The 57,671-nt window shown below is 70.4% G+C and carries 51 protein-coding genes and 1 riboswitch (2 of these 52 only partly in view); of the genes, 12 read left to right on the top strand and 39 right to left on the bottom strand.

Translation table 11 applies throughout. The annotated features are described in order from the left end of the window. The 3 genes from AB0B90_RS11730 to AB0B90_RS11720 form a co-directional block, all read right to left on the bottom strand. Window positions 1-514 carry the beginning of an XdhC/CoxI family protein gene (locus AB0B90_RS11730; protein WP_350948082.1) on the bottom strand. It extends 593 nt beyond the left edge of the window, so only the first 514 of its 1,107 coding nucleotides appear in the window; its start codon is at window positions 512-514; the stop codon falls past the left edge of the window. Beyond that, window positions 507-1,721, bottom strand: a complete 1,215-nt coding sequence (locus AB0B90_RS11725) for a VWA domain-containing protein (protein WP_362922319.1) — start codon at window positions 1,719-1,721, stop codon at window positions 507-509. The genes AB0B90_RS11730 and AB0B90_RS11725 overlap by 8 nt, the downstream gene beginning before the upstream one ends. A 103-nt stretch (window positions 1,722-1,824) precedes the next feature. Continuing rightward, entirely contained in the window at window positions 1,825-2,730 is a 906-nt protein-coding gene (locus tag AB0B90_RS11720; RefSeq protein ID WP_350948080.1) for a MoxR family ATPase, read from the bottom strand. Between the two features lie 287 nt (window positions 2,731-3,017). Here AB0B90_RS11720 and AB0B90_RS11715 point away from each other — a divergent pair, with 287 nt between their 5' ends. Next, complete coding sequence (locus tag AB0B90_RS11715; RefSeq protein ID WP_350948079.1) at window positions 3,018-4,358, top strand: potassium transporter TrkG; 1,341 nt, start codon at window positions 3,018-3,020, stop codon at window positions 4,356-4,358. Continuing rightward, complete coding sequence (locus AB0B90_RS11710; protein ID WP_350948078.1) at window positions 4,351-5,019, top strand: TrkA family potassium uptake protein; 669 nt, start codon at window positions 4,351-4,353, stop codon at window positions 5,017-5,019. The genes AB0B90_RS11715 and AB0B90_RS11710 overlap by 8 nt, the downstream gene beginning before the upstream one ends. Window positions 5,020-5,088: 69 nt before the next feature. Here the strand turns inward: AB0B90_RS11710 and AB0B90_RS11705 are convergent, their stop codons facing one another. The 6 genes from AB0B90_RS11705 to AB0B90_RS11680 all read right to left on the bottom strand — a co-directional run bounded on the left by AB0B90_RS11705 (window position 5,089) and on the right by AB0B90_RS11680 (window position 12,098). Further along, window positions 5,089-7,335, bottom strand: a complete 2,247-nt coding sequence (locus AB0B90_RS11705) for a glycoside hydrolase family 9 protein (protein ID WP_362922316.1) — start codon at window positions 7,333-7,335, stop codon at window positions 5,089-5,091. A gap of 331 nt (window positions 7,336-7,666) precedes the next feature. Next, a complete protein-coding gene (locus AB0B90_RS11700; protein WP_350948076.1) occupies window positions 7,667-8,125 on the bottom strand; it encodes a PH domain-containing protein in 459 nt (152 codons plus the stop codon). A gap of 134 nt (window positions 8,126-8,259) precedes the next feature. Then, window positions 8,260-8,730, bottom strand: coding sequence for a 6,7-dimethyl-8-ribityllumazine synthase (gene ribH / locus AB0B90_RS11695; RefSeq protein ID WP_350948075.1), 471 nt, complete (start codon window positions 8,728-8,730; stop codon window positions 8,260-8,262). A gap of 49 nt (window positions 8,731-8,779) precedes the next feature. Next, entirely contained in the window at window positions 8,780-9,994 is a 1,215-nt protein-coding gene (locus tag AB0B90_RS11690; RefSeq protein WP_350948074.1) for a bifunctional 3,4-dihydroxy-2-butanone-4-phosphate synthase/GTP cyclohydrolase II, read from the bottom strand. Continuing rightward, a complete protein-coding gene (locus AB0B90_RS11685; protein WP_350948073.1) occupies window positions 9,991-10,635 on the bottom strand; it encodes a riboflavin synthase in 645 nt (214 codons plus the stop codon). Before AB0B90_RS11685 ends, AB0B90_RS11690 begins: the two co-directional genes overlap by 4 nt. 389 nt (window positions 10,636-11,024) lie before the next feature. Then, window positions 11,025-11,155: riboswitch (FMN riboswitch) on the bottom strand. 127 nt (window positions 11,156-11,282) lie between these two features. Further along, the gene (locus AB0B90_RS11680; RefSeq protein ID WP_362922313.1) at window positions 11,283-12,098 is read right to left on the bottom strand and encodes an oxygenase MpaB family protein; all 816 of its coding nucleotides are present in this window, start codon (window positions 12,096-12,098) and stop codon (window positions 11,283-11,285) included. A 325-nt stretch (window positions 12,099-12,423) separates the two neighbouring features. Here AB0B90_RS11680 and AB0B90_RS11675 point away from each other — a divergent pair, with 325 nt between their 5' ends. The 5 genes from AB0B90_RS11675 (at window position 12,424) to AB0B90_RS11655 (ending at window position 18,405) form a co-directional block, all read left to right on the top strand. Next, the gene (locus AB0B90_RS11675; RefSeq protein WP_350948071.1) at window positions 12,424-13,425 is read left to right on the top strand and encodes an ABC transporter permease; all 1,002 of its coding nucleotides are present in this window, start codon (window positions 12,424-12,426) and stop codon (window positions 13,423-13,425) included. A 16-nt stretch (window positions 13,426-13,441) separates the two neighbouring features. Then, window positions 13,442-15,226 (top strand): ABC transporter substrate-binding protein, encoded by a 1,785-nt coding sequence (locus AB0B90_RS11670; protein WP_350948070.1) that lies wholly within the window; start codon window positions 13,442-13,444, stop codon window positions 15,224-15,226. A 127-nt stretch (window positions 15,227-15,353) separates the two neighbouring features. Next, the gene (locus AB0B90_RS11665) at window positions 15,354-16,334 is read left to right on the top strand and encodes an ABC transporter permease (RefSeq protein WP_350948069.1); all 981 of its coding nucleotides are present in this window, start codon (window positions 15,354-15,356) and stop codon (window positions 16,332-16,334) included. Between the two features lie 14 nt (window positions 16,335-16,348). Beyond that, window positions 16,349-17,350, top strand: coding sequence for an ABC transporter ATP-binding protein (locus AB0B90_RS11660; protein WP_350948068.1), 1,002 nt, complete (start codon window positions 16,349-16,351; stop codon window positions 17,348-17,350). A gap of 71 nt (window positions 17,351-17,421) precedes the next feature. Continuing rightward, window positions 17,422-18,405, top strand: a complete 984-nt coding sequence (locus tag AB0B90_RS11655) for an oligopeptide/dipeptide ABC transporter ATP-binding protein (protein WP_350948146.1) — start codon at window positions 17,422-17,424, stop codon at window positions 18,403-18,405. Between the two features lie 259 nt (window positions 18,406-18,664). Here the strand turns inward: AB0B90_RS11655 and rpe are convergent, their stop codons facing one another. From rpe to AB0B90_RS11595, 12 genes are all read right to left on the bottom strand, one after another. Then, window positions 18,665-19,327, bottom strand: coding sequence for a ribulose-phosphate 3-epimerase (rpe, locus tag AB0B90_RS11650; RefSeq protein ID WP_362922310.1), 663 nt, complete (start codon window positions 19,325-19,327; stop codon window positions 18,665-18,667). 79 nt (window positions 19,328-19,406) lie between these two features. After that, complete coding sequence (locus AB0B90_RS11645) at window positions 19,407-19,646, bottom strand: twin-arginine translocase TatA/TatE family subunit (protein WP_350948066.1); 240 nt, start codon at window positions 19,644-19,646, stop codon at window positions 19,407-19,409. A gap of 96 nt (window positions 19,647-19,742) precedes the next feature. Continuing rightward, on the bottom strand, window positions 19,743-21,596 hold the full coding sequence (gene asnB, locus AB0B90_RS11640) for an asparagine synthase (glutamine-hydrolyzing) (protein WP_362922308.1): 1,854 nt from the start codon (window positions 21,594-21,596) through the stop codon (window positions 19,743-19,745). Window positions 21,597-21,733: 137 nt separating this feature from the next. Further along, window positions 21,734-23,176 (bottom strand): transcription antitermination factor NusB, encoded by a 1,443-nt coding sequence (locus AB0B90_RS11635; protein ID WP_362922306.1) that lies wholly within the window; start codon window positions 23,174-23,176, stop codon window positions 21,734-21,736. A 5-nt stretch (window positions 23,177-23,181) separates the two neighbouring features. Further along, window positions 23,182-24,111 (bottom strand): methionyl-tRNA formyltransferase, encoded by a 930-nt coding sequence (gene fmt, locus AB0B90_RS11630; RefSeq protein ID WP_350948064.1) that lies wholly within the window; start codon window positions 24,109-24,111, stop codon window positions 23,182-23,184. 5 nt (window positions 24,112-24,116) lie between these two features. Next, window positions 24,117-24,665 carry a peptide deformylase gene (def, locus tag AB0B90_RS11625; protein WP_350948063.1) on the bottom strand — a complete coding sequence of 183 codons (549 nt, stop codon included), beginning with the start codon at window positions 24,663-24,665 and terminating at the stop codon, window positions 24,117-24,119. Window positions 24,666-24,866: 201 nt separating this feature from the next. Continuing rightward, window positions 24,867-26,243 carry a hypothetical protein gene (locus tag AB0B90_RS11620; protein ID WP_362922304.1) on the bottom strand — a complete coding sequence of 459 codons (1,377 nt, stop codon included), beginning with the start codon at window positions 26,241-26,243 and terminating at the stop codon, window positions 24,867-24,869. A gap of 40 nt (window positions 26,244-26,283) precedes the next feature. Next, complete coding sequence (locus AB0B90_RS11615; protein WP_362922302.1) at window positions 26,284-27,927, bottom strand: hypothetical protein; 1,644 nt, start codon at window positions 27,925-27,927, stop codon at window positions 26,284-26,286. Window positions 27,928-27,991: 64 nt separating this feature from the next. Further along, a complete protein-coding gene (locus AB0B90_RS11610) occupies window positions 27,992-30,310 on the bottom strand; it encodes a primosomal protein N' (protein ID WP_362922300.1) in 2,319 nt (772 codons plus the stop codon). 236 nt (window positions 30,311-30,546) lie between these two features. Continuing rightward, a complete protein-coding gene (locus AB0B90_RS11605) occupies window positions 30,547-32,040 on the bottom strand; it encodes an amidohydrolase family protein (RefSeq protein ID WP_362922298.1) in 1,494 nt (497 codons plus the stop codon). Window positions 32,041-32,176: 136 nt separating this feature from the next. Continuing rightward, window positions 32,177-32,410 (bottom strand): hypothetical protein, encoded by a 234-nt coding sequence (locus AB0B90_RS11600; protein ID WP_362922296.1) that lies wholly within the window; start codon window positions 32,408-32,410, stop codon window positions 32,177-32,179. 172 nt (window positions 32,411-32,582) lie between these two features. Beyond that, window positions 32,583-34,148: a hypothetical protein gene (locus AB0B90_RS11595; protein WP_362922295.1), complete on the bottom strand. Its 1,566-nt coding sequence runs from the start codon at window positions 34,146-34,148 to the stop codon at window positions 32,583-32,585. A gap of 230 nt (window positions 34,149-34,378) precedes the next feature. Between AB0B90_RS11595 and AB0B90_RS11590 the strand changes: the two genes are divergently transcribed. Then, on the top strand, window positions 34,379-34,855 hold the full coding sequence (locus AB0B90_RS11590; RefSeq protein WP_362922293.1) for an ATP-binding protein: 477 nt from the start codon (window positions 34,379-34,381) through the stop codon (window positions 34,853-34,855). A 45-nt stretch (window positions 34,856-34,900) separates the two neighbouring features. On the opposite strand, the gene AB0B90_RS11585 is transcribed toward AB0B90_RS11590, so the two are convergent. Both AB0B90_RS11585 and AB0B90_RS11580 read right to left on the bottom strand, forming a co-directional pair. Beyond that, window positions 34,901-35,818, bottom strand: coding sequence for a TIGR03619 family F420-dependent LLM class oxidoreductase (locus tag AB0B90_RS11585; RefSeq protein ID WP_362922291.1), 918 nt, complete (start codon window positions 35,816-35,818; stop codon window positions 34,901-34,903). Between the two features lie 412 nt (window positions 35,819-36,230). Beyond that, on the bottom strand, window positions 36,231-37,115 hold the full coding sequence (locus AB0B90_RS11580) for an SDR family oxidoreductase (protein WP_362922289.1): 885 nt from the start codon (window positions 37,113-37,115) through the stop codon (window positions 36,231-36,233). A gap of 114 nt (window positions 37,116-37,229) precedes the next feature. Here AB0B90_RS11580 and AB0B90_RS11575 point away from each other — a divergent pair, with 114 nt between their 5' ends. Beyond that, window positions 37,230-38,162, top strand: a complete 933-nt coding sequence (locus AB0B90_RS11575) for a LysR family transcriptional regulator (protein WP_362922287.1) — start codon at window positions 37,230-37,232, stop codon at window positions 38,160-38,162. 150 nt (window positions 38,163-38,312) lie between these two features. On the opposite strand, the gene AB0B90_RS11570 is transcribed toward AB0B90_RS11575, so the two are convergent. The 16 genes from AB0B90_RS11570 to pyrR all read right to left on the bottom strand — a co-directional run bounded on the left by AB0B90_RS11570 (window position 38,313) and on the right by pyrR (window position 54,504). Beyond that, window positions 38,313-38,759, bottom strand: a complete 447-nt coding sequence (locus AB0B90_RS11570; protein WP_350948049.1) for a type II toxin-antitoxin system VapC family toxin — start codon at window positions 38,757-38,759, stop codon at window positions 38,313-38,315. A 4-nt stretch (window positions 38,760-38,763) separates the two neighbouring features. Further along, a complete protein-coding gene (locus AB0B90_RS11565; RefSeq protein ID WP_350948048.1) occupies window positions 38,764-39,054 on the bottom strand; it encodes a hypothetical protein in 291 nt (96 codons plus the stop codon). A gap of 160 nt (window positions 39,055-39,214) precedes the next feature. Beyond that, window positions 39,215-40,402, bottom strand: coding sequence for a methionine adenosyltransferase (metK, locus tag AB0B90_RS11560; protein WP_350948047.1), 1,188 nt, complete (start codon window positions 40,400-40,402; stop codon window positions 39,215-39,217). A 249-nt stretch (window positions 40,403-40,651) separates the two neighbouring features. Further along, entirely contained in the window at window positions 40,652-41,047 is a 396-nt protein-coding gene (locus tag AB0B90_RS11555) for a hypothetical protein (protein WP_350948046.1), read from the bottom strand. 113 nt (window positions 41,048-41,160) lie between these two features. Next, entirely contained in the window at window positions 41,161-42,393 is a 1,233-nt protein-coding gene (gene coaBC, locus AB0B90_RS11550) for a bifunctional phosphopantothenoylcysteine decarboxylase/phosphopantothenate--cysteine ligase CoaBC (protein WP_350948045.1), read from the bottom strand. A 10-nt stretch (window positions 42,394-42,403) separates the two neighbouring features. Beyond that, entirely contained in the window at window positions 42,404-42,667 is a 264-nt protein-coding gene (rpoZ, locus tag AB0B90_RS11545; RefSeq protein WP_030909981.1) for a DNA-directed RNA polymerase subunit omega, read from the bottom strand. A gap of 12 nt (window positions 42,668-42,679) precedes the next feature. Then, window positions 42,680-43,252: a guanylate kinase gene (gene gmk, locus AB0B90_RS11540; RefSeq protein ID WP_350948144.1), complete on the bottom strand. Its 573-nt coding sequence runs from the start codon at window positions 43,250-43,252 to the stop codon at window positions 42,680-42,682. A 194-nt stretch (window positions 43,253-43,446) separates the two neighbouring features. Continuing rightward, on the bottom strand, window positions 43,447-43,770 hold the full coding sequence (mihF, locus tag AB0B90_RS11535) for an integration host factor, actinobacterial type (RefSeq protein ID WP_350948044.1): 324 nt from the start codon (window positions 43,768-43,770) through the stop codon (window positions 43,447-43,449). Window positions 43,771-44,369: 599 nt separating this feature from the next. Continuing rightward, window positions 44,370-45,083: an orotidine-5'-phosphate decarboxylase gene (gene pyrF / locus AB0B90_RS11530; RefSeq protein WP_350948043.1), complete on the bottom strand. Its 714-nt coding sequence runs from the start codon at window positions 45,081-45,083 to the stop codon at window positions 44,370-44,372. Beyond that, window positions 45,080-46,054, bottom strand: a complete 975-nt coding sequence (locus tag AB0B90_RS11525; protein ID WP_350948042.1) for a dihydroorotate dehydrogenase — start codon at window positions 46,052-46,054, stop codon at window positions 45,080-45,082. Before AB0B90_RS11525 ends, pyrF begins: the two co-directional genes overlap by 4 nt. After that, on the bottom strand, window positions 46,044-46,889 hold the full coding sequence (locus tag AB0B90_RS11520; protein WP_350948041.1) for a dihydroorotate dehydrogenase electron transfer subunit: 846 nt from the start codon (window positions 46,887-46,889) through the stop codon (window positions 46,044-46,046). Before AB0B90_RS11520 ends, AB0B90_RS11525 begins: the two co-directional genes overlap by 11 nt. Window positions 46,890-46,944: 55 nt before the next feature. Then, the gene (carB, locus tag AB0B90_RS11515) at window positions 46,945-50,241 is read right to left on the bottom strand and encodes a carbamoyl-phosphate synthase large subunit (RefSeq protein WP_350948040.1); all 3,297 of its coding nucleotides are present in this window, start codon (window positions 50,239-50,241) and stop codon (window positions 46,945-46,947) included. Beyond that, window positions 50,234-51,490: a glutamine-hydrolyzing carbamoyl-phosphate synthase small subunit gene (carA, locus tag AB0B90_RS11510; protein WP_362922283.1), complete on the bottom strand. Its 1,257-nt coding sequence runs from the start codon at window positions 51,488-51,490 to the stop codon at window positions 50,234-50,236. Before carA ends, carB begins: the two co-directional genes overlap by 8 nt. Window positions 51,491-51,677: 187 nt before the next feature. Further along, a complete protein-coding gene (locus AB0B90_RS11505; protein WP_362922281.1) occupies window positions 51,678-52,997 on the bottom strand; it encodes a dihydroorotase in 1,320 nt (439 codons plus the stop codon). Continuing rightward, a complete protein-coding gene (locus AB0B90_RS11500) occupies window positions 52,997-53,926 on the bottom strand; it encodes an aspartate carbamoyltransferase catalytic subunit (protein ID WP_350948037.1) in 930 nt (309 codons plus the stop codon). Before AB0B90_RS11500 ends, AB0B90_RS11505 begins: the two co-directional genes overlap by 1 nt. Beyond that, window positions 53,923-54,504 carry a bifunctional pyr operon transcriptional regulator/uracil phosphoribosyltransferase PyrR gene (gene pyrR, locus AB0B90_RS11495; RefSeq protein ID WP_350948036.1) on the bottom strand — a complete coding sequence of 194 codons (582 nt, stop codon included), beginning with the start codon at window positions 54,502-54,504 and terminating at the stop codon, window positions 53,923-53,925. Before pyrR ends, AB0B90_RS11500 begins: the two co-directional genes overlap by 4 nt. Before the next feature lie 310 nt (window positions 54,505-54,814). Here pyrR and AB0B90_RS11490 point away from each other — a divergent pair, with 310 nt between their 5' ends. From AB0B90_RS11490 to AB0B90_RS11480, 3 genes are all read left to right on the top strand, one after another. Then, window positions 54,815-56,059 carry an arginine deiminase gene (locus AB0B90_RS11490; RefSeq protein WP_350948035.1) on the top strand — a complete coding sequence of 415 codons (1,245 nt, stop codon included), beginning with the start codon at window positions 54,815-54,817 and terminating at the stop codon, window positions 56,057-56,059. Window positions 56,060-56,550: 491 nt separating this feature from the next. Beyond that, window positions 56,551-57,045 (top strand): transcriptional regulator, encoded by a 495-nt coding sequence (locus AB0B90_RS11485; RefSeq protein ID WP_350948034.1) that lies wholly within the window; start codon window positions 56,551-56,553, stop codon window positions 57,043-57,045. A 150-nt stretch (window positions 57,046-57,195) separates the two neighbouring features. Beyond that, window positions 57,196-57,671 carry the 5' portion of a PP2C family protein-serine/threonine phosphatase gene (locus tag AB0B90_RS11480; RefSeq protein WP_350948033.1) on the top strand. 718 nt of this gene lie beyond the right edge of the window, so the window shows 476 of its 1,194 coding nt (coding positions 1-476); its start codon is at window positions 57,196-57,198; its stop codon lies off the right edge, out of view.

Genomic DNA, 57,671 nt, shown 5'->3' with positions numbered 1-57,671 from the left:
CCGTCAGTCCCTGCGCGAGCATCCCCCTGACGTCGTCGTCCACCGCGTCGTCCAGCCGGGTCACCCCCAGGGAGCCTGAGGAGCGGTCAGGCCAGATGACCCGGCGGGTGCCGATCGCGCCCGGCCCCGACAGAACGGTCACCACCGCCACCGGCTCACGCCGCAGTACCGAGGCGGCGACCTCCCCCAGCTCGGGGAAGGTCTCCCTGGAGACGGGCTCGACGAAGATGTCCAGGATGCCGCCGCAGGTCAGGCCGACGGAGAAGGCGTCGTCGTCGCTCACCCCGTACCGCTGCAGGACGGGCGCGCCCGAGGAGACCACCTCCCTGGACAGCTCGTAGACGGCGCCCTCGACACAGCCGCCGGAGACGCTGCCCTCGGCCTCGTCGCCGAGCACCGCCATGGACGCCCCAGGTGGCCGGGGCGCGCTGCGGAAGGTGTTGACCACGGTGGCCAGGCCGAACGTCTCTCCCGCCTCCCACCATCGCAGGATCTGTGACAGAACGTCACGCATGCGTACCTCCAAGCAGCGTCGCCAGTTCCTCGAACGCGGCCAGGCTGTGCCCGGCCACGAAGTCGTCGATGTGGGGAAGCGCGGCCCGCATCCCGGCGGTGAGCGGCCGGTAGCCCTCCCTGCCCTTGTGCGGGTTCACCCAGATCACCCGGTGGGCCGTACGGGACAGCCTGGCCATCTCCGCTCCCAGCAGCGAGACGTCGCCGCGTTCCCAGCCGTCGGAGGCGATCACCACCACCGCCCCCGCCGCGTCGTTCAGCGCCAGGAGGCGCCGCAGCTCCTCCCCCAGACGGGTGCCGCCGCTCCAGTCGGGAACGGCGCGGGAGACGGCGTTCATCGCGGTCTCCGGGTCGCGGTGGCGAAGCTCGGCGGTGAGCCTGGTCAGCCGGGTGCCGACGCTGAACACCTCGGTGGCACCCGGCTCCGACCTGACCAGCGCGTGGGCGAGGCGGAGCAGCGTGTCCGCGTACGGGGTCATGGAGCCGCTCACGTCGACCAGCAGCACGACCCTGCGCGGCCTGGTCCGGTGCGCGCGGTAGCGGAGCCCGGCGATCTCCCCTCCTCTGCGCAGGGTCTCCCGGACGGTCGCCGGGCCGTCCAGCCGCCCTCGGCGCGAGGGCCGGAAACGCCGTGACGCGCGCCGCTCCCTGCCCACCCGCAGCAGGGCGAGCAGCCGGTGCGCCTCGGCGAGCTCCGCCGCCGTCATCCGGGCCACGTCCCGGGTGCGCAACACCTCCGTCGCGCTCGCGGTCGACGCCAGGGCGGGAGGCTCGCCGCCCTGGCGGTGCTCGGGGCGTACCTCGGGCCTCGCCGCGGTGTGCCGGGTGACGGTGACCGCCTCCGCTCTCGCACGGCCCGCCCGCAGCCCTGCGAAGTAGGCGCGGAAGACCCGGTCGTAGCGGGGCAGGTCCTCGGCCGAGGCGCACAGCGTGACCCTGCCCGCCCAGTAGACGTCGCCGGGCCTGGAAGCGTCCAGGTGGGACAGGGCACGCAGCAGGCCCTGGGTCCGCTCGTGGTCGGCGGACACCCCCGCGGCGCGCAGCGTCCTGGCGAAACCGGTCATGACCGCGACCAGGTCCTCCCCCGCGCCGAGTCCGGAGGGAAGCGCCGCGAGAGGGGCCCCACCGTCCGGAGCGGCCCGGGTGACGGGAGGAACGCCGGTCGAGGGGAGTCCGGTCGAGGCAGTCCCGGTCGGCGGGATTCCCACCGGGGGAGAGCCTGTCGGCGGAACACCGGTCGCGGGAGACCCGGCCGGGGGAACATCGGTGGCGGGAACACCGGTCGCGGGAGACCCGGTCGGGGGAACGCCGTCAGCGCCGGGACGCACCGAGGAATCCCTTCCCGAGCACCGTCTCGTGGTCCTCCCTGTGCTTGAGCAGGGCGCCCAGCGAGGCGGCCGCCAGGTCGGGGTCGAGCTCGCGGGCGCCGAGGGCGAGGAGTGCCTCGGTCCAGTCCAGGGTCTCGGCGATCCCCGGCGGCTTGATCAGGTCGGCCTCGCGGAGCCGCCCCGTCGCCGTGGCCACCTGCTCGGCCAGGATCTCCGAGCACTCGGGAAGCCTCCTGCGCAGGATCGCCACCTCCCTGTCGAAGGAGGGGTGGTCCAGCCAGTGGTAGAGACAGCGTCGTTTCAGCGCGTCGTGCACCTCGCGGGTGCGGTTGGAGGTGAGCACGACCACCGGCGGCCGCGCGGCGCGGATCGTACCGAGTTCGGGGACGGAGATCGCGAAGTCCGAGAGCACCTCCAGCAGGATCGCCTCGAACTCCACGTCGGCCCGGTCGACCTCGTCGATGAGCAGCACCGCGGGCTGGGTCTCGATCGCCCTCAGCAGCGGCCTGGCGATCAGGAATCTTCGGTCGTAGACCTCGCCCTCCAGCCGGGCCGCGTCGGTGACGCCCCCTGCGTTGGCCGCCTCGGCCGCCTTCAGGTGCAGGAGCTGGCGGGCGAAGTCCCAGTCGTAGAGCGCCTGGGACGCGTCGAGCCCTTCGTAGCACTGCAGGCGGATCAGTGGCGCGTCGAACACCTCGGCGAGGGTCCTGGCCAGCTCGGTCTTGCCGACTCCCGCCTCGCCTTCGAGCAACAGCGGGCGGCCCATCCGCAGCGCGAGGAAGGTCGCCGTGACGAGCCCTTCGTCTGCCAGGTATGACCGCTCGTCGAGCAGCTCCGCCAACTGCGCGGGCGACTCCACATTGGATGTCTCGATTGTCCGCCTCACCACCACCTCAGGCTACGCCCGTCGGCGGGGTCCCAGCGTGACCACACCGCACCACACCGCGCCCCGGCTCCCGCGTCTGCCCGCCCGGCGGCGGCGTCGCAGGCCCGCATCGTCGCCGGCGGGCCCCCGGCCTGCTCGGTGCTCGGTGCTCGGGACGAGCTTCAACATTTCCGTCACCAACGCCTCATTGGCGATATCGCCCGGTAGTCGTGGAAGGATCGCATCGTGCAGGACCGTTCCGCGTTTCCTCCCGGCCCAGAAGGACCGGGCCTTCACGCTGCAGGTGTTGAGTGAAGAACCTGCTCGACCGGATCAACACCCCGTCCAGGGCCGTCGTTCTGGCGTTCCTCGCGGTGGTCCTCACCGGTACGGGGCTCCTCTCGCTACCGGTCGCGGTCGCGGCGGGTGAGAGCGTCTCGTGGACGTCGGCCCTGTTCACCGCCACCTCCGCGGTGTGCGTGACCGGGCTCGCCGTGCACGACACCGCGACACACTGGTCGTTCTTCGGCGAGATCGTGCTCATGGTGCTGATGCAGATCGGCGGCTTCGGGATCATGACGCTCTCCTCGATCCTCGCGGTGATCGTCTCGGGAAAGCTCGGTCTGCGCGCCCGTCTCAACACCCAGGCCGAGACCAAGACCCTCGGTCCCGGCGACGTGCGAAAGGTGATCGTGGGGGTCGCCAAGGTCACCCTGGTCGCCGAGGCGCTCACCGCCGCGGTGCTCGCCGCCCGCTTCATGATCGGGTACGGGGAGCCGTTCGGCCGCGCCGCCTATTACGGGATTTTTCATGCGATCTCAGCGTTCACCAACGCCGGATTCGCGCTCTGGCCGGACAGCATGATGAGGTTCGTCACCGATCCGTGGATCTGCCTCCCGCTCATCACCGCGGTGGTCGCCGGAGGTCTCGGCTTCCCCGTCTACGCCGTGCTGCGGCAGAACTGGCGCCGCCCGGCGCGCTGGACACTGCACGCCAAGATCACACTGGGGATGACCGCCGTCCTGCTGTTCGGCGGGGCGGTGGCCATCACCGCCACCGAGTGGAACAACCCGGGAACGCTGGGACCCCTCTCCCCCGGCCTGCGGATCATGGCCGGGTTGTTCCACAGCACGATGACCCGCAGCGGCGGCCTGAACTCCGTGGACACCTCCCAGATGAGCGAGAACTCCTGGCTCATCAGCGACGTGCTGATGTTCATCGGAGCGGGCAGCGCGAGCACCGGGGGCGGCATCAAGGTGACGACGTTCGCGCTGCTCGGATTCGTGATCCTCGCCGAGTTGCGCGGCGAGCCCGACGTGTCGGCGGGCCGCCGCCGCGTTCCCGAGCAGCTGCAGCGGCAGGCGCTCACGATCGCCCTGCTGAGTGTGGCGTCGGTCGCGATGGGCACGTTCGCCCTGATGACGGTGACACCGTTCAAGCTCGACCGCGTACTGTTCGAGGTGGTCTCCGCCTTCGGCACGGTCGGGCTCTCGACCGGGATCACCGCCGACGTCGGCACCGTGGGACACCTCATCCTGACCATCCTGATGTTCGTCGGACGGCTCGGTCCGGTGACCCTGGGCGCCGCGCTGGCACTGCACGTACAGACCCGTCGGTTCCGATACCCGGAGGAGCGTCCCCTCGTTGGTTGACAGGAAGGGCCGCAGCGACGCGGTCGTGGTGATCGGCCTCGGCCGGTTCGGCGGCGCGCTGGCGGCGGAACTCGTGAGCCGCGACGTCGAGGTGCTCGGCGTCGACAGCGACCCCAAGAACGTGCAGCACTTCTCCGGGCGGCTCACCCACGTGGTGTGCGCCGACTCCACCGACCCCGACGCCCTCGAACAGCTGGGCATCAGGGAGTTCGGCAGGGCCGTGGTCGGCATCGGCACCGACATCGAGGCGAGCATCCTGACCACCTCGATCCTCACCGACCTGGGAGTGGCCGACATCTGGGCGAAGTCGATCAGCCTGCAGCACAGCCGGATCCTGCGGCGGGTCGGCGCGCACCACGTGGTGCAGCCGGAGCACGACATGGGCGAGCGGGTCGCGCACCTCGTCACCGGGCGCATGCTCGACTACGTCGAGGTCGACGAGGACTACGCCATGATCAAGACCCTCGCGCCCCGGTGGGCCGACGGCAAGAGTCTGAGCAGCCTGGGCATCCGCAGCGAGTACGGGGTCACCGTGGTCGGGATCAAGAAACCCGGCGGCAGGTTCACCTACGCCACCTCCGACACGGTGATCCACAACGGCGACACCCTGCTCGTGGCGGGCGACACCGACAAGGCCGAGCGGTTCGCCGAGGAGACCTGAGCGCGGGAACGCGCCGGTGCGGACCGGAACTCGGCCCCGTCGCGCACCGGCGGGTTCCCGCCGCACCGCCTACCGGGCGGTGCAGGTCACCCCGGTGGGGGCGGTGTTGGCCCCGGACCAGGCGCCGTTGAACCCGAAGGAGGTGCTGCCGCCCGAAGACAGCGCGCCGTTCCAGGACAGGTTGACCACGGTGACGGCCGAGCCGCTCGCGGTGTGCGAGCCGCTCCACAGCTGGGTGATGGTCTGGCCGCTGGGGAAGGTCCACGCGACGGTCCAGCCGGTGAGCGCGGCGGTGCCGGTGTTCTTCACCTCGACGTTGGCTCCGAAGCCGCCGTTCCACTGGTTGGTGACGGTGTAGGTCGCGGCACAGGCCTTTCCGGCCGGTGTCGGGGTCGGCGTCGGGGTCGGAGTGGGCGTCGGAGTGGGCGTCGGGGTTGGGGTCGGGGTTGGGGTCGGGGTGGGCGTCGGTGTCGGCGTCGGGCCGCTGGTGCCGGCCTTTTCGGCCGTCCAGGCGCCGACCCAGGCCAGGACCGCGTTCCAGTTGATGGCGACCTCGTTCACCGACCAGGCGTCGATGTCGTCCAGGTAGCACTTCTGCGGCCGGCAGCCGCTGAGGCGCTGCTGGGCGACCGGGTCCTCCAGGCCGCTGTTGGGACCGCCGGCCAGGGCGCCGGGCGGCGCGATGGGCAGGGAGGAGTTGATCTGGTTGGCCCAGAACCGGTGGTGAACGTTACGGGAGGGCTTGTCGCCGTAGCCGGTGACGTAGGAGTAGCCCGTCGGGTTGCGGCCGAGCTGGTACGCCATCGTCTCGAACACCCCGGTGCGGAACCGCTCGGCGCCGGAGAAGTCGTGGGCCAGGGCCAGCACGACGGTGTTGTTGAGGATCAGGTTGTTGGACCCCCAGATGTAGCCGCCGCCGGGCGGCTGGAAGGGCACCGGGTAACCCTGGCCGCGCATCACGTTCAGCAGGCCGTCGGCGGCCGAGACGAAGGAGGCCCGCAGCTGCTGGCCGATGGAGGAGGTCAGGCCGTTGGGCACCAGCGCCAGGGTGATGTCGCCCAGGCTGCCGACCTCCGCCCACAGGGCGCCCTCGTTCGTGAAACTGCGTCCGTAGTACAGCGAGGAGGAGGTCAGGTCGGTGCGGTAGGCCTGCTTGCCGGTGGTGGTGTACAGCTCGGCGGCGGCCCAGTAGAACTCGTCGGTCACCTTGCCGTCGGCGTAGGAGCCGCCGCCGGTGCCGTCGGAGGCCGGGGCGAACCGCGAGGGGTTGGCCTTGGCCGCGGCGTAGGCCTTCTCCGCCGCGGTCAGGCAGCGGGCGGAGAACGCGGAGTCGATGGACGCCCACACCCGGGCGCACTGGGCGGCCGCGGCGGCCAGGTTCAGGGTGGCGGCGGTGCTGGGCGCCGACAGCACCCGGGCCTCGGGGTCCTGGGCGGGCAGCAGCGGCAGCCCGGTCCAGTTGGCGTCGTGGATCTTGTGGTGGGCCATGCCGGCCAGCGGGCGGCCGTCGGGGACCTGCATCTTCAGCAGGAAGTCGATCTCCCAGCGGGCCTCGTCCAGGATGTCGGGCACGCCGTTGCCGCGCTCGGGGATGGACATGGTGCCGTCGGCGAAGGCGCCTGTGTCGGCGCCGGGGATGTTCCTGGCCCGCTCGTAGGTGTTGACCAGCTGCCAGGCGGACATGCCGCCGTTGATCACGTACTTGCCGTGGTCGCCGGCGTCGTACCAGCCGCCGCGCACGTCCAGCCGGTAGCCGCAGTCGCTGCGGCACGGCACGTTGTTGTCACCCTGGTTGGGAGAGACGTTCAGGTGGCCGGCGGCGCGGGCGTACTGGCTTCCCCCGGCGTACTGGGAGGTGATCGCGATGCCGCTGCGCTGGTGGTAGAAGAACGCCAGCGCGTCGTAGGGCAGCTTCTTCCAGGCGGCGGTGCCGATGTCGAAGGGGTGGCTGGACTCGTTGTTCACCGTGAGCACGTAGTTGGTGCCGGTCCCGGTGTAGGACGAGAAGTCGATCTTGTGGACGGAGTCGCCGGAGGGGGAGTCGGCGCCGAAGACGGTCGTGGTGCCACTGGACACCACCTGGTCGGAACCGTTCAGCAGGCTCCAGGTCAGCGGTGATCCCGAGTTGCTGATCACGGTCGCCTGCTTGGCCGCGTCGGGCGCGTAGGCGACCTGGTTGACCTTGATGTTCTGGCCGAGCGCCGGTCGGACGACGGCATGGGCGGTTCCTGTGGTGACGGCCGCGGTGATCGATGCCGCGGCCAGGGCTACGGCCAGCGCCGCCGCCGACAGCCGAATCCGGCCTGACGTGTTCACGTGGAGTCCTCTCGGCCTGTACTGCGTGGGCTTCGCATCTTGGAACCCTCAGACCGGGAAAAGACAGTCACCACCATCGAAGAGAACGCTTCACGCAGCTCACAGCGATGTTTCCGGCGAATGACCGTGTAACTTTCATGGGGTTCCAGCGATTCGCGGAACCGGGGCGTGACCGCTTTTCCCACGGCCCGCACACATCTCCCCGCGTCCCCGCCGGGAGGTCACGCTCGCGCACATCACCAAGCCGACCGGCTCCGGGACCCCCGGGAAGGCCCGGCGGGCCCGGCGGGCTCAGCGGGCCATTGGGCCCCCTGAGCCCCCGCAGGGCGGCTCAGCCGGTCTCGGACGCCTCTCCGCGCTCCCTGATGAGGGCGGCGAGCTCGCGGACCTGGCGGACGGCACGGTCCTTCTCCGAGCCCTGCAGGCCCATCGCACCGACCGTGGCCCCGTCGGTGAAATCGATCTTCGCCCAGGGCTCGTGCTCGATCAGGGTGACCCCGAGCACCTCGGGCCACTCGTAGCGGTGCACCCGCAGCGGGTTGACGACGGTGACCCCCTGCTCGTCGGCCTCCACCCGGACCCGTCCCAGCAGGTGCAGGACCCCGGCGACCACCCCGCCCAGCGCGATCATCGCGATCCTGTCGGCCAGGGTGAACTGCTCGGACAGGAAGATCGCCATCAGCACCGCGCCGAACATGATCAGACCGGCGAAGCCGTAGGCGGCGATCCGTCCCCTCTTGGGCCGCCACACGACGGGCAGCGGGGGCGGGGAGACGCTCTCCTGGCTCACTCTCAGATCACGATCCTTCGGAAAACCACCGGCAGGAACGGCTGTGACAGCTGGTCACGACGCCGTTGGCAACCTACCGCACGGCCCCGCCGCACCGACCACGAGGCACGGTGGAGCGGGGCCGCGAGCGATCTCTAGGAACGGAGTTCCCGCAGCAGCAGCGCCGTCTCCAGCGCGGCGACGGTGGCCTCGTAGCCCTTGTCCTCGTGGCTGCCGGGCAGGCCCGACCTGTCGAGGGCCTGGTCGAGGGACTCGCAGGTCAGCACGCCGTTGCCGACCGGGACCTCCTCGTCCAGGGAGATCCGGGTCAGGCCCGAGGTGACGGAGTCGCACACGTAGTCGAAGTGGGGGGTCTCACCGCGGATCACGACCCCGAGGGCGACGACCGCGTCGTACTTCCTGGCCAGGACCTGCGCCACGACCGGGATCTCCAGCGATCCGGTCACCCGCACCACGGTCATCTCCGCGCCGCTGTCCCTGCCCGCCTGCTCGGCCCGCGCCACGAGCTGATCGGTGATCTTCTCGTGCCACCGGGCGGCGACGACGCCGACGGTCAGCCCCTTCGCCCGCACGGCCTCGGCCGCCGGCCGTCCGACCCCGCTCACGCGATCACTCCGTGCCCGCTGCCCCGCTCCGCCCGGTGCACCCGCTCACTCATGCGCCCTCCCTGGGAATCTCGTGGCCGAGGCGGTCGCGCTTGGCCGACAGGTATTTCTCGTTGTGCGGGTTCATCGCCACCGGCATGGGCTCGCGGCCGAGCACCTTGATGCCGTAGCCGTCCATGCCGCGCAGCTTGGCCGGGTTGTTGGTCAGCAGCCGGATCGACTTCACCCCGAGATCGGCGAGGATCTGCCCGGCGTTGGAGAACTCCCGCGCGTCCACGGGCAGACCGAGCTCCAGGTTGGCGTCGACGGTGTCGCTGCCGGCGTCCTGGAGGCCGTACGCCCTGAGCTTGGCCAGCAGCCCGATACCGCGCCCCTCGTGCCCGCGCAGGTAGACGACCACCCCTCTGCCCTCGGCGGCGATCCGCGACATGGCGTGGTCGAGCTGCACCCCGCAGTCGCACCGCAGCGACCCGAGCACGTCGCCGGTCAGGCATTCGGAGTGCGCCCTGACCATGACGTTCTCGCCGTCCTCGATGTCGCCGAGGACGAGGGCGAGGTGCTCTCCGCCGTCCAGCGAGCTCGCGAAGCCGTAGGCCCGCCACTCGCCGTACCTGTTCGGCAGCCGTGTCTCGGCGACCCTGGTCACCATCCGCTCGGTGCGGCGTCTGAACTCCACCAGCTGCTCGATCGAGACGAGCGCCAGATCGTGCTCGTCGCAGAAGTCGCGCAGCTGCGGCAGCCGCATCATGGTGCCGTCGTCGTTGACGACCTCGGCGAGCACGCCCGCCTCGCTCAGCCCGGCGAGCCTGGCCAGGTCCACCGACGCCTCGGTGTGGCCGCGCCTGGCCAGGACGCCGCCTTCCCGGTAGCGGAGCGGGAAGACGTGTCCTGGCCGCACCAGCTCGGCCGGCTCGGTCGCCGAGTCGGCCAGCGCGCGGATCGTGCGGGCCCTGTCGGCGGCGGAGATGCCGGTGCTCACCCCGTCCCTGGCGTCCACGCTGATCGTGTACGCGGTGCGCAGGCGCTCCTTGTTGTCGTAGACCATCAGCGGCAGGCCGAGCCTGTCGAGGTCCTCGCCGCGCATCGGCACGCAGACCACGCCGCTGCTGTGCCGGATGGTGAAGGCGAGCAGCGCCGGGGTGGCCCTGGAGGCGGCGAAGATGATGTCGCCCTCGTTCTCGCGGTTCTCGTCGTCGACGACCACGACGGCCTTGCCCTCGCGGATGTCGGCGATCGCGCGCTCGATCGGATCCAGCTTGATCACGAGGCCTCCTCGGGGGCGGGCACGGCGCTCCGGACGGATTCACCGGCCGGGACGTACGCCCCGACGAGCTTCTCCACGTGCTTGGCGATCACATCGACCTCGAGGTTCACCGGGTCTCCCGGCCGCTTCGCGCCCAGGGTGGTGAGGCTCAGGGTGGTGGGGATCAGGCTGACGGCGAAGCCTCCGGAGCCGACGCCCATCACGGTGAGGCTGACGCCGTCGACGGCGATCGAGCCCTTCTCGACCACGTAGCGGTCGAGCTCGGGCGGCAGGGAGATGTGGACGACCTCCCAGTGCTCGGCGGGCTCCCGCGACAGCAGGACGCCCGTCCCATCCACGTGGCCCTGGACGATGTGGCCGCCCAGTCGCTGGTCGGCGCGGACGGCGCGCTCCAGGTTGACCGGGGAGCCGGGTCTCAGCGCGCCGAGGGAGCTGCGGTCGAGGGTCTCCTTCATCACGTCGGCGGTGAACACCTCGCCCTCCACGTCCACCACGGTGAGGCAGACGCCGTTGACGGCGATCGAGTCACCGTGCCCGGCGTCCGAGGTGACCGTTTTACCGCGGATCGAGAGCCTGGCCGCGTCGGTCAGCGGCTCGATTCCGGCGATCTCTCCCAGTTCTTCGATGATTCCGGTGAACATTCACAACTCCTTGCGGGGGACCGCCCGGACGGCCGGGCTCGGGAGAGGCGTCCGGGACGCCCAGGGACGCGGGCCGGGGGGCAGAAGACCGACAGAGCGTGTCCCAGGAAGGCGGGGCGCGCTCGGGAAGCTCAGGAAGGGGGAAATGCCGATGTGCCCGGACCGTGAACGGCCGGGCGGGGAATACGGGAAATGCGGGGAATGCGGGAAATGGTGGGGGCCGACGGCGCCGCGCCCGTGAGGGGCACATCCGACCGCCTGGCGCGTCCGCGCCGGATCAGTCACCCGAGGTCTCCTACTCGCCAGTAGCTTTTCGCCACGGCGGGCCCCGGGGGATCAACGGATGCGTACACCCGATCGGTGAAGGGTGCCCGAAGACACTCCTTCACCCGCGCGCTTCCTCCCATCCGGACTTTAACCGTCGGTCCTGGAGTTTCACCAGGTCAACCGGTCGATGGCTTCGACCGGGTCGCGGACTGTAACCGCCGGCTCGGAATTTCACCGACCCCGGAGCACGCTGCTCTGCTTTTCTCGTTCGATCGAAGGGCACACCGCGGACGGCTCACCCTCCTCTACCAGTGTGCCATGTCCGGAAAACCGGACGACACGCTCTTCCATCATGTGGAACAAGCGAGCACTTGGTCGAGTTACGCCGCGCGCTCGGCGACCGCCTTCCGCGCCTTCAGCGCGTCCGGGGAGTAGCGCACCTGCTCGGGCACCAGGCCGATCCCGGCGTGCAGGGCCCGCAGGGAGGCCGTCGCCCACAGATCGCCCAGAGGGGTGGCGGGCAGGCCGTACAGCCTGCGGGCCCAGCGCGGCAGGGTCGCGAAGGCGAGCCCGGTGATGAGGGGGAACATCGGCTTGAGAGCGGTCAGGCGCGCCGGGAGCGGCGCGTTGAGCGACCGCAGGAGCGGGTGGGCCACCTCGGGGACGAAGTAGAGGCCGGGGCGGCTGGCCCGGATGTAGTCGTCCATCTCACCGACCGAGCCGGGCACGTCCTCGGGACGAAGTCCGACCACCTCGGCCACCCGACGCCACTCGGCGACGAACCTGTCGGCCTCCTCGTCGGTCAGGCGCACTCCCGCGCGCCGGGCGACCGAGAGGTAGGAGTCGACCTCGCCGACGTGGACCCAGAGCAGCGCGTCGGGGTCGTCGAGGCGGAACCGCTCGCCGGTGTCGAGGTCGAGGGCGGTGAGGCCGGCATGGATCTTCCGAACCCTGGCTCCCGCCCGGGCGACCTCGGCGGTCGTGCCGTAAACGCGGACCCGGACGAACTCGGTGGTGCGCACGAAGCGGGACCACGCCTCGGCCGGGTCCATGAGCGCGGAGTTCTGCGCGACCCCGCGCATCGCCCGGGGGTGCAGCCCCTGCATGAGTAACGCGCGGAAACCGGCGACGAGCAGGATCCGCTCGCCCATCACCTTCCAGGTCACCGACTCCGGTCCGAACAGGCCGTGATCCATGCGTCGCCTCCCTCACACGTACTGACGACGTTACAGGAGGGGTCTAAACCCATATGTCCCGAATCTGCGACACAAGCGAGACGAGATCCGGGCAGGGGTGTCACGACCAGGTCATCAAAGTGTCACAGATCCGTGAAAACCACCATTTATGTGCGCCGATTCTTTCACTCCGCCCCCCCATCACGTCAACGGAATTGACGCTACGAACAGATGGAAATTACACAACGATAAAATGAGTAAGGAGCAGACCATTGATTTGACCTTCACTGCTTTGCGATGGTTCCAAGGATCAGGCTCAACCATGCTCGTTGGGAGCGCCCGCACGATGACCATCCCTGCACCAGCCGCGTCCACCACCGAGGACCCCCTCTCGGTGAAGGCAACGGAGACGGTGGGCCGTTCCCCCGGCCAGTTGATGTGGCTGCGCTTCCGTCGCGACCCCACCGGAATCGCCTCGGCCCTCGTGGTGATCTTCTTCTTCCTCGTCGCGATCCTCGCGCCGGTCATCTCCTGGCTCTACGGAAAGGACCCCTACACCCTCTACGGCCAGGACACCCCCGGGCTGCTGAACGACTTCGGCTACCCGGTGCTGCCCAACGGCGGCATGAGCTCGGACTTCTGGTTCGGCGTCGAGCCCGGCCTGGGCCGCGACGTGTTCATGCAGCTCGTCTACGGCATCAGGACCTCGCTGATGATCGCGATGGCCGCGACGCTGCTCATCTCGATGATCGGCATCGTGATGGGCATCGTCGCCGGGTACATCGGGGGCAGAACCGACTACTTCATCGGCCGCCTGATCGACATCGTCCTCTCGTTCCCCTCGACCCTGTTCATCATCGCGTTCATGCCGGTGGTGGAGAACCTCTTCGTCGACCCCTCGGAGGAGACGCCGGTCTGGCTGCGCGCGGTGACGCTCATCACCCTGCTGACGGCCTTCGGCTGGGCCGGCATCGCCCGGCTGCTGCGCGGCCAGGTGCTCTCCATGCGCGAGCGGGAGTTCGTCGAGGCCGCCAAGGTGACCGGCGCCTCCCCCGCGCGGATCATCTTCAAGGAGCTGCTGCCCAACCTGTGGACACCGATCCTGATCCAGTCGACCCTGCTGCTGCCCGCGATGGTGACCGCCGAGGCGGCCCTGTCCTTCCTGGGCGTCGGCATGATCGAGCCCATCCCCGACTGGGGCCGGATGTTCCTGCGGGGCACCGAGGTCTACCAGAACGACATCACCTACCTCATCTTCCCCGGCGCGGCTCTGCTCATCTTCGTGATCGCCTTCAACCTTCTCGGTGACTCGGTCCGCGACGCCTTCGATCCAAAGCTCAAGCGTTAGACCCGATAGGAGAGAGATGAAAGTCCGTACGCGGTCAGCGATGGCCGTACTCGCCATAGGCGCGCTCGCACTCACCAGCGCGTGCGCCGAGGGCAACCAGGGCGCCCCCGCCGCTCCCAGCGGTTCCGCCGGCGCGTCCGCCCCCGCCGCGGAGCCCTTCAAGCCGCCGACGATCACGGTCGGCACCGCGGAGGACTCCAAGGGTCCCGCCATCGAGCCGGAGGGTGTCGTCAAGGGCGGCACCGTCACGATGATCGACCGGGACGACTTCTCCCACCTGGACCCTGCCCAGCTCTACGTCAACACCGAGACGAACTTCTCCCTCCTGATCGCGCGTACCCTCACCGGCTACAAGCGCACCGACAAGAGCGAGTACAAGCTGGTCGGCGACCTCGCCACCGACACCGGCACCCCCTCCGACGGCGGCAAGACCTGGACCTTCACCCTCAAGGACGGGGTGAAGTGGGAGGACGGCACGCCCATCACGTCCGAGGACGTGAAGTGGAGCATGGAGCGGACGTTCGCCCCCTTCGTCACCCAGGGCCCGACCTACATCCAGCAGTGGCTCACCGAGGTCGACCACAAGAAGGCCTACCAGGGGCCCTACGACGGCAAGCGCCTCGACAGCATCGAGACGCCGGACGACAAGACGATCGTCTACAAGTTCAAGACGCCGCACGCCGACGCCAACTACGCCTTCGCCATGGGCGGCTACGGCATCGTCCCCAAGGAGAAGGACACCAAGGAGAAGTACGACAAGGCCCCCGTCTCCAGCGGCCCGTACATCATCAAGAACCACGTGGTCGACAAGTCCATCGACCTTGAGCGCAACCCGAACTGGGACCCGGCCACCGACCCGATCCGCGGCGCCTACCCCGACAAGTGGCGCCTGGAGTTCGGCCAGGAGAACCTGCAGATCACCGACCGCCTGATCGCGGACGCGGGCCCGGACCAGACCGCCTTCACCTTCTACGCGACGGTCCCGCCGGAGCGTCTGCAGCAGGTGCTCGGCGACGCCAGCCTGGCCCCGCGCCTGATGAAGAGCCCCTCCCCGTACGGGAACTACTACTACTTCAACCTTGACCGGGTGAAGGACCAGAAGATCCGCCAGGCCATCAACTACGCGTGGCCGTCCAAGCAGATCCAGCAGGTCTACGGTGGCCCGCAGGCGGCCGCGCTGCCGACCACCATCCTCAACGAGAACACCACGGTCGGCTACCAGCCCTACGACCTGTTCGGCAAGGAGGCCAAGCCCGAGGGTGACATCGAGAAGGCCAAGCAGCTGCTGGCCGAGTCGAGCAACCCGACGCCGACCATCGTCTTCGCCCACAACCAGACGCCGCTCCAGGAACAGATCATGGTCGTGATCAAGAGCGCCCTGGAGAAGACCGGCATCAAGGTCGTCGCCAAGCCGCTGGACCGCAAGACCTACTACGACTCCATCGGCCTGGTGAAGAACGAGTTCGACATGTACTGGGGTGGCTGGGGCGCCGACTGGCCGTCCGGCTCGACGGTCATGCCCGTCATCTTCGGCCCGATCGCCGACGGTGCGCCGAACTACGCGCACCTGAAGGACGAGGCGCTCACCAAGGAGATGGACGAGATCACCGCGATGACCGACATCGACGCCCAGAACAAGGCGTGGATGGACCTGGACAAGAAGATCCAGGAGACGATCACCCCGCTCGTGGTCGCCGAGAACCGGATCGCCAACACCCTGCACGGCTCCAAGATCGGCGGCGCGGAGATCGACCCGCAGTCGTGGGTCGTCCAGCCGAACAGAATCTTCGTGAAGCCGTAACGCCCACGAAGCCTTAGGAGACACCGGCGGCCGTGGCCTCGCGGGAGGGCGACACCTCCTCCCGCGAGGCCACGGCCAAGGGGCCGTCGGCCCCAGCAGCGGTCCCAGCCACCTCGGGAAACAGGCAATGCTTCCATTCATCACTCGCCGCACGCTCGGCGCCGCGGTCACGCTTCTGATCATCTCCGCGGTCACGTTCTTCCTCTTCTTCGCCGTGCCCGCCGACCCGGCGAGGCTCGCCTGCGGCAAGGTCTGCCCGCCCGAGCTCCTGGAGCAGGCGCGGCACAACCTGGGACTGGACCAGCCCCTGTTCGCCCAGTTCGTGGCCTGGCTGGCCGGCATCTTCGTCGGCCGCGACTACGAAAGCCTGGGCCACTGCCCGGCCCCCTGCCTGGGCTACTCGTTCGTCAACCGCGAGCCGGTGTTCGAGACGATCCTGGACCGGCTGCCGGTCACCGTCTCCCTCACCATCGGCGCGGCGATCGTCTTCCTGCTCTTCGGCATGGCGACCGGCATCGTCGCGGCCCTGCGCCAGGGCAAGCCGCTGGACAAGATCGCCAGCGTGGCGTCCCTCATCGGCGCCTCCGTGCAGATCTACTTCATCGGCACGCTCGCGCTCTACTTCCTCGTCTACAAGAACCAGATCCTCCAGCGGCCCCAGTACCTGCCGTTCACCGAGAACCCCGTCGCCTGGGCGAGCGGGCTCGCGCTGCCCTGGGTGGTGCTGGCGATCATCTTCACCGCCAACTACACCCGTATGACGCGCTCGACGATGGTGGAACAGCTCAGCGAGGACTACGTCCGCACCGCGCGGGCCAAGGGCATGTCAGGGCGGAGCGTGGTGCTGAGATTCGCCCTGCGCGGCACCCTCACCCCCATCATCACGATCTTCGGCGTGGACCTCGGCACGCTGATCGGCGGCGCGATCATCACCGAGACCACCTTCGGGTTACAGGGGCTCGGGCGGCTCTCCATCAAGGCCGTCGACAGCTCCGACCTGCCCATGCTGATGGGGACGGTGCTCGTGGCGGCCGCCGCGATCGTCTTCTTCAACATCGTCGTCGACGTCCTGTACGCCTTCATCGACCCTCGCGTCCGGCTGAGCTAGGAGTTCTGAAAAAAGTGTCAACTCCCTTCCTCTCGGTCCGTGACCTGACCGTCGACTTCCACACCGAGGACGGCGTCGTCCACGCGGTGGACGGGCTCTCGTTCGACGTCGAGAAGGGCACCACCCTGGGTGTCGTCGGCGAGTCCGGGTCCGGCAAGTCGGTGACCAACCTGACCGTGCTCGGCCTGCACAACCCGGAGACCACCAAGATCAGTGGGGAGATCCGGCTGGACGGCGAGGAGCTGATCGGCGCCTCCAACTCCACCATGGAGAAGCTGCGCGGCAACAAGGTCGCGATGATCTTCCAGGACCCGCTGACCTCGCTCTCCCCGTACCACACCATCGGCAGGCAGATCTCCGAGGTCTACCGCAAGCACACCGGCGCGAGCCGCGCCGAGGCGAGGGACCGCGCGATCGAGATGCTGACCCGGGTCGGCATCCCCCAGCCGAAGACCAGGGTGGACGACTATCCCCACCAGTTCTCCGGCGGCATGCGGCAGCGCGCGATGATCGCGATGGCCCTGGTGTGCGACCCGGACCTGCTGATCGCCGACGAGCCCACCACCGCCCTGGACGTGACCGTGCAGGCCCAGATCCTGGACCTGCTCAAGGAGCTCCAGGACCAGACGGGCGCCTCGATCATCCTGATCACCCACGACCTCGGCGTGGTCGCCAACACCGCGCACGACGTGCTGGTGATGTACGCCGGGCGGGCGGTGGAGCGCGGGACCGTGAGAGAGGTCCTCCGCGAGCCCCGCCACCCCTACACCTGGGGTCTGCTCGCCTCCATGCCCCGCCTGAGCGCCCCCGTGGACGTGCCGCTGCGGCCGGTCCGCGGCACCCCGCCGAGCCTGATCAATGTTCCCTCCGGCTGCCCCTTCCACCCCCGGTGCGACTACATGGAGCTGGCCGGTCCCGAGCTGTGCCGCTCCGAGCGGCCGGAACTGTCCCCGCACCGCGGCCACGGCGACGCGTGCTACCTGACCCTCGCCCAGAAGAGGGAGATCCAAAAGTGAGCGAGACAACCGGTGAACCCCGCGGCGAGGCGCTGCTGGAGCTGTCCGGCCTGAAGAAGCACTTCCCGGTGATGGGCGGTCTCGTCTTCAAACGCCAGGTGGGCAAGGTCCACGCGGTGGACGGCATCGACCTGACGGTGCACGCCGGCGAGACGCTCGGCCTGGTCGGCGAGTCCGGCTGCGGCAAGTCCACCGCCGGGCGGCTGGCGTCCCGGCTGCTGGAGCCCACGGCGGGCAGCATCAGGTACGCCGGGCGGGAGATCGGCCACGCCACGCGCAGAGAGCTGAAGCCGATCCGGGCCGAGATCCAGATGATCTTCCAGGACCCGTACTCGTCGCTGAACCCCCGGCACACGGTGGGCAGCATCATCGGCGGTCCGATGGAGATCAACGGCATCAACCCCCCCGGCGGCAGGGAGAAGCGGGTCCGGGAGCTCCTGGAGATCGTCGGGCTCAACCCCGAGCACTTCAACCGCTTCCCGCACGAGTTCTCCGGCGGCCAGCGGCAGCGCATCGGGGTGGCCCGCGCGCTCTCCCTCGACCCCAAGCTGATCATCGCGGACGAGCCGGTCTCCGCCCTCGACGTCTCCATCCAGGCGCAGGTCGTCAACCTGCTCCAGCAGCTTCAGCGGGACCTGGGCATCGCGTTCCTGTTCATCGCGCACGACCTGGCGATCGTGCGGCACTTCTCCCAGCGGGTCGCGGTCATGTATCTCGGCAAGATCGTCGAGGTCGCCGACCGCGCCTCCCTGTACGAGCGCCCCCGTCACCCCTACACGCACGCGCTGCTGTCGGCGGTGCCCGAGGTGCTGGAGGACGAGGCGCCGCGCGAGCGCATCCGCCTGGCCGGGGACGTGCCCTCCCCGATCAACCCGCCGTCCGGCTGCCGCTTCCGCACCCGCTGCTGGAAGGCCCAGGAGAAGTGCGCGACCGAGGAGCCCCCGCTGCTCAGGCTGGAGGGCAACAGGGAAGGTCACCTGACAGCCTGCCACTTCCCCGAGGAGCCGACCGTGCACGGCGAGGACGTGGTGCTGGACCCGGCGCTGCAGACCTGACGGTCCCGCGCCTCGCCGCGCCTCGCCGCGGGACGCCTGGCCCGCGGCCGCGGACCCGGCGGTCCGATGGCGGCGTTTCCCCCGATCCTCACCGTTTTCCGGCACCGGCCGCCACCTCGGCGGCCGGTGCCGTCGGCTCGGCGGCTCAACGGCCGCCCGCGGGGTGAATCGACGGCCGGCGGTCCAGCGCCGGGTGATCCGGTGGTCAGCGGCTCAGCGGCCTGCTGATCCGGTGGTCAGCGGCTCGGCGGCCGGCCGCTCACGACTCGGCGGAGGTGGCGAGAGCGCGCAGGCCGTCGACCGCGCGGGCCGGGTCCTCCGCGCCGTAGACGGCGTTGCCCGCCACGAAGACGTCGGCGCCCGCCTCCGCGCAGCGCTCGATCGTCGTGTCGGAGACGCCGCCGTCCACCTGGAGCCAGACCTGCCCGCCGTGCCGGCCGATGAGTTCGCGGGCCCTGCGGATCTTGGGCAGCACGATGTCGAGGAACCTCTGCCCGCCGAAACCGGGATCGACGGTCATCACCAGCAGCATGTCGATCTCGCCGAGCAGGTCCTCGTACGGCTCGACGGGGGTGGCCGGGTTCAACGCCAGGCCCGCGCGAGCGCCCGCCCGGCGGATCTGGCGCAGCGTACGCACCGGGGCCTTGGCCGCCTCCACGTGGATGGTCACGCTCCCGGCACCGGCCTCGGCGTAGCCGGGTGCCCAGCGATCCGGGTCTTCGATCATGAGATGGCAGTCGAGTGGCGTCGAGGTCGCCTTGAGCAGAGACTCGACGACCGGCAGCCCGAGGGTGAGGTTGGGCACGAAGTGGTTGTCCATGACGTCCACGTGCAGCCAGTCGGCGTTGGGGACCGCCGCGGCCGCCTCGGCGAGGCGGGCGAAGTCGGCGGACAGGATGCTGGGCGAGATCTGTACGGCCATGATTGGCCGATTCTAGCGGCGGGCCCCCCTCCTCCGTCCGGCTCGGGTCCGCGACGCCCAGGACCGCGCGGCCGAGGGGCTACCGCCTGTCGCCCGGTCCCCCGTTCTCGCCGCTCCCGCCGGAGGCCGGCGGCAGGTCGCCCGGCCCGCCGCCCGCACCAGGAGGAGGCGGAAGGTCGTCCGGCCTGTTCAGCTCGCTCTTGAAGACGCGCAGGGAGCGGCCCACCGACCTGGCGGCGTCGGGCAGCCTCGCGGAGCCGAACAGCAGCACGAACACCGCCGCGATGATGAGCAGTTCGGGCAGTCCCAGGTCGGCCATGGGACGACCTCCTTTCGATCGGGCGTCCCCGTCTCCGGAGTCTGCCGGAGGACGGGGTGCGCCGCCGTGCCGCCGACGGTCGACGGTCCGGGCGGGTCAGATGTCGATCCGGACGCGGTATCTCTCCAGCCAGGCGTTGAACTGGAGGAGTCCCTCCAGCGACGCCCTGCCTCCTCCAGGGCCGCCGCCCGCCTCCGGCCGGTCGATCACGGCCCGTACCTTCTCCCTGTCGACGAACGGCGCGGCGGCGAAGTGGCCGCCGCCGAGCAGCCGGGCCGCCTCCGCGCGGACGGCCTGCTCGTAGGCGGGGTCCTGCGTCGAGGGGTAGGGGCTCTTGCGGCGTCCGACGACCGAGGGCGGCAGGACGTCCGCGGCGGCGGCGCGCAGCAGGCTCTTCTCCTGCCCGTCGAACGTCTTCATCGCCCAGGGGGCGTTGAAGACGTACTCCACCAGCCGGTGGTCGCAGAACGGCACCCGGACCTCCAGCCCGACGGCCATGCTCATCCGGTCCTTGCGGTCCAGCAGGATCTGCACGAACCGGGTGAGGTGCAGGTAGGAGATCTCCCGCATGCGCCGCTCCAGGCCCTCCTCGCCCGGTAGCCGGGGCACCTCGTCGAGCGCCCGCCGGTAGCTGTCGGCGCGGTAGCCGGGGATGTCCAGCTTGCGCATCAGGTCCTCGTCGAGGAGCGCCCCCACCCCCGCGAACCGTCCGAACCCCGGGGACGCCAGCCACGGGAAGGTGTCGGCGAAGACCGCCTCGGGGTCGAAGAACCACCGGTAGCCGCCGAAGACCTCGTCGGCGGACTCACCCGACAGCGCCACCGTGGAGTGACCCCGGATGGCGCGGAACAGCAGATGGAGGGAGGTGTCCATGTCCCCGATGCCGATCGGCAGGTCACGCGCCCTCAGGACCGCGGCGCGCACCGCGGGGTCCATGAGATCGGCGGAGTCCAGGACGATGTCGGCGTGCTCGGAGCCGATGTGCCGTACGACGTCGTGCACGTACGGTGTGTCGGGGGTGTCGCGCATCTCGTCGGGCGTGAAGTTCTCGCTGTATCCGGTGAAGTCGACGGAGAACGACCTGATCTTCCCTCCTCCCTGCCCCTCCAGCCCGAGCGCGGCGAGCGCCGTGATGGTGCTGGAGTCGAGGCCCCCGGAGAGCAGGGTGCACAGCGGCACGTCGGAGATGAGCTGCCGGGTGACGATGTCGTTCAGCAGTTCGCGCACGGTCCCGACGGTGGTGGTGAGGTCGTCGGGGTGCTCGCGGGCCTCCAGGTGCCAGTAGGGGCGCCGGCACAGGAAGTCGCGGGTCACCCGGACGGTGTGGCCGGGGCGCACCTCGTACATGCCCCGGTAGACGGCGTGTTCCGGGTTCTTCACGAAGGCGATCAGCTCACGCAGGCCGTCGGCGTCGACGGCGGGCGTCCCGATCAGGGGGTTGGCCATGATCGCCTTGGGCTCGGAGCCGAACAGCACACCGTTCGGGAGCGGGTGGTAGTACAGCGGCTTGATGCCCATCCTGTCCCGGACGAGCAGCAGCTCCTCGCGGCGGACGTCCCAGATCGCGAAGGCGAACATGCCGTTCAGCCGTTCGGGGAAGCCCTCACCCCATTCGAGGTAGGCCCGCAGGAGGACCTCGGTGTCGCTCCGGGTGGAAAAACGGTGGCCGTGGGCGATCAGTTCCGCGCGCAGCTCGACGAAGTTGTAGATCTCGCCGCTGTAGGTGAGGACCGCGAGTGTCTGCCCGTCCTCATCGGCGATCATCGGCTGGCGCCCGCCCTCGATGTCGATGACGGCGAGACGCCGATGGCCTATCGCGGCGTGCGGGGCGAGCCACAGCCCCTCGTCGTCGGGTCCGCGGCAGGCCATGGTGTCGGTCATGGCCTGCGCGATGGCCCGTGACTGTCGAAGATCGCGCTCGAAGTCCACCCATCCGCTGATTCCACACATTTCGCCACCCCGCATCCTGCTCGGAAGCAGTTACATTCAGGCGAACAGCCCTCAGTGTCGATATATGCCCAAATAATGTCCTCTGACCTGCGGTGATGATCTCATCCGCCCTCCTTCGCCAGGAGGGCGGCGTTCGTTCAGCGGCGGCGCAGCAGGGCGAGGAACATCGCGTCGGTGCCGTGCCGGTGCGGCCAGAACCGCGCGTACGGCCCCTCGCCCAGCCCCTCGACCTCGGGAAGCGGATCGCGGGCGTCCAGCGCCTCGACGTCGTCGCGGCGCCCCAGGACGTCACCGACCACGGCGACGGTCTCCGCCAGGTGCGGCGAACAGGTCACGTACGCGACGACGCCGCCGGGACGTACCGCGTCGATCGCCGAGTCGAGCAGGGCGCGCTGGATCCTGCCCAGCTCGGGAAGGCTCCGGGGATCGCGGCGCCAGCGGGCCTCGGGACGGCGGCGCAGCGCGCCCAGGCCGGTGCAGGGGGCGTCGAGCATGACCCGGTCGAAGACCCCCGGCCGCCAGGCCGGCGCGGTGCCGTCCGCGGTGATCACCGCGGCCTGCCGGGTCGTCTGCCACACCAGCCGCGCCCGGTGGTACTGCAGCTCGGCGGCGAGCAGGCGCGCCTCGCCCTTCCGGGTCGCGAGGGCGTCGAGCAGGCCCGCCTTGCCACCGGGACCCGCGCACAGGTCGAGCCAGCGGGAGTCGGAGCCCTCCAGCGGCACCCGCGTCAGGGCGAGCGCGACGAGCTGGCTCGCCTCGTCCTGCACGGCCGCGCGCGACTCGGCCACGGCGAGGATCGCACCGGGGTCGCCCTCGGCCAGGTAGGCCGCGTACGGGGAGTATCTGGCGGGTTCCGCGCCCGCCTCCAGAAGCTCGGCGACCGAGGAGCGGCCCGGGCGCGCGACGAGGGTCACCTTCGGACGCTCGTTGTCGGCCGCGAGCAGGGCGGCCGTCTCGTCGAAGTCACCGCCCACCGCGTCGCGCAGGGCGTCGACGATCCACCTCGGGTGGCTGTGGGCCACCGCCAGGTGACCCACCGGGTCCTCGGCCGGGTCGGGCGCCACGATCGGGATCCACTGCTCCAGAGAGCGGGTGGAGACCTTGCGCAGCACGGCGTTGGCGTACTTCGACGCGCCGATGCCCACACGCAGCCGCACCAGGTCGACCGTGGTGCCGACGGCGGCGTGCGGGGGCACCCGCGTTTTGAGCAGCTGGTGCACGCCCAGGCGGACGGCGTCGAGCAGCGGCGGGTCGACGTCCTCGGGCGCCCGGTCGCTGCAGGCCGCGATGACCTCGTCGTAGGTGCCGAGGCCGCGCAGGGTGCCGTAGGCCAGCTCTGTGGCCAGGCCCGCGTCGCGCCCGGAAAGGCGGCGCTCGCGCAGCAGCGCGGGCATCAGCAGGTTGGCGTAGGCGTCCCGCTCGTCGACGGCGCGCATCAGGTCGTACGCGGCGTTGCGCGCCTCGTCGCGGACCGGCTTGGGCGGGCGCCCGCCTCTGCCCCTGCCTCCGGCGCCGCGTGAACCGCCCGCCGGCCCGTGACCCCCGCCGCGCGGGACGTTACGGCCGTTACCACTGCTCATGATCTTCAGGCCAGCCGATCCTCGTCGGTGGGCCGCACGCCGCGGGCCCACTCCCCCGCGCCCATCAGACGCTTGCCCTGCGGCTGCACCTCGCCCAGCTCGACCGGGTAGGTGGCGGTGCCGACCAGGACGGAGTTCTTGGACGCCGCGATCTGGCCGGGGGCCAGGCCGGAGGCGTCGGGAACCGGCCGCACGGGCCCCAGCTTGATCCGCCCGCCGCGGAACCCGGTCCACGCGCCCGGGGCGGGGGTACAGGCGCGGACCAGGCGATCGACCCGCATCGCGGGCGCGGACCAGTCGACCCTCGCGTCGTCGACGCTGATCTTCGGGGCGAGGCTCACCCCCTCCGCGGGCTGCGGCACGGCCTCCAGCTTGCCGTCCTCGATCCCGTCGAGGGTGGCCGCCAGCAGCCCCGCCCCGGACTCGGCGAGCCGGGCGAGCAACTCCCCGCTGGTGTCGGTGGGGCGGATCTCCTCGGTCACCACGCCGTAGACCGGACCCGCGTCCAGCTCCTTGACGATCCGGAAGGTGGCCGCGCCGGTGATCTCGTCGCCGTGGAGCACGGCGTGCTGCACCGGCGCCGCGCCGCGCCAGGCCGGCAGCAGCGAGAAGTGCAGGTTGACCCAGCCGTACCGAGGGATGTCCAGGGTGGCCTGCGGCAGCAGCGCGCCGTAGGCGACCACCGGGCAGCAGTCGGGGGCGAGCTCGGTGAGCCGGTCGAGAAACTCCGGGTCGCCCGCCTTGGGCGGCCTGAGCACCTCGATGCCCGCCTCCTCGGCGAGCTCGGCGACGGGGCTCGGATGGACCTTGCGGCCCCTGCCCGACTGGGCGTCCGGGCGCGTGACGACGGCGACGACGTCGTGGCGAGGCGAGTCGATCAGTGCCCGCAGCGAGGGCAGGGCGGTGTCCGGGGTTCCGGCGAAGACCAGTCGCAAGGTTCCTACAGAGCCTTCCCTTGGGTGGCGTGCGGGGAGAACTTGAACGTGGGGGCCGACAGCCCGCTCCAGTCGGCCTCGCGGATCGCCTTCATCGCGAGTTTGCGCTGCTTGGCGTCCATCCGGTCGATGAACAGCACGCCGTCCAGGTGATCGGTCTCATGCTGGAAGCAGCGGGCCATCAGGTCGGTGCCCTCAAGGGTCACCGGCTCGCCGTGCATGTTGAAACCGGTCGCCACGGCCCGTATCGACCTGGGCGTGGGGAAGGACAGGCCGGGGAACGACAGGCAGCCCTCCTCCCCCTCCTCGTCCTTGTCCTCCGACAGGTCGAGGTTGGGGTTGATCAGATGCCCGAGCTGGTCGTCCACGTAGTAGGTGAAGACCCGCAGGCCGACCCCGATCTGCGGCGCGGCCAGCCCGGCTCCCGGCGCGTCCATCATCGTGTCGGTGAGGTCCTTGACGAGCTTGCGCAGCTCCTTGTCGAAGTCCTTGACCGGGTCGGCGGGCGTGCGCAGCACCGGATCGCCGAAAAGACGGATCGGCTGAATGGACAACAGGGGTCTCCTCACACTTCATGGGATGCCGCCCAGTCTAAGGGCGGCGGCCGCCTCCCCCGGGCCCTCTTCAGGGCCGGGCACGGGACCGGCCGGACGAGCCGTCGCCGCGGAAGGACGGGCGTTCACCCGGGCACGTCCGTCCCCGGGGACACGGACATATCCGGGCGAGCCGTCGCCGGGGACCGGGAGGTGCCGGGATCAGCGGGAGCGGGCCTTCATCGCCGCCTTGCGGGCGGACTTGGCCACCGCCGCGTCACCGTGGCGAGAACCCAGCAGATCCAGGACGGCGAAGGTGTCCGGGTGGTCCACCAGAGCCATCTCCTCGATCACCCGGACCAGGTCCTCACCGGGTTCGAGGGTGTCGAACTCGCAGATCGCCTCCGAGGCGTCGCCGCGCTCGAGCAGCGAGGCGAGCGAGTCGACCGCGAGCCAGGTGTTGTCGGCGGGCGTGAGGGCGGGCGCGGGCAGGTGGCGGATGTGCAGCCAGGAGGCGGCGTAGCGCCACATGGCGGGCTCGGAGAGGGCCTCTCTGAGCGGGGCCTCGGCCTCGGGGCCGAGCTCCTCCAGGATCGTGCCCACGGCGCCACGGCGGCCGGCCGTACCCGAGGCGGCGACCTTGACCAGCTCGCGGGCGGCGGCCTCGGGGTGGCGGGACTCCAGCCACACGGTGACGGCGCTGGGCGCGGCGGAACCCTTCATGATCGCCTCGACCAGCTCCGCCGCGCCCAGGTCGGTGAAGACGGCGACCTCCGCGCCCGTCGGCGCGTCGTGGCCCTCCCGCATCAGGTCCTGGCGGACGGCCCACATGCCCAGCGGGGTCAGCCTCGGCCGCCCTGACCGCGAGGTCTCGACCAGCCCGCAGTAGCCCAGCAGCGACAGGGCCGACTCCAGCTGGGCGGGAAGCGCGCCCGTCAGCACCCGCATCTCCGCCTGGCGGGCACCGCAGGCCACCTCGTGCGACTGCAGGATGCCCTTCACCAGGGTCGCGGTGGACAGCCCCTCGCGCACGGCGTACAGCGTGGCGAGCATCTCGGCCAGATGGTCGTCGATCACCGGGGAACCGGTCAGGTCGTCGTCGGCACGGTCGAGGACGTCCATGACCACGCCGTCCCAGAATCCCAGCAGCGCCCGGGGCGGCAGGTCGGCGGAGAGCACGAGCGGGCCGGGCGTCACCTCACCGCGAACGATGCGGAGCATGCCGGTGTTGACGGCGACCACCCAGAGCAGGTGCAGCCGCGCGGGGCCCGGCAGTCCGAGCTCGGCGCACGGCGTGAACGGGTCGGGCAGCAGCCCCTCGGGGGTCACCCGGCGGGTGCCGGTCCAGACGGCCACACGCTGGGCGTCGATCACCAGCGGCACCTGCGGGACGTGCGCGGCCAGCTCCTCGTCCGTGGCGAGGTCGACCGGGGGAAAGCTCAGCGCGTCGCCGCGCGGGGGGCGACCTCGGCCCGTGGTGGTGACGGACTCCTCGAGAACGGCCGCCCGCAGCTCGCGTGGTGCCGTTCCCAGCTCGTCGACCAGCCTGCGCAGTTCGCCGATGTCGAAGACGTTCCCACTGTTCCCGCTCTTTGCCACTCGTGAAACTTACTGCACTCGCGCCTCACGCATACACGGCTCAGCCGATGGCGCGGGAACGCGCCTTGAAGGCCGCCTTGCGGGCGGCCTTGGCCGCTCCGTGATCTCTGAGGGAGCGTCCGAGCAGCTCAAGGACGTCGACGACCTCCGGATGGTCGACCCTCCACATCTCCTCGATCACGTGTGGCGGAGGACCCGAGGCGGACATGTTCTCGGCGAACGTCTCCGGATCCTCCTCGGCGGCGGGCATGGCCAGGGCGAGCATGTCCACGCTCATCCAGAGCATCTCCTCCTGGGTGAGCGTGGGAGCCGCCAGGCCGCGCGAACTCAGCCAGTGGATGGCGTGCGGGCGCAGCTCGGGCTCCTCCAGGAAGGCGCGCACCGCCTCTTCGGCGTCGGGGCCGAGGCGGTCGACGATCGTCACCGCGATGCCCCTCGCGACCGACGGCGCGCCGGAGACCGAACCGAACAACTCGGTGACCGCCTGCTCCGGTGTCCTGTTCTCCAGCCAGCCCCCGATGTCGGCCTCGGCCATCTCGGCGGGCATTCCGGAAAGCAGCCCCTCGATGAGCTCGGGCGCGTCGGCGGTGGTCAGATCGGCCGCCTCGGGGGCCTCGACGCCCAGGTCGGTGTAGAGCTCGCGCAGTCCCCACAGGGCCAGCGGGGTGAGTTCGAGCAGTTCCTCGCCCGGCTCGGCCATCCCGCAGTAGGCGAGTCGCCTGACGGCCTCGGGAACGTCGATCTCGCCGCCCTCGACCAGGCCGATCTCCTCCAGGTAGTCCCTGACGAGGGGGATCGGCACGGGCGCCTGGAGGCGGTAGAGCATGTCGCACAGACCGTAGAGCTCCTCGTCGAGGGAGACGTCGCCCGTCACGGCGCCGCCGGTGTCCTTCTCGACGACGAACTCGACCGTGGCGGCCCAGATCTCGAGCGGATCGAAGTCCTCGCCGTCGAAGATCGCGCTGCCCTCGACCTGGACCAGGCCGGTGTGGACCGCGAGCTCCCACAGCAGCCCCGGGTCGGCCACCGAGAGCTGGGCGGCCGCCTCACCGGCGTCGCGGACCCGCAGGCGGCCCTTGAGGGTCGGGGTGCGGCCTCCGGCGAGCATCCACTGGACCAGCCTGCGCGCGTCGGTGACCAGCGGCACCCGCAGGGCGCTCTGGACGAGTGTCTCGCGGGGCGCCAGGCGCACGGGGGGAAGGGGCGAGCAGCCGGGACAGTCGCAGTGCTCGACGGCGGGCTCCTCGCGCACCGCGGAGACGGAGAGGATCGCGCTCCCGGCGTCCTGCTCCAGCGAGTCGGCGCCGATCGCGCTGAAGAGGCTCTTGGCCATGCCGAACCGGGAGGTGTCGGCGAGGGCGATGGGCATCTCGGGTTCGATCCGGTCGAGGACGGTCCTCATCCGGACGGCCATCTTGCCGCCGATCTCCTCGGTGGCGAGCAGGAAGTCGACCAGGGTGCGGGCGGCGGCGACGGTCTCCGGGGCGCTCTCCGGGGGGGCGATGACCTTGCGCGGGTAGATGTTGAGCAGCAGTTCCTCGAAGGTGACAGGGGTGAAGTCACCCAGCTCGTTCACGTCCAGATAGTCACTCGCGTAGTCGCAGAGCAGCCGCACCTCGTCCACGTCAACGTCAAGGCTGTGCGCACGCCCCCACGCGCGCAGGTCGTCTACGGCCCGATTCACCCATTCGATCGACACAGGGGAAAATTAACGGCTTACTGCCAGCACCGCGAATCGGGGAAACAACTCAAATCACATCTAGGGGGTCTATGCACACCTTGACCACCTCCGCCGCCTTGCGCGCGGAGCGTACTCCGGCGGCCCCTTTCAACGCCGCGGCCAGCGCCGGTCCCGAGCCCTGCGCGATCCGGACCATGGCACGTTCCCGCACTTGATCCCCCTTGGGAGAGGCCACCGGGACGGGGCCGAGCACCTGCGCCCCCGGGGGCAGGGTCATCTCGCCGATCATTTCCCGCACCGCCGCCGGAGATCCGGTGAGCGTCGCCATTTTCACCGCCGGGGGGAAACCGAGTTCTGTCCTGTCGGCCAGTTCTCTCTCGGCGTGGTTCACCGGATCCCAGCGCAGCAGAGCCTGTACGGCGGCGAGTGAGGAATCGGCCAGCACGACCAGTTCGGCCGAGGTCCGCAACAGGGCCGCCGCGTTCATCCACCGGCGCAATGTCTCCTCCGCGGCGCGCAGATCGGGCCTGCCGAGCAGCGCCCAGCCGTCCAGCAGCACCGCCGCCGCGTACCCCCCCTCGGGCACCGGCTCGGCGCCCGGGGTCGCCACCACCAGGGCGCGGCCCGCGCCGACGGTGGCGAGCACCCCGTCCCTGCCCGACGTCTTGACCTTCACCGAGGGGAAGGCCCTCCCCAGCTCCTCGGCCGTGCGGCGGGCACCGATCACCAGGGCCCGCACCCGGGCGCCGCCGCAGGACGTGCAGCGCCAGTCACCCGCGATCCGGCCGCACCAGCGGCAGTACGGGGCCACGTGACCGCCGCGCAGCGCGAACGGGCCGCCGCAGTGCCCGCAGCGGGCGGTCGCCCGGCAGCTCTGGCAGGCCAGCGCGGGCAGGTAGCCCCGGCGGGGGACCTGCACCAGCACGGGACCGCTCTCCAGCCCGGCACGCAGGGCCCGCCAGGCGAGGCTGGGCAGCCGGGCGGCCCTCGCCGCCTCGTCCCTGGCCAGCTCCGAGTCCTCTCCCGCCGGACGGACCCTCGGCGCCCTCGCCCTCACCGTCGCGCGGGCCGCGACGATGGGCCCCGCCCAGCCCGCCGCGATGAGCCTGGTCGCCTCCGCCGTACGGGCGTATCCCCCGATGAGCAGGCCCGCCCGCGCCCGGTGGGCGCGCAGGGCGAGAACCTCCCTGGCGTGCGGGTAGGGGGCGAGCCGCTCGGAGTGCAGGTCGTCGCCGTCGTCCCAGATGACCGCGAGCCCGAGATCCCTGACCGGGGCGAACGCCGCCCCCCTCGTCCCGACCGCGACCCGCACCTGCCCCCTGGACACCCGCAGCCATCGCCGGTAGCGCTCGGCGGGCCCGAGGTCGGCGGTGAGCGCCACGTGCGCGCCGGGCTCCAGAACGGCGCTCAGGGCCGCGTCGAGCAGACCCACGTCCTTACCGTCGGGAAGCACCACGAGGGCTCCCCTGCCCCCACGCAGGGTCTCCCGTGCGGCAACCGCGACCGCCTCCGGCCACGCGGGCCCGCTCTCCCCGGTGCCCGGCAGGGCCGTCCACACCGCGCGGGGGGCGTCCCCCTTCGCCAGGGCCGCCAGGAACGCCTCCCCCTCCGAGTAGTCCGCCCACGGCCCGGGCCCCTCTCCCCGCACCGGATCCTGGGCGGCTCGGGCCGGTGCGCCCTGGGCCGGGACGGCCGAGGGCGACACGGTCAGGACCGGGGTGACCGAGATCGAGTCGGCCGGGGTCGGGGCGCCCTGAGCCGGCGGGACCGGACTCGGAGCGGCCTGAGCCGGTGAGGCCGGACTTGAGACGGCCGGGTCCTGGGCGGCCGGGGTGGGGCTCTCGGCCTCGACCCTCGCGTGGCGGGGCGGGATGGCGAGGCGCAGGACGTCGGCCATGGTCCCGGCGTAGTGGTCGGCGACGGCGCGGGCCAGCGCGGCGATCTCCGGGGTGAGCACGGGCTCGGCGGAGACGACCCTCTCCAGGCGGGTCAGCTTGCCCTCGTGCTCGGTGGTCTCGGCCCGCTCCAGCAGGAACCCGTCGACGAGCTTGCCCGCGAACCGGATGCGGACCCGGGTCCCCGGCACGGCGGCGGCGGCCAGGGGGGCGGGGACGAGATAGTCGAACAACCGGTCGAGGTGCGGCAGCGGCGTGTCGACGAGGACCCGCGCGACCGGCAGTTCGGCGGCCGGCTCCGGCACCCCTCTCACCGGCTCGGCCACCCCGGAGGCTTTGGCCGTCCCAGCGGCCCTGACCACCCTGGCGGCCCTCACGGCCCCGGCGCGGCCACCCCGCGTCCTCGTGGGACCGCCCGGCACGTGCCGCTCACGGACCGCGTCGAGCGGCAGCAGGGCGTCGTCGTCCGGCGAAGGGCTGGCGTGGGTCACCCACCTGTCCTACCAGACCCGGGCACCCCCTCCAGACGACGGCGGGGGGACGGGCCGGTCCCTGCCGCCGGCAGCCAGGTCCCCGTACCGGTGACAGCCCGGTCCCGTGCCGCTGACGGCGGAAGGCGGACGCGGCGCGATCGCCCGCAGGGCCGGTCGAATGGAGCGGCCCTGTCGCAATCGTCCGCTGAGCCGATCAGATGGAGCGGACGCGGCGCGATCGCCCGCGGGTCCGGTCAGATGGAGCGGCGGTGGGTCCAGCGGCCGCCGAGCAGGGTGCCGAGGATCGGCATGTGCCGCAGGCCGTTTCCGTCCAGCCCGGCCGGATCGTACTCGGTGATCACCAGGTCGGCGGGGTCTCCCGGGCGCACCCCCGTACGTCCCCTGGCCGACGCCGCGAGTGCCACCGGCAGCGGGATCGCCTGCTCCGGGTGCCACGGCGGCCGCTCGTCGTCGGTCCTGGCCACGGCGGAGGCGATCCCGTCCCACGGGTCGAGCGGCGCCACCGGGGCGTCGGAGCCCAGCTCGACGACCGCTCCGGCCGCCAGCAGGTCGGCGTAGGCGAAGGCCCTGCCGGTCCGTCCCCGCCAGTGCAGGTCGGCCACGTCGCGATCGTCCGGCGCGTGGGCGGGCTGCACGCCCGCGACCAGACCCTGCCTGGCGAACCTCCCGAAGTCCTCGGGGCGGACGAGCTGCGCGTGCTCGATCCGCCCCGGGCAGCCGACCCGCTCGAAGGCGTCCAGCGCGATGCCCACCGCCAGATCGCCGATCGCGTGCACCGCCGGGTCGATCCCGTGCCCGGCCGCCAGGGCCATCACGCCGTACAACTCCTCGGGCGCCGTCTCCAGCAGCCCGCGCGCCTCGCCGCCGGGGTACGGGTCCTCGCAGTAGGCGGTCCTGGTGTTCAGCGACCCGTCCACGAACGTCTTGACCGGCCCGACCTCCAGCAGGCCCTCCACGCCGGCGACGGGATCGCCGGTACGCAGCCCGCGGCCGATCGCCTCCTCCAGCCGGTTCACCGGGATCGAGCAGCCGACCCGGACGTCGATCCGCCGCGACCCCACCCGCCGGGTCCAGTCGGTGACGTTGTCGGCGAACTCGAAGTCCAGCACGCCCACGACACCCCTCGCCGCGGCCGCGGTGGTGGCCTCGGCCACCCAGCGATCCAGCTCGTCCTGCGGCGGCGGGGGCATCTCCGCCATCGCGTCGTAGCAGTCGCGCTCGCGCAGCACCCCCGTCGGGTGCTCGCCCCTGCCGACCACCGCCAGCGCGGCCGGGCTGAACCAGGCGGTGTGCAGATCATTGCTGACCAGGACGATCGGGCGGTCGGGTGCCGCCGCCTGGAGCAGCGACTTGTGCGGCGTGTCCGGCCACAGGCCATCGCGAAAGCCGTAACCGACCGTGAACCCGGACGCACCGGACCCGCCGAACGCGACAGGCGTACCGGATGTGTCCGCCCGCGAGACGACGAGATCGACCGCCTCCCGCGCCGACCGCGCCGAGGTCAGATCGATCCTGCGCCGGGCCTGCGCCCACTGTACGGAGTGCACGTGCGCGTCCCACAGCCCCGGCAGGAGGGTGCCGCCCCCGGCGTCGACCGACTCGTCGCAGGGGGGCGGCTCCGCGGCCACCTCCGCGACCCGGCCGCCGACGATCAGGACATGGCGGAGCGGGCCACCGGGCCCCAGCCGCGCGTTGCGCAACAACAGGCGAGAAGACGATGAGGACATAAGGCAGAGATTAGGCACGTGATCACCGACACGCTCAGGCTACCCGGCGGCGATGGCCCGCCCACCCGGCGCGACAGTCGGACCACCACGCCGACCAAGAACCGAAATCACCCTTCAGAGGTTGCCTGATGCGTAATTACGAGCAGTACAAAAAGGCGTAGCCCATGTAATGCCGGGGATTGTCGTACGGCCCCGGAGGGTAGGCGAACGGCTCTTCCGCAAATACGCAGTCATGCCTTCCTTCGCTGGCCTCATCCGCTTTGGCTTCCTCGATGGCCATCTGTATCGCGACCTGCGGATCCGCATCCCATCCCCAGCCACAGTAATCCGCGGCCGCCATGGCCGGCTGCGTCACCATCAGCACCGCCATGAAAACTGCCACCCCGAATATAGGTCGCACTCCGGCACGCCAGGTTTTCCACGACTTTCCCATTGATGTAACCCTGACCAACGTAAAAAATCTCACCTGATTAGATTTTCAACTGAACCGTACAATGCCTCGACGGCGAGCACAAAATGTGGCGTTCACCGGTGAAAACATGTCAAACCAGGATGGACAGCAGCCGCAACCGTTCATCGAGATCCCGGATGTGCCTGTTGCCCTCCCACGGGTGAAGCTGAGCGCGGGTCTGCCGTACGGAGTGAACCAGACGGGCGGAACTGTGCGCCACGACAGTCTGCGCGGCCTTGTCGATCATCTCGACGGCTGCCGGAATCTCCTGCTTCTTGACCAACGCAGTCGCGCATTCAAGCCGAAGAATGCTTTTAACCAGGGAAGAATCAGATCCCATCTTCGCGAGCTTTTGCTCTGCTTCGGTTATCGCCCGGTCGAACTGTCCAGCTTTGATCAAACAGAACACGGCGTGGCGAGCGATGCGGTCCGGTTCAAGCCAGAAAAGATGCCGAAGTTCCGCTCCGTTCCGGCTTCCATCCGCCAGCCTGACAGCACGGTCGAGCATCCGAAGCCCTTCCCCGTCGCGTCTCGTATTCGAGAGGACCCGGGCGACTATGGAGAAGGTCGCCGCCTGCTGCAGGCCGTTGCCACTGTTCTTGGCCCATCCCTCAGCTGCGAAGGCATGATCAATTGCCATGGTCCACTTGTCTTGATAGATCGCCATATCGGCCATCAGCCCGTGCAGATGAGCGAGGAGAGCAGGATCACCGAGTTCGTAACCCGCCGCCAACCCCTCTCTGTAGCGACGGCCAGCGTTCGTGTAGTCCATCAGGTCGTAGTGACACCAACCCGTCAGGTGGCTCAGGCTCCAGTAGACGCGAAGGAGGCGCTCTCGTAGTGCCTGAGCGAGGGAGCCTCGCTTGAGAATGTCGTCGACCAACGCGCGCTTGGCCTCGGCTATCGGCAGGACCCGCTGAGGGCCGGACGCCTCGTCCATGGCCCACAGCCGGGCCGTGAGTCGCTCCAGCACGTCGATGGTGGCCGCGTCGATCGGGTGCTGGTGGCGGGCGGCGACTGCCAGGCGTTCCCGTTCCGGTGGGGTGAGGTGGCGCAGCAGGCCCAGGGCCGGGGTTCCGCCCAGGAGCAGGGCGAGTTCGAAGAGCAGTTCGCGGCGTTTCACGTCGGCCTCCTCTGCGCCGACCGCGCGCAGCAGGTCGGCGCAGAGGGTGGGCGCGGGAACGAGTGGGGGAAGTGCCTTCGTTCCCTTGGTTCCCGGGATGGCCGGTGCGGACACCTCGCGGCGGTAGTGCGCGTCGAGGTGACGGTGATCCGTCTGGTCGATCAGGTCACGGTCGCGTACCCCGTAGGAGGCGTAGACCTCGTCGGTGACCAGGCGGCGGGCGGTGGTCTGGTAGATACGCGCGAAGATGGCGATCGCCCCGGCACCGGGACGTCGCCCGGCCTGCGGCCATGCCTCGTAGTCGTAGAAGCGCGCGGCGCGCAGGGTCGCGGTGCCCGCGGGGTCGAGGTCGTTGTAGGCGGCCACCACGTCGCCCGCCGTGCGACCGTGGGCGTAGCGGTACAGGCGCAACGGGCTGACCTGGTGATCGAGGGCGAACACCCCGGCGATCTGGTCGAACGTGAGGCGGCAGGCCCGCAGCGCCTCGCTGCGCCGCCTGCATCCCAGCAGGATCCGGTATCCCTCTCCGGGCATCCTCGACTCCCTTCCCCGAACACACACGGATCGTATGCCTGCGGTCACGGAGAATGACAGTCCGTGAGGGAAGTGGGGATCCTCGACCGTTGGACGCGACGTTCTCGCAGGTCAGCGCCACTGTGCGCGGAGTATCCGATCGGCGGCGTCCCGGAGGGCTACCGCATGGGGGCACCGGGCCACTGTTCTGCCAACGATTTTCCCCTGACCAGGAGAGCAGGAGAGCGCGCATGACCACTGCCCACGACGGCGTGGCCCCGGAACTCATCGAGGCGATGGTACGGCTCAGCCCCGGCGGCATGACCTGGCGGCGGACCTTCCCCGGTCATCCCCGTCAGGTTCCCGAGGCTCGACGCTTCGTCCGGTTTCTCCTGGTCGACTCCCTCTTCGGCCAGGACGCGGAGCAGGTCGTCGCCGAGCTCGCCGCCAACGCGATCCGCCACACCGCGAGCGGGCGACCGTACGGCACGTTCGTCGTCGAGGTCGTCCGCAGGCCCGAGGTCACCCGCGTGACGGTCTACGACTCCGGCCAGGGCGCCGTCCCCACCCTCCTCCACCCCACCCTTCTCCGCGAGGGCGGCCGAGGTCTTCCCCTGGTCGTCGCCCTCGCCTCCCGGGTCGGCTGCCAGGGCACCCGGTCCCACGGCCACGCCGTCTGGGCCCAGTTCACCGGCGAGAAGCACCCCGCATCCCCCGAGTGCTCATGACGAGCGGGCCGTCATGAGCACTGAGCCTGCTCGGAGTTCGAATTCTCAGCCGGCGTTCAGCCTGGTGATGAGCTCATGCGCGACGTCCATGAACTGATCGCGTGAGGACGTCGTCGTCTGCAGGTCGACGAATGCCTCGTGGGCACCGGCCTGGGCGAGGGTCAGCAGGTAGTCACCGATCTGCCGCACGGTCCCGACGTGCGGTACCTGGTCGTCGGGCGCGGGAGAATCGGTGATCTTCGGATTGACGCGCACCACCATTCGCAGGGACGACGGGTCCCGGTCGACGCGTGCCGCGGTCTGCAGCGCCATATCCCACAGGGAGGTCAGATAGGGCATGGGTATCGCCGCGCTCAGCCAGCCGTCGGCTCGCCTGCCGATCCTCTCCATGGACGAGGGCGTGTAACCGGCGAGCAGGATCGGGGGGCGCGGCCGCTGGAAGGGCTTGAGGTCGATGTGCGACGGCGGCACGGTCCACAGCGCACCCTTGTGCTCGACGACCTCACTGCTCCAGGCGGCCTCCATCACGTCGAGCGTCTCTTCGAGCCGGGCTCCCCTCCCCTGCCAGGGCACCCCGGTCGCGGTGTATTCGTCACGCAGCCATCCGAGACCGATGCCGACGTCCAGCCGTCCGTGGCTGAGCAGGTCGAGCGAGGTCAGCATGCGGGCGAGCAGGACCGGCGGTTGCCACAGCGCGTTGAGCGTGCTGGTTCCCAGCCGGACCTCCCGAGTGCTGACGGCGGCGAGTGTCAACGCGGTCAGCGGGTCGAAGAACGTCGCGAAGGCCGGAGGGATCTCGCCGTCTCCTCCCGGGTAGGGGTCGCTGGGTTCGAGCGGCACCATGATCCGATCACCCGCCCACAGGCTGCTGTAACCCATGGCCTCCAGATCCGCGCTGGCCTGCCGGATGAAATCCGGGTCGGCGAAGGCGCCGTACTGCGGGACTGTATATCCGATCTGCATGAGCTGCTCCTTGATACTTCGCCATGGAAAGCCGGGAGGGACTGAGGCGCATATTGCGTACGCGTCTCGATACCCGGACGCTCCCGGTCTAACGTCCAGGGAGACGTTAGGCGACACCTCTTGGACATGATTTGCAATCGGGTTGGAGTGTGGCCTCCGGGCCCTAAAAGCCCACTTAAGACCTTGATGTGATGTCTCTTCGGGGCAGCACGACCGGGGCGTTCCTTGGTCTTCTGGTGGCCCGTCACGCAACCTTGGTCGGGTAACTGTTCCAGCTGCGGATGGGTGAGCCGGCGGCGAAGTTCGTCTTGGGCTGGGCTCGGGCGTTGCGCCGGCGCACGTAGGTACCGATCGCCGCGTTCTGCTGCCGGCCGGTCAGGACCGGGCAGGAGTGACCGGCGGAGCTGCGGGCTCAGCTCTTGAAGTAGTGTCCCGCGTTCAGATCGGCGATGAGCCCGGGTAGGCCGGGACGCCAGTCCAGCAGCTTCTGGGTCAGGGCGGAGGAGGCCGGCATGTCCAGCGTGACGAAGGGGGCCAGCCAGCCGAAGTGCTCGCCCGCCTCCCGCGCGGGGATCGCGGTCACCGGCACGCCGAGCCGGCGCCCGATGACGCCGGCGACGTCGCGTACCGGCACACCCTCCTCGGCGACGGCGTGCAGCCGCGCGCCCGCGGGAGCCTCCTCCAGGGCCAGCCGGTACAGGTGAGCGGCGTCCAGCCGGTGCACGCTCGGCCACCGGGGGTCGCCGTCGCTCACGTACGCGGAGACGCCCTTCGCGCGGGCGATGCCGATCGCGGCCGCGACGAACCCCGGGTCACCTTCTCCATGCACCAGCGGCAGCCGCACTACCGAGACCCGCACTTCGCGCTCCGCGAACGACAGCGCCACCTGCTCGGCCGCCCCTCGGGGCGAATGCGTCCCCGGCTCGTCCTTCTCGGTGCCGACGCGGCCGGGCGGGAGCAGGCCGGTGCCCGAGGTGACCACGAGCGGCCGGCCGGACCCCGCCAACGCCTCGCCGAGCGCCGCGATGGCTCGCCGGTCGGTCTGGTTGGCGGCCTCGAAGTTCGCGAAGTCGTGCACGAAGGCCAGGTGGATGACGCCGTCGGCGGCGGCGGCCCCGTCGCGCAGGCCGGCGAGGTCGTCGAGCGAACCGGGGTGGGGCTCGGCTCCGGCGGCCCTCAACGCTGCGGCGGCCTCATCCGTACGGGCCAGACCGGCCACCTGATGCCCGGCCTCGATGAGCTCACGTACGACGGCGGACCCCACGAAACCCGTGGCGCCGGTGACGAAAACACGCATGATGATCTCCTTCTTCAGCGGTGTTCCCATCGTCGGAGCCGGTGCCGTGCGGCGTCCAAAGCCTGTCGCTCATCGGGCGATACGTTTCAGGCATCACCGCAGTAGGCTGCGGGCATGCCCCAGTCGCCCGATCTCGATCTGCGGCTCGTGCGCTACTTCACGGCCGTCGCCGAGCACCGGCACTTCGGCCGCGCCGCCGAGGCCCTGCACATCACCCAGCCGTCGCTGAGCCGGCAGATCCGCGCCCTTGAGCGGCAACTGGGCGCCATCCTGCTCGACCGAACCCCGCAGGGCACGCGACTCACCGAGGCCGGCGAGGTCTTCCTGCCCCGCGCGAAGACACTGCTGCACGCGGCCGCCCAGGCGGCGGCGCAGGCCCGCGCCGCCGCTCGGCCCAGCCGCATCACCATCGGGTACACGATGGGCCTCATCGTCACGCCGGCCGTGCGCGAGCTGCGCCGCCTGCATCCGGATGCCGACGTGCGCACCTCACACGTGGCCTGGAACGAGCCGCGCCCCGCTCTGCTCGACTACCGTGCGGACGCGGTGGTGACCCGGCTGCCGTTGGCGACCGACGGGCTCGACGTGACGATCCTGTACGGCGAGCCGCGCGTGCTGCTGCTCTCGCGCGACCACCGCCTGGCGGGCAGGGGATCCGTGACGCTCGCCGACATCGCCGACGAGCCGTTGCCCCGACTGGCCGACCCGGACCCGGCCTGGGAGGCGTACTGGCGCATCGATCCCAGGCCCGACGGCCGCCCGGCCCCCGACGGCCCCGTCATCACCGACATCGAGGACAAGGCCGAGCTGATCGCCGCCGGGGAGGTGGTGGCCATCATAGGCGGCCCGCCCCTTGTCAACCTCCGACCGGACATCACCTCGATCCCTCTGGAGGGCGTCGAGCCGAGCCACGTCGTGCTGGCGACCCGGGCCGGCGACCGCAACCGCCTGGTGTCGGCGTTCCGCAAATCCGCCAGGGCGCTGCTCACCGGTTCGCGGGCACCCCTGAGGTCGTCGGAGGCGGCGGGTGGTCCGGCGGGTGAATGACGTACGTCACGCCGCCGCTGCCGGTGCTGCGCAGCCACACCTTCTCGAAGCCTCTCCGAGCAGGACCGGCAAGCCCTTGTCGAGCTGATCGACCACCGCTGCCACTACCGGCGCAGATCCCAACCATGATCCCGAGGTGTCACCGGAGTACTAGACGGAGGTGAAACCAAGCGCCGCGGCGGCCTCGCTCTGCGCGGTGTCACGACTGGCGAAGCCGAGCTTGTCCCCCGGCTCCTCCAGAAGCGGCACGGCCGCCAACTCCGCGGTGGCGAGATGCATGGCGTCGAGCGCACGAAGGGCATGGGCGTAGACGATCTCCACCGCCCGGCGCTCCACGGCGTCACGGGGAGCGCTCAGCAACGTGACCGGGCCGTCCTCTCCAAGGTCCGCCGCCAGTACGGCAAGTCTGGTGTCCAGTTCCAGCAGCCGCCTGGCGCGAGAGGCGCGGACCAGCACCCCGGTCACCTCCACCACGGTCAAGGTGCTCGTGACGAGGAGGTGTTCGGGGTCTTCGAGGAGGTCCCTGGCCCGGTCGTGACCGGGTTCGTCGCGGAGGTAGGCGCAGGCCAGGACCGAGGAATCGACGTAGGTGAGCACGAGGTCAGCGGCCTTCCGCCCAGAGGTCGTCGAGGACCGGTCCCGCGCCCTCGGTGGCCGCAAGCGCTCGCTCCCGGTCGGCTTCGGTCACGGGAGGGGAAGGGGGTCGTTCGGCGAGCACTCCGAGCCTTCGCGCTCGGGCACGAAGCTCCGCCCGGGCGTCCAGCGCCTCGTCGGAGACGCCGTGGGCGAGGATCTCCCCGGCGGTCGCGTTGATGGATCGGCCGGTGCGGCGGGCCCTTCGCGTTATGCGGCGATGAAGATCGTCATCGATGCGGAGAAGGAGTTGCTTCATTCATCGATGATATCAATTAAAGCCTTGAAAGTGATATCACTCGCCGTCGAGGGACACGCTTTCGCGGTCGTGATCCGGTATCCCGCCGGGCGGGACAGCGGCCGGGAACACGAACGGCCCCCGCGAAGGAGTTCGCGGGGGCCGTCTTGGAACGTGCGGGTCAGAGACCGGCGGCGGAGCGCAGGGCGTCGGCGCGGTCGGTGGACTCCCAGGAGAAGCCCTCGCGGCCGAAGTGACCGTACGCGGAGGTGCCCGAATAGATCGGGCGGAGCAGGTCGAGGTCGCGGATGATCGCGGCCGGACGCAGGTCGAAGACCTCGAGCACGGCCTGCTGGATCTTCTCGACGTCGGTCTTCTCGGTGCCGAAGGTCTCGATGAACACGCCGACCGGGTGTGCCTTGCCGATGGCGTAGGCGACCTGCACCTCGGCGCGGTCGGCGAGACCGGCGGCCACGATGTTCTTCGCGACCCAGCGCATGGCGTAGGCGGCCGAGCGGTCGACCTTGGACGGGTCCTTGCCGGAGAAGGCGCCGCCACCGTGGCGGGACATGCCGCCGTAGGTGTCAACGATGATCTTGCGGCCGGTCAGGCCGGCGTCGCCCATGGGGCCGCCGATCTCGAAGCGGCCGGTCGGGTTGACCAGGAGGCGGTAACCCTCGGTGGCGATCTCCAGACCGGCGAGGACCGGGTCGACCACGTGCTCCTTGATGTCGGGAGCGAGCATCTCCTTGAGGTCGATCTCGGCCGCGTGCTGGGTGGAGACCACCACGGTGTCGAGCCGGACGGGCGTGTCGCCCTCGTACTCGACGGTGACCTGGGTCTTGCCGTCGGGGCGCAGGTAGGGCACCGTGCCGTCCTTACGGACCTGCGACAGACGCTCGGCGAGACGGTGCGCCAGCAGGATCGGCAGCGGCATCAGCTCGGGGGTCTCGCGGCAGGCGTAGCCGAACATGAGCCCCTGGTCACCGGCACCCTGGCGGTCGAGGTCGTCGCCGGCCTCGCCCTCACGGTTCTCGTAGGCGTCGTCGACGCCCTGCGCGATGTCGGGCGACTGCGCGCCGATGGACACCGACACGCCGCAGGAGGCGCCGTCGAAGCCCTTGTGCGAGGCGTCGTAACCGATCTCGAGGATCTTCTCCCGGATGAGGCCGGGGATGTCGACGTAGGTCTCCGTCGTCACCTCTCCGGCGACGTGGACCTGACCGGTGGTGATCAGCGTCTCGACCGCGACACGGCTCTTGGGGTCACCCTTGAGCATGGCGTCGAGAATCGCGTCACTGATCTGGTCGGCGATCTTGTCCGGGTGGCCTTCTGTGACCGACTCGGAGGTGAAAAGGCGACGGGACAAGTCAGTGGCTCCTCATGCAGCGGCTGCTGGCGTCTGGGGGCTCTGGCGTCGGCGGACACCAGTAGCGCTCCGGCGAATTCTAGCCCCACCCGATGTGGAGCCGCGAAATCGTCTCAGATCGTGTCACCTTAAAGTCTCGGCGCGCATACGGGAAAGAGCCCTGCCCTCGGGCTCGAGAGGGCCTCGGCCACCGTACGAGGTGCGCTCGACCGCAACATAACGGCGAAGTACATCAAAGCCCGTTTTTACTCATAAATCAGGCAACGGGTCGGGAGGCAGCGTCTCCGGGGCGAAGACCTCGGCGTCGGCGGCGGCGATCACCGCGGCGTACTCCTCGTCGATCTCGAACACCATCCCGCCGAGTTCGATCGCCGCGCCCATGGAGAGCTCCAGCGGGCCGAGCCGGGTGCGACGGGAGTGAGTGGCGTACACCGAGGTCGGCTCGTCACGATCGAAGAACTTGGTGGAGATCACGCAGATGGTGCGATCGGTGACCACGATGAGGAAGGTCGCCATGCACGGATTTCCCACCGACAGCGCCGGCAGGACGTAGTGGATCTCCTCACCCGGGGGAAGCAACGCCCGGCATCGAGCCCTCACGGCGGCGGCGACCGGCATGATCGAAACCCCTCCCAGGCGCGACATCGCAGGTCATCTCGGACGAAGTATCCGCCGGGAGATGGCCTACGGCAAGGGGGCAGGCCAGGCGCGCGGCGACAAGACGGCCGCTCGGCCTCGGTCGGCGTCCGAGGCGCGGATCAGGCCAGGCGTGCGGCGACGAGATCCCAGACCGTGTCGGCGAGGGACTCCTTGGGCCCGCGCGGGATGTCGACCCGCCCCCCGTCCGCGGCCAGGACCACGGCCGCGTTGTCGGGCGTGCCGAAGGCGAGGCCGTCACCGACCTGGTTGACGACGAGAAGATCGCAGCCCTTACGGGCGAGCTTGGCCCGCCCGTTGGCGAGGACGTCGTCGGTCTCGGCCGCGAATCCCACGATCACCTGCGGGTACGGCTTGAGACCCTCGCGGCGCCGCTCCCCCAGCTCCGCCAGGATGTCGGGATTTTTCACGAGATGGATGGCATCAGGCTCGTCGGCGGTCTTCTTGATCTTCGATCCGCTCCGCGCCGAGGGCCGGAAGTCGGCGACGGCGGCGGCCATCACCACGGCGTCGGCTCCCTCCACCGCCTCCAGCACGGCGTCACGCAACTCCAGGGCCGACTCGACCCGGACGACCCTGGCTCCCGCCGGATCGGGCAGGGCGACGTTGGCGGCCACCAGGGTGACCTCGGCCCCCCGGGCGACGGCCGTGCGGGCCAGCGCGTAACCCTGCAGGCCCGAGGAGCGGTTGCCGATGAAACGGACCGGGTCGATCGCCTCGCGGGTGCCCCCGGCGGAGATCACCAGACGGCGACCGGCGAGGTCGGCCGGACGCCCGGCGATGACGCGGCGGCAGACCTCGAAGATCTCCTTCGGGTCCGGCAGCCGGCCGGGGCCGGTGTCGGCGCCGGTCAGGCGGCCCACGGCGGGATCGACGACGATCGAGCCGCGCTCGCGAAGCGTGGTCACGTTGGCGCGGGTCGCGGGGTGCTCCCACATCTCGGTGTGCATCGCGGGGGCGAACACCACCGGGCAGCGCGCGGTGAGCAGGGTGTTGGTCAGCAGGTCGCCGGCCAGCCCGTGGGCGGCCTTGGCGAGCACGTCGGCGGTGGCCGGCGCGACGACCACCAGGTCGGCGCCCTGCCCGATGCGGACGTGCGGAACCTCGTGCACGGACTCCCAGACATCGGTCGTGACCGGGTTGCCGGACAGCGCGGCCCAGGTCGGCTCGCCGACGAAGCGGAGAGCCTCCCTGGTCGGGACGACGCGCACGTCGTGGCCCGACTCGGTGAACAGGCGCAGCAGCTCACACGCCTTGTAGGCGGCGATGCCCGCGCTCACGCCGAGGACGACCCTGGGCCTGTCAGGAGACCCGGCTTCTTCGGGGGTCCGCATCGAGGTGGCTTCAGCCCTCGATCGGCTCGGAGGTGAGCAGGCCCTCGCTGACCTCGCGCAGCGCGATGGACAGCGGCTTCTCCTGCGCGTGGGTCTCGACGAGCGGGCCGACGTACTCGAGCAGGCCCTCGCCGAGCTGGGAGTAGTAGGCGTTGATCTGACGCGCCCGCTTGGAGCCGAAGATCACGAGACTGTACTTGCTGTCGACGATGTCGAGCAGGGCGTCGATCGACGGGTTGGTGATGCCTTCGGAGTAGGCGGCGCTGGTTGCCACGTGTGATTTCCCCTAGCTAGGTGAACGTCCGAGGTGCGAATCCTCGGGAGCATCAGCCAACAAGGCTATCAGCCGATGGCATACGTCCTGGACGGACGTGTTGACGAGTGTCAGGTCGAATTCCTGCTCCGCCGCCATCTCGATCCGGCCGGCCGCCAGGCGGCGGGCGATGACGTCCTCGGGCTCGGTGCCCCTGCCACGCAGGCGCTTCTCCAGCTCGCCCCACGTCGGGGGGGCCAGGAAGACGAGCAGGGCCTCGGGCATGGTCGCGCGGACCTGCCTGGCGCCCTGGAGGTCGATCTCCAGCAGCGTGGGCACCCCGGCCTCAAGCTTCTCGATCACGGGGCCGCGCGGGGTTCCGTACCGGTTACCGGCGAACTCGGCCCATTCCAGCAGCTCGCCCGAGGCGGCGAGGCGGTCGAACTCCTCGTCGTCGGCGAAGAAGTATTCGACGCCGTGGGTCTCCCCCGGACGGGGCTTCCTGGTGGTCACCGAGACCGACAGCCACACCTGTGGGTGTGCCCGCCGAAGCTCGGCGACGACCGTGGACTTGCCGACGCCCGACGGCCCGGACAGGACCGTCAGGCGCTTACCTGCCGGGAGCCCGGGGAAGGCTCGCGCCCTCTCCGGACCTACGGCCGGGGATGTGGAGCGACCGGCCCCGCCCTCGGCGGTTGCCTCCGGAGTCCGACTCTCGTCGGACCACGACGTTGCGGTCACTCCAAACCCCCCGTGATGCCGTCCCCCATGCGGGGCGAGCGTGGTCGTATGAACCGAGATTAGCTCTCGGCCCCGCCGAACTCACGCTCGAGCGAAGCTCGCTGGTTCGTACCCAGACCCCGCACACGGCGGGACTCTGCGATGCCGAGCTTTTCCATGAGCTGCTTGGCGCGGACCTTGCCCACGCCGGGAAGCGACTCCAGAAGAGCCGAAACCTTCATCTTGCCGATGACGTCGTCGGCCTGCCCGTCTTTGAGCACCTCAGCCAGAGAGACCGCACCGTGCTTCAGGCGGTTCTTCACCTCGGCACGCTCTCGGCGGGCCTTGGCAGCCTTCTCTAGGGCTGCGGCGCGCTGCTCAGGGGTAAGGGGAGGAAGAGCCACGCCGGGTCACCTCGAATTTCCTGTCGATGTACTCGGACGGGATGGGAAACTAGCTGGTCATGGCGCTTCAAGCAACGTCAAGGCCACTTTATCCCCCTAGAAAATCTACTTCGTGACTTTGTGTGCGCGCCATGTCGCTTTCCGTCGACAAAACTGCTCTCATCGCCGAGTTTTCAGGGGTTGTCTCACCCGCGACGCCCGACGGTCTCCCACGCCTCCCGACACGCGAAACCGGCTGGTTTCCCGCATCGCCTCGCGCGCGGAGCCGGGTGGTTTCCGGCGTTACCCCACCCGCGACGCCCGGGGTCCGCGGACCCCCGTCCGCGACGCCCGGCGGTCTCAAAACCCACCCGCGACACCCGACGGCTTCCAAACCTTCATCCGCGACGCCCGGCGCTCTTCGAACCCGACCGCGACCCCGGCCGGCCTTCCGAACCACCTCACCCCCGAACGCCGGACGGATCCCGGACCGTCCCCACCCGCGAACGCCCGACGGAATCCGGGCCACCTCACCCGCGAACGCCCGACGGATCCCGGGCCGTCCTCACCCACGAGACCCACGAGCGCCCGACGGAATCCCGGCCGTATCCCGGCCGTCCTCAGGCGCGCTGCCCCGTGGCGGCCGAAACCCGCCGCAGGGCGGCGGCGATGCCCGCGGCCGTCGCGCCCGGGTCGGCGGAGCCGGTGATCGGGCGGCCGATCACGAGGAGGTCGGCCCCGTCTGCCAGAGCCTGCTCGGGAGTGGCCACTCTCGCCTGGTCCTGGCTCGCGGCGCCCGCGGGGCGGACGCCGGGGGTGATGAGGGTGATGTCGGGTCCGACCTCGGCGCGCACCGCGGCGACCTCGCGCGGCGAGCAGACGAGGGCCTGGGCGCCCGCGGCGACGGCCAGCGCCGACAGGCGGCGCACCGCGTCCTCTGAGGGGCCCCTGACACCCATCAGGTCCAGGTCGGCCTCCGAGAGCGAGGTGAGCAGCGTCACCGCCGCGATCTGGGTGTGGGGCATCGCCTCCACGGCCGCCCGGATCATCGCGGGGCCGCCGGCGGCGTGAACGGTCAGGATGGCGGGCTTGAGCCTGGCGACGGCCCTCGCGGCGCCCGCGACGGTGTTGGGGATGTCGTGGAGCTTCAGGTCGAGGAAGACCCGCACTCCGCTCGCCCCACGGACGGAGGCGATCACGTCGGGGCCGTAGCGGAGATAGAGCTCCAGACCGACCTTGACGGTGGTGACGTGCGGGGTGACCATGCTCGCCCAGTGGGCCGCGGTCTCGAGGTCTGGCGCGTCCAGGGCGACGGCGATGGGTGCGGGCGTCACAGGGAACTCTCCTCAAGATCAATCCGGTGCCGGGTGGACGCCCCCGGCGGGCGGTGGGCCAGCCCGACCGCGTCGGCCAGCCGGTGGAACCCTCGGGCCGCCAGAAGCTCCTCCAGCTCGCGGAGGATGCGCAGGCAGGCGTAGGGGTCGTGGAACAGCGCCGTCCCCACGGCGACGACACAGGCGCCGGCGAGGATGAGCTCGAAGGCGTCCCTGCCGGTGAGCACGCCGCCCATGCCGATGATGGGCACGCTGGGCAGGGCCGCGTGGACCTGCCACACGCAGCGTACGGCCAGCGGACGGATGGCCGGTCCCGACAGACCGCCGGTGACCGCCGCGAGCGTGGGGCGCATCGCCTCGGTGTCGATGCTCATGCCGAGCGGGTTGTTGATCATCGAGAGCGCGTCGGCGCCGCCGTCCACGCACGCGCGCGCGACGCTCACGATGTCCATGACGTCCGGGGAGAGCTTGGCCACCACGGGCACGTCGTACCGCATCACCGAGCGCACCGAGGCGATCACCTCCGCGGAGGCGGCGCCGTCGCGGGCGAAGACCCGGCCGCGGTCCTCGATGTTGGGGCACGACAGGTTGACCTCCACGGCGGTGACGCCGGGCGCGTCGGTGAGCCTGCGGGCCAGCGCGGTGTACTCGGCCACGGTGCCGCCGCCGATGGACACCACGGTTCGTACGCCCCGCTGCGACAGCCAGGGCAGCTCACGCTCCAGGAAGGCGTCCACGCCCGGTCCCTGGAGCCCGACGGCGTTGAGCATGCCCGAGGGCGTCTCGGCCATCCTCGGGGTCGGGCGGCCCGCCCTGGGGGCCATCGTGATCGACCGGGTGGTCAGCGCGCCGATCCTGGCCAGGTCGAAGAACTGGGCGAGCTCGGAGCCGGACGCCGCGCACCCGGCGGCCGTGGTGACGGGGTTGACCAGCTCCACGTGCCCCAGGTACGTCCGCATGTCAACCGGCATGCCGCGTTCCCCCACCGGGTGCTCCCAGCGCGTCGAACGGGATCGTGCCGACGTCGTCGAAGCGGACGCGCTCGCCCCTGAAGACCGGTCCTTCGACGCACGAGCGCACCATCCGGGTTACCCCGTCGTCCCCGATCACCGGCAGCACGCACGTCATGCACACGCCGATCCCGCACGCCATGCCCTCCTCGACGGCCACCTGGACGGGGATGTCGAACTCGACCGCCACCGCGGTGACACCGCGCAGCACCGGCATCGGGCCGCAGGCGTAGACGGCGTCGGCCCGCACGTCGGCGATCACCCCCGGCAGCACGTCGGTCACCCGGCCGCGCATGCCCAGGGAGCCGTCCTCGGTGGTGAGCGTGGTGGTCTCCCCCATCCTCCTGGCGCGCAGGGCGCCGAAGACCCGGTCGGCGGAGACCGCGCCGAGGACGAAGTCGACGCGGCAGCCGCGCCCCTGCAGGGCGTCGGCCACGGTGAACAGCGTCGCCGCACCGTGCTCGGCACCGACCAGGACGCAGGTCACCGGGTCCCTGGGGAGCGGGAACGGGCGGCCGAGCGGGCCCACCAGGTCGAGGGTGTCGCGGGCACGGCGCTCGGCGAGCCAGGCCGTGCCGGGGCCGCGCACGGAGAAGACGAACTCGACCGTACCCCCGTAGTCGGGCTTGACGTCGTGGACGAAGAAGGCACGACGCGTCAGCATCGACGTCCGGGCACCGCCGACGGCCACCCCGACGAAGTGGCCGGGCCGGAAGCGCTCGGCGATGCCGGGCGCCACCACGGTCAGCGCATGGTAGGCGTCGACGCGGCGCGTCGTCAGCACCGTGCCGGTCACCTGTACCGGGGTAACAGGCGTCTCCCTCACCTCCGCTAAGGCACCGGCCCGCTCCTCAGCCGCTCCGCAAACGCTTCGCGTGCTCCTGGAGTGACCGTACGCCGATGTCGCCACGGACGATCGCCTGGATGCCCTGTACGGCCGCGGCGAGCCCCTGGACGGTGGTGATGCAGGGGATGGCGCGCAGCACCGCGGCGGTGCGGATCTCGTAGCCGTCCAGGCGCGGCCCCGCCTGGCCTGGACTGCCGAAGGGGGTGTTGACGATGAGGTCCACCTCCCCGTCCAGGATGCGCCGGACGATCGTCTGCTCGCCTTCGGGGCCCGTCCCCTCGCTGTGCTTGCGCACGATCTTGGCATGGACACCGTTGCGGCGCAGCACTTCGGCGGTGCCCTCGGTGGCGAGGATCTCGAACCCGAGGTCGGCGAGCGCCTTGACCGGGAAGATCATGGCGCGTTTGTCGCGGTTGGCCACCGAGACGAACGCCCGTCCCTTGGTGGGCAGCGAGCCGTACGCGGCGGCCTGCGACTTGGCGTAGGCGGTGCCGAAGAACTCGTCGATGCCCATCACCTCGCCGGTGGAGCGCATCTCGGGGCTGAGCACGATGTCCACGCCGCGGAAGCGGTTGAACGGCAGCACGGCCTCCTTGACCGCGATGGGCGCGTCCAGCGGCATGGTGCCGCCGTCGCCGGTCGCGGGCAACAGGCCCTCGGCGCGCAGCTCGGCCACCGTGGCGCCCATCATCACCCTGGCCGCCGCCTTGGCCAGCGGCACCGCCGTGGCCTTGGAGACGAACGGGACGGTGCGGCTCGCGCGGGGGTTCGCCTCCAGCACGTACAGGATGTTGGCGGACATGGCGTACTGCACGTTGAGCAGGCCGCGCACGCCCACTCCCCGGGCGATCGCCTCGGTGGCGGCGCGGATGCGCTTGATGTCGTAGCCGCCCAGCGTCATCGGCGGCAGCGAGCACGCCGAGTCGCCGGAGTGGATGCCCGCCTCCTCGATGTGCTCCATCACGCCGCCGAGGTAGAGCTCCTCGCCGTCGAACAGGGCGTCGACGTCGATCTCCACGGCCTCGTCGAGGAACTTGTCCACCAGCACCGGATGGTCGCTCGCCGCGCCGGCCTTGGCCATGTAGGAGGTCAGGGTGTCGTCGTCGTAGACGATGGCCATACCGGCGCCGCCCAGCACGTAGGAGGGCCGCACCAGCACCGGGTAGCCGATCTCCGCGGCGATGGCCAGCGCCTCCTCCTCCGTCACCGCGACGCCGTGCTTGGGCGCGGGCAGGCCCGCCTCGGCCAGCACCCTGCCGAACGCGCCGCGCTCCTCGGCGAGGTGGATCGACTCGGGCGAGGTGCCGACGATCGGGACCCCGGCGTCCTTGAGCGCCTGGGCCAGGCCGAGCGGGGTCTGGCCGCCGAGCTGGACGATGACGCCCACCACCGGACCGGTCTGCTGCTCGGCGTGGACGACCTCCAGGACGTCCTCCAGGGTGAGCGGCTCGAAGTAGAGGCGGTCGGAGGTGTCGTAGTCGGTGGAGACCGTCTCGGGGTTGCAGTTGACCATGACGGTCTCGTATCCGGCCGACGACAGCTCGAAGGAGGCGTGCACGCACGCGTAGTCGAACTCGATGCCCTGGCCGATCCTGTTGGGTCCCGAGCCGAGGATGAGGACCTTGGGACGCTCCCCGTAGGGGACCTCGGTCTCCTCGTCGTAGGTGGAGTACAGGTAGGGGGTCTGGGCGGCGAACTCGGCGGCGCAGGTGTCGACGGTGTTGTAGACCGGGCGGACGCCGAGCGCGTGGCGCAGGTCGCGCACCCGCGGCTCGGTCATGTCGCACAGCTCGGCGATCTGCACGTCGCTGAACCCGTACCGCTTGGCCCCGGTCAGCACCTCGGCGGTGAGCTGTGGCGCCTCGCGCAACTCGGCGGCCATCGCGTCGATCGCGAAGAGCTGGTCCAGGAACCAGGGGTCGACGGAGGTCGCCTCCGACAGCTCCTCGATCGTGGCCCCGGCGCGGATGGCCTGCTGCATGGTGAACAGGCGCCCGTCGTGCGGGACGCGGCAGGCGGCCAGGAGCTCGTCCTTGGGGCCGGGCTCCCCCGCCCAGGTGAAGGAGGCGCCCTTCTTCTCCAGCGAGCGCAGCGCCTTCTGCAGGGCCTCGGGGAAGGACCTGCCGATCGCCATCGCCTCGCCCACCGACTTCATGTGGGTGGTGAGGGTCCGGTCTGCGCCGGTGAACTTCTCGAACGCGAACCTCGGCACCTTGACCACGACGTAGTCGAGCGAGGGCTCGAACGACGCGGGGGTCTCCTTCGTGATGTCGTTGGGGATCTCGTCCAGGGTGTAGCCGATGGCGAGCTTGGCGGCGATCTTCGCGATCGGGAAGCCGGTGGCCTTGGACGCGAGCGCCGAGGAGCGCGAGACGCGGGGGTTCATCTCGATGACGACCATGCGGCCGGTGCGCGGGTCGACGGCGAACTGGATGTTGCAGCCGCCGGTGTCGACGCCGACCTCGCGGATGACCGCGATGGCCACGTCGCGCATGTTCTGGTACTCGCGGTCGGTCAGCGTGAGCGCGGGGGCGACGGTGACGCTGTCACCGGTGTGCACGCCCATCGGGTCGATGTTCTCGATCGAGCAGACGATCACCACGTTGTCGGCCCGGTCGCGCATGACCTCCAGCTCGTACTCCTTCCAGCCGAGGATGGACTCCTCAAGGAGCACCTCGGTGGTCGGCGAGGCGTCGAGGCCCGCCCCGGCGATGCGGCGCAGCTCCTCCTCGTCGTGGGCGAAGCCGGAACCCACCCCGCCCATGGTGAAGGAGGGCCGCACCACCAGCGGGTAGCCCAGCTCGTGCGCGGCGGCCAGGCACTCGTTCATGGTGTGGCAGACGAACGAGCGCGCCGACTCGGCGTTGAGGCCGCGCTCGGCGGCGACCTTGGCCACGATGCCCTTGAAGAGCTCGCGGTTCTCGCCCGCCTGGATGGCGTCGACGTCGGCCCCGATCAGCTCGACGTCGTAGCGGTCCAGGATCCCGGCCTCGTACAGGGAGATCGCGGCGTTCAGCGCGGTCTGCCCGCCCAGGGTGGGCAGCAGCGCGTCGGGCCGCTCCTTCGCGATGATCTTCTCGACGATGTCGGGGGTGATGGGCTCGACGTAGGTGGCGTCGGCGAACTCGGGGTCGGTCATGATCGTCGCCGGGTTGCTGTTGACGAGGATCACGCGGAAGCCCTCGGCGCGCAGCACTCGGCAGGCCTGGGTGCCCGAATAGTCGAACTCGCAGGCCTGGCCGATCACGATCGGCCCTGAGCCGATCACCATGATCGACTGGATGTCCGTACGCTTAGGCACCCTTGCTTCCCTCCGTACTCATGGTCGCGCTCGGCTCCTCGCCGGCTCCGCGGACGCCTCGTCCCTCGCCGGCCACTCCGCCCGCTCGTCCCCTCGACCGCTCCGCACTCATGGTCGCGCTCGGCTCCTCGCCGGCCGTTCGCCGTCCGCCCGCCATCAACGCGCAGAAGTCGTCGAACAGGCCGGCCGAGTCGTGCGGGCCCGCCGCCGCCTCGGGGTGGTACTGGACGCTGAACGCCGGGCGGTCGAGCAGCCGCAGCCCCTCGACGCAGTCGTCGTTGAGGTTGACGTGGCTGACCTCCGCCGGCCCGTACGGCGTGTCGAACACGCCCTCCAGCGGTGCGCGTACCGCGAAGCCGTGGTTGTGCGCGGAGATCTCCACCTTGCCGGTGCCCCGGTGCTGCACCGGCTGGTTGACGCCCCGGTGGCCGTAGCGCAGCTTGTAGGTGCCCAGCCCGAGCGCCCGTCCGAAGAGCTGGTTGCCGAAGCAGATGCCGAAGAACGGCACGCCCGCGTCGAGGACGCCGCGAAGCGCCTCGACCTGGCCGTCGGCGGTGGCGGGGTCGCCGGGACCGTTGGAGAAGAACACCCCGTCGGGACCGATCGCGAGGATCTCCTCGGCGGTGACGGAGGCGGGCAGCACGTGCACCTCGCAGCCGCGCTCGGCCATCCGGTGCGGCGTCATCGCCTTGATGCCGAGGTCGACGGCGGCCACGGTGAACCGCTTGGGACCGATCGCGGGCACGACGTACGGCTTCGGGGTGGAGACCTCGCCCGCCAGGTCGGCGCCCTCCATCGCGGGGCTGCCCAGCACCCGCTCCAGCAGCTCCTCGACCGGCGCCAGGGCCTTGCCGGAGAAGACCCCGGCCCGCATCGCCCCCCGCTCCCGCAGGTGGCGGGTGAGGGCGCGGGTGCCGGTGATGGCGATGCCGACGACGCCCTGCTCCTTGAGGTAGTCGTCCAGGGAACGGTTGGAGCGCCAGTTGGAGGCCACCCGGGCGGGCTCGCGGACCACGTATCCGGCCACCCACACCCTCGACGACTCCGGGTCCTCGTCGTTGACCCCGGTGTTCCCGATGTGGGGCGCGGTCATCGCGACGATCTGGCGGTGGTACGACGGGTCGGTCAGCGTCTCCTGGTAACCGGTCATCCCGGTGTTGAAGACCATCTCGCCGAAGGTCTCGCCCTCGGCGCCGTAGGGGGTCCCGTGGAAGACGCGCCCGTCTTCCAGGACTAGCACTGCGGTCACTCACACACCCCGATCATCTCGGTTACAGCTCCGCGAAGTATGAAATATCCGGCACGTTGGGTCGCCGCCCCGCCGCCGGAAGGGACACCCTCGTGTCCTCGGGAGGAACCCCCACGCCTCGGCGAGGGAGAGGAGAGGCCGTCGGGGGCGGCGCCCGCGACAGTCCGGGCTCGGCGGACGAGGCCCCTCACGTGAGCTTTCCGTCCAGGACGGTCGGCCGGCCGCGCAGGAGGGTCGCCACGACACGGCCCGGCAGGGTGAGGCCCTCGTAGGGCGTGTTACGGCTTTTTGAAGCGTAGCCCCCGGGGTCGACCACGGCGCGCACCGACGGGTCGTAGAGGGTGATGTTGGCCGGGGCCCCGACCTCGATCGGCCGCCCCTGGCCCTGGAGCCTGCCGATCCTGGCGGGGGCGACGGACATGCGCTCGGCGACACCCGCCCAGTCGAGCAGACCCGTGTCCACCATCGCCTCCTGAACCACCGCCAGCGCCGTCTCCAGGCCGATCATGCCCATCGCCGCGGCGGCCCACTCGGTCTCCTTGTCCTCGACCGGGTGCGGGGCGTGGTCGGTGGCCACGCAGTCGATCGTGCCGTCGGCCAGGGCCTCGCGCAGCGCCTCGACGTCCTCGCGCGTGCGCAGCGGCGGGTTCACCTTGTAGATCGGGTTGTAGGAGCCGACCGGGGAGTCCTCGACGAGGTCGTCGGTGAGCAGCAGGTGGTGCGGGGTCACCTCGGCGGTGACGTCCCAGCCCTTGGACTTGGCCCAGCGGATGATCTCCACGGAACCGGCCGTGGAGACGTGGCAGATGTGCAGGCGCGAGCCGACATGGGCGGCGAGCAGGCAGTCGCGGGCGATGATCGCCTCCTCGGCGACCGCGGGCCACCCGGTGAGGCCGAGCCGCCCCGAGACCGCGCCCTCGTTCATCTGCGCGCCCGCGGTCAGGCGCGGCTCCTGGGCGTGCTGGGCGACGACGCCGTCGAACGCCTTGACGTACTCCAGGGCGCGGCGCATGAGCACCGCGTCGGAGACGCACCTGCCGTCGTCGGAGAAGACCCTGACCCGCGCGGTGGAGTCGGCCATCGCGCCGAGCTCGGCGAGGCGCTCGCCGCCCAGGCCGACGGTGACGGCGCCGACGGGGTGCACGTCGCAGTGGCCCGCCTCCTGCCCCAGGCGCCAGACCTGCTCGACGACGCCGGCCGTGTCGGCGACCGGCTCGGTGTTGGCCATGGCGTGTACGGCGGTGTAGCCGCCGAGGGCGGCGGCGCGGGTGCCGGTGTCGACGGTCTCCGCGTCCTCGCGGCCCGGCTCGCGCAGGTGGGTGTGCAGGTCGACCAGGCCGGGCAGGGCGATCAGCCCTTCCGCCTCCACGACCTCGCCGCCGGACAGTCCCCGGCCGATCTCCACCAGCAGGCCGTCGCGGACCAGGATGTCGACCGGCTCACCGCCGAGGATCCTGGCGCCCCTGATGACGATGCCGTCACGCGTGGCCCCGATGCGGTCGTTCATCAGATCTCTCCTCGGAGGTCGGCGCCGCCAAGCAGCAGGTACAGGACGGCCATGCGTGCGGTCACACCGTTGGCGACCTGCTCGACGATCGTCGAGCGCGGCGAGTCGGCCACCTCGGCCGCGATCTCCATGCCCCGGTTCATCGGGCCGGGGTGCATCACGATGGCGTGTTCGGGCATCTTGGCGACGCGGTCGCGGTCGAGCCCGTAACGGCGGCTGTACTCCCGCTCGGTGGGGAAGAACGCCGCGTTCATGCGCTCGCGCTGCACGCGCAGCATCATCACCACGTCGGACTTGGGCAGCACCGCGTCGAGGTCGTAGGAGACCTCGCACGGCCAGGAGCCGACCTGGACCGGGAACAGGGTCGGCGGGGCGACCAGGGTCACCTCGGCGCCGAGCGTGGCCAGCAGCAGCACGTTGGAGCGGGCCACCCTGCTGTGCAGAACGTCGCCGACGATGGTGACCCTCCTGCCGTCCAGCGGGCCCAGGCGGCGGCGCATGGTGAAGGCGTCGAGCAGGGCCTGGGTGGGGTGCTCGTGGGTGCCGTCCCCGGCGTTGACGACGCTGCCGCGCACCCAGCCGGCCAGCCGGTGCGGCGCGCCCGAGGCGCCGTGGCGGATGACGACGGCGTCGGCGCCCATCGCCTCCAGGGTGAGCGCGGTGTCCTTGAGCGACTCGCCCTTGGAGACGCTGGAGCCCTTGGCGGAGAAGTTGATGACGTCGGCCGACAGTCGCTTGGCGGCGGCCTCGAAGGAGATCCTGGTCCGGGTGGAGTCCTCGAAGAAGAGGTTCACCACCGTGCGGCCCCGCAGGGTGGGGAGCTTCTTGATGGAACGTTCCGAGATCTTCGCCAGCTCGTCGGCGGTGTCCAGGATGAGCAGGGCGTCGTCGCGGGTCAGGTCGGCCGCGGAGATCAGGTGGCGTTTCATCGCTCGTCCCCCTTCAGCAGCAGGACCGCGTCGCTGCCGTCGTTCTCCTCCAGGTAGACCTTGACGATCTCGGACTTCGACGTCGGCAGGTTCTTGCCCACGTAGTCGGGGCGGATGGGCAGCTCGCGATGACCCCGGTCGACCAGGGCGGCGAGTTGCACGGCCTGCGGGCGGCCCAGGTCGTTGAGCGCGTCGAGCGCGGCGCGGACGGTGCGGCCCGAGTAGAGGACGTCGTCGACGAGGACGACCACCCTGCCGTCGATGCCGTCGGCGGGCAGCTCGGTGCGGCCGAGCGCGCGGGCGGGCCGCAGCCGGAGGTCGTCGCGGTACATCGTGACGTCGAGGGAGCCCACCGGGACCGAGCGGCCCTCGAACTGCTTGATGTGGGCGGCCAGCCGGCGGGCCAGGTGGACGCCGCGGGTGGGAATGCCCAGCAGGACGACGTTCTCACCGCCCTTGGTCCGCTCAAGGATCTCGTGGGAGATGCGGATGAGGGCCCGGTTGATGTCGGGCTGTTCGAGGACGGCGCGGGCGCCGCCCTGTGCGTGCGGCAGCGCACGCGAAATGGCCTCTGCCAAGGAGGAACACCACCTTTCCCGCCTCACGGGACGGGTCTTAAAGGAAGTCAACGACCTCAAGGTACCAGCTCGGTGACGGTTCGCCCGAACAGGGGTCCGCTTCGCGAACAGCGCGGGTCCGGCTCGACAATCTTCTCAAAAGTGAATAAATATCACGATCTTCGCTGACTTCCCCTTGGTCTTCCGGGTATGCGCTTTACATCCGCACCAAGGCGAAGCATGACGACCACCTCCCGGACACCTCCCGGACGCGGCGTCCCGGCGTGCCCGCCCCCGGCCACTCCCGTCAACCAGCCGCTAAGGAAGAGAAATGACCTTTCACGTCGACTCCGAGGTCGGCCGGCTCCACCAGGTCCTGCTGCACAGGCCGGAACTCGCCCTGAAACGGCTCACGCCGTCGAACAAGGACGACTTCCTCTTCGACGACGTGCTGTGGGTGCAGCGTGCCGTGGAGGAGCACGAGGAGTGGCAGAGGCTTCTGGTCGACCAGGGCGTCACCGTCCACATGCTCTCCGACCTGCTCCACGAGACGGTCGAGATCCCCGAGGCGCGCAAGCACATCCTGGACGGCATCGCCGACGAGCGTTACTTCGGCCCGATGGCCGTCGACGCCATCCGCAACGCGCTCGACTCGATGGACTCCGTCACGCTCAAGCGCTATCTCACCGGAGGCATCACCAAGCGCGAGCTGGTGGAGCTGGGCACCGACCCCAAGAGCCTCGCCTTCCACACGCTCAGGCCGGACGACTTCGTCCTGCCCCCGCTGCCCAATCACCTGTTCACCCGCGACACCTCCTGCTGGATCTACGACGGCGTCTCGATCAACGCGATGAGGAAGAAGGCACGCCGCCGCGAGACCCTCAACATGGAGGCGATCTACCGCTACCACCCGGCCTTCGCGTCCGGCTACGACCGTCCGGAGGAGGGCGGCTACAACGTCTGGATGCCGGGTACCCCCGCGGCTCCCGCCACCATCGAGGGCGGCGACGTGCTCGTCATCGGCCGGGGCGCGGTGCTGGTGGGCATCAGCGAGCGTACGCAGCCCCAGGCGGTCGAGATGCTCGCGCGAAGCCTGTTCAGGCGAGGTGCCGCGACGAGAATCGTCGCGCTGGACATGCCGAAGGCACGGGCCTTCATGCACCTGGACACGGTCATGACCAACGTGGACGTCGGCGTCTTCACCAAGTTCGCGGGACTGGGCATGCTGCCCTCCTACACGGTCGAACCCGGCGACAACGAGAAGGAACTCAAGATCACCGACCATCCCCCCGAGGACATGCACCGGGCCATCGCCCGGGCGATCGGGCTGGACGACATCAAGGTCCTCAGCGCGACGCAGGACGTGTACTCCTCCGAGCGGGAGCAGTGGGACGACGGCTGCAACGTGCTCGCCCTGCGTCCCGGCGTGGTGGTGGCCTACGAGCGCAACACCACCACCAACAACCACCTGCGCGAGAACGGGATCGAGGTCATCACGATCCGGGGCAGCGAGCTCGGCCGGGGCCGGGGCGGCCCGCGCTGCATGAGCTGCCCGCTCGAACGCGAGGGCATCTGACCCTCCCGCGCGGGAAGCCGGGGACGGCGCTCGCGGGCCCGCGATCGGCACGCGGGCACGCCGCGGGCCGCCGTCTCCGGCGGACGGGACCGTCGCACCGGGTATTCCCCGGAGGGAGCGTCGTTCAAGATCATACGCCCGTCGCCACCCCCCGCGACGCCGCTGCCGCAAGCCATCCATAAGATGCGGGAATCAAGCGAAAGTACCGAAAAAATCGGAGTTTCCGTCATGTCGGGTAGGACAAGTGCGGCGTTTGACGCGGACCCCACCGGATCGGATTCGACATCTTTTTTCCAATCAGCTTGACCTTAGGCGCCCACAGCTTTACCGTCACTGTCCGTAACCACACCTCGTGGCGTTATCGGGTGAACCCTGACGCACCGGTCACCGAAGGTGCCAGCCTCAGGCACCAACCCGGTGAACGGGGCATAAGTTGCGAGGTAGCACAATCAAGTTGAGAGCACTACATAACAGAGCCGGGGGGCCACACCATGCCGTCTGAGTACGCCAAGTCACTGGGTGCAAGACTCCGTGCCATTCGCACCCAGCAGGGCCTGTCCCTGCACGGAGTCGAAGAGAAGTCCCGGGGACGCTGGAAGGCGGTCGTCGTGGGCTCCTACGAGCGTGGCGACCGTGCCGTCACCGTGCAGAAGCTTGCCGAACTGGCTGATTTCTACGGGGTGCCGGTCTCGGAGTTGCTGCCGGGGGGTTCGGCTCCGAGCCCTCTTGGCCCGACACCGAAGCTTGTGATCGACCTTGAGCGTCTCGCCCAGCTCCCCAAGGAGAAGGCGGGCGCGCTCGCCCGTTACGCGGCCACCATCCAGAGCCAGCGTGGCGACTACAACGGCAAGGTGCTGTCCATCCGCCAGGAGGACCTCCGCTCCCTCGCCGTGATCTATGACAAGTCCCCCAGTGAGCTCACCGAGGAGCTCATCGGCTGGGGTGTCCTGGACCCGGAGGCCCGCCGAGCCGTCGAAGCCTTCTGACGACCCCTGACCGGTCGTGGGTGCGCCGCAACCGGCGTACCCACCCCGCAGAGCTCCTCGTTCTCAGCAGAACCTGTCCTTAGTTCCGCCCCGGGCTACAGCCATTGTGGTAGGAAAAGGCAGACACGCATTTAGCGAGGTGTGGTGGACATGGCCAGGGAGGATGATCGGATCGATCACTCTCGATCGACCTCCGAGACCCGTCTCCGCACCGCCCCGGCGCAGCCGCGATCGACCAGGAGGCGTGCCTTCCCGCGGCTGCTGAGCTCGATCGGCACCAACCGCACCCAGAGCACCCTGAAGCTTCTGCCGTTCGTCGTGATGGCCGTGGTGGCCGCGATCGACTTCGGCACCGGACCCACGTCCGGCCTCCTGCCGCTGCTCGCCCTCGGCCCGGCCTTCGCCAGCGTGGCCTGCGACCTGACCCGCACCACGGTGGTCGGCGTCGTCGCCCTGGCGCTGTGCTTCGCGCTCGGCCTCTACAACGACATCCTCTCGTCCCGCATCAACATCACCCTCATCGCCATCCTCGGCGTCACCGTGGCCAGTGTGCTGGCCAGCGCCGGACGGCAGCGCCACGAACGCCAGCTCGCCGACGTGCGCTCGGTGGCCGAGGCCGCCCAGCG

It is taken from the genome of Streptosporangium sp. NPDC049078, assembly GCF_040648855.1.
Taxonomy (GTDB): domain Bacteria; phylum Actinomycetota; class Actinomycetes; order Streptosporangiales; family Streptosporangiaceae; genus Streptosporangium.
The sequence above is the reverse complement of the archived record's forward strand: the minus strand, read 5'-3'. Positions and strand labels throughout refer to the sequence as shown.

Bases quoted from the DNA above. Each gene is read 5' to 3' on its own strand.
- AB0B90_RS11565 (WP_350948048.1), bottom strand. From the start codon at position 39,054: ATGAAGCAACTCCTTCTCCGCATCGATGACGATCTTCATCGCCGCATA.
- AB0B90_RS11680 (WP_362922313.1), bottom strand. From the start codon at position 12,098: ATGGATCACGGCCTGTTCGGACCGGAGTCGGTGACCTGGAAGGTGATG.
- asnB (WP_362922308.1), bottom strand. From the start codon at position 21,596: ATGTGTGGAATCAGCGGATGGGTGGACTTCGAGCGCGATCTTCGACAG.
- AB0B90_RS11665 (WP_350948069.1), top strand. From the start codon at position 15,354: ATGCTTCCATTCATCACTCGCCGCACGCTCGGCGCCGCGGTCACGCTT.
- AB0B90_RS11555 (WP_350948046.1), bottom strand. From the start codon at position 41,047: ATGTCGCGCCTGGGAGGGGTTTCGATCATGCCGGTCGCCGCCGCCGTG.
- AB0B90_RS11600 (WP_362922296.1), bottom strand. From the start codon at position 32,410: ATGGCGGTGCTGATGGTGACGCAGCCGGCCATGGCGGCCGCGGATTAC.
- AB0B90_RS11485 (WP_350948034.1), top strand. From the start codon at position 56,551: ATGCCGTCTGAGTACGCCAAGTCACTGGGTGCAAGACTCCGTGCCATT.
- AB0B90_RS11505 (WP_362922281.1), bottom strand. From the start codon at position 52,997: ATGAACGACCGCATCGGGGCCACGCGTGACGGCATCGTCATCAGGGGC.
- AB0B90_RS11645 (WP_350948066.1), bottom strand. From the start codon at position 19,646: ATGGCCGACCTGGGACTGCCCGAACTGCTCATCATCGCGGCGGTGTTC.
- rpe (WP_362922310.1), bottom strand. From the start codon at position 19,327: ATGGCCGTACAGATCTCGCCCAGCATCCTGTCCGCCGACTTCGCCCGC.
- AB0B90_RS11585 (WP_362922291.1), bottom strand. From the start codon at position 35,818: ATGCAGATCGGATATACAGTCCCGCAGTACGGCGCCTTCGCCGACCCG.
- AB0B90_RS11655 (WP_350948146.1), top strand. From the start codon at position 17,422: ATGGGCGGTCTCGTCTTCAAACGCCAGGTGGGCAAGGTCCACGCGGTG.
- AB0B90_RS11575 (WP_362922287.1), top strand. From the start codon at position 37,230: ATGCCCCAGTCGCCCGATCTCGATCTGCGGCTCGTGCGCTACTTCACG.
- AB0B90_RS11685 (WP_350948073.1), bottom strand. From the start codon at position 10,635: ATGTTCACCGGAATCATCGAAGAACTGGGAGAGATCGCCGGAATCGAG.
- AB0B90_RS11670 (WP_350948070.1), top strand. From the start codon at position 13,442: ATGAAAGTCCGTACGCGGTCAGCGATGGCCGTACTCGCCATAGGCGCG.
- AB0B90_RS11590 (WP_362922293.1), top strand. From the start codon at position 34,379: ATGACCACTGCCCACGACGGCGTGGCCCCGGAACTCATCGAGGCGATG.
- AB0B90_RS11490 (WP_350948035.1), top strand. From the start codon at position 54,815: ATGACCTTTCACGTCGACTCCGAGGTCGGCCGGCTCCACCAGGTCCTG.
- AB0B90_RS11605 (WP_362922298.1), bottom strand. From the start codon at position 32,040: ATGTCCTCATCGTCTTCTCGCCTGTTGTTGCGCAACGCGCGGCTGGGG.
- AB0B90_RS11675 (WP_350948071.1), top strand. From the start codon at position 12,424: ATGACCATCCCTGCACCAGCCGCGTCCACCACCGAGGACCCCCTCTCG.
- coaBC (WP_350948045.1), bottom strand. From the start codon at position 42,393: ATGCGGACCCCCGAAGAAGCCGGGTCTCCTGACAGGCCCAGGGTCGTC.
- AB0B90_RS11635 (WP_362922306.1), bottom strand. From the start codon at position 23,176: ATGAGCAGTGGTAACGGCCGTAACGTCCCGCGCGGCGGGGGTCACGGG.
- AB0B90_RS11500 (WP_350948037.1), bottom strand. From the start codon at position 53,926: ATGAAACGCCACCTGATCTCCGCGGCCGACCTGACCCGCGACGACGCC.
- AB0B90_RS11525 (WP_350948042.1), bottom strand. From the start codon at position 46,054: ATGCCGGTTGACATGCGGACGTACCTGGGGCACGTGGAGCTGGTCAAC.
- AB0B90_RS11595 (WP_362922295.1), bottom strand. From the start codon at position 34,148: ATGCCCGGAGAGGGATACCGGATCCTGCTGGGATGCAGGCGGCGCAGC.
- AB0B90_RS11580 (WP_362922289.1), bottom strand. From the start codon at position 37,115: ATGCGTGTTTTCGTCACCGGCGCCACGGGTTTCGTGGGGTCCGCCGTC.